The organism is Actinoallomurus liliacearum, from assembly GCF_039542035.1.
Taxonomy (GTDB): Bacteria; Actinomycetota; Actinomycetes; order Streptosporangiales; family Streptosporangiaceae; genus Actinoallomurus; species Actinoallomurus liliacearum.
Genome location: NZ_BAABHJ010000005.1, coordinates 1,123,190 through 1,180,860 on the forward strand (window position 1 = coordinate 1,123,190; position 57,671 = coordinate 1,180,860).

Consider the following 57,671-nt stretch of genomic DNA (forward strand, 5'->3'; position numbering starts at 1 on the left):
TACCTCGCCCGCCTGCGGTCCCTCGGCCTGTCCGAAACGGGGCGCCGCAACCTCGGCTGGCGGGTCTGGTGGGGCGGTCCCTGGTTCCCCACCCGCCTGGTCACGGCCAGTGCGAAGCAGGCCGGCGCCGTTCGCCACGAGACGACCGGCTGATCCGCGCTCAGGCGACGGCGGGCGCGATCAGTAGCCGGGATTCGCCCCGCCGCTCGCCTCGATCAGCCAGTACAGCGTTCCGGTGCCGAAAGGCAGCCTGGGCGTGGCGACGTCGATCCAGCCCGTGCCCGGCACGTCTGTTCCGGCATCCCACCACCACCAGCTCCGGTCGCCGCCGCCCTCTTCCTCGTTCGGGTCGAAGGAGAAGAGCCAGTTCGAAAGGCGCCACGCCTCGTCCGCGGTGGCCTCCTCCGGCGGATCCGCCGGATCCGCGGGGGCCATGGCCTGCCAGCGTTCCAGCCAGGCGGCGGCCCTGGCAGCGGGATCGAAGACCGGCGCCGGCGCGGGCCGCTCGACCTCCGGTGCGAACCGTTCGACGAACCAGGAGGGGAGGATCTCCGGCCACTCTTCCTCCGCCGGCCATGAATCGACCCGCTCGATGACGCGTTCGAGCACCTCGCGCGCACGGGCGGTCACGGCGGCCGGGTCGGCCGCCGTGAAGAACACCCGTACGAGGAACAGGCCTTCCTCGTCATCTTCGGTCGGGCCGAGCCGGATACGCCGTAGTTCGCCGTCGGAGATCTTCACCCTCCGAAGTTTGCATGATTTTGAGGTATCAGGGGGCCGAGGCGATGATGCTCTGGACCCGGGCCGTGGTGGTGACGGCGCGGACGGTCTCCGGCGGGTACAGCGCGCCGCCCATGTAGATGCCCGGCCGGGTGAAGCGGGACGGCGACGGCCGGTCCTCGGAGGCGGTGAAGTGCAGCTCCTCGGCGCCGGTCGCCTCGACGACGCGTGCGGCCGTGCGCTCGTTGATCCCACCGGCGGGCAGGATGATGATCCGCCCGGCGGCCTTCTCGACGAGCCGCGCGATCAGCTCCGTGCCCTCCAGGGCCGAGGGGGCCGCGCCGGAGGTGAGCAGCCGGTCCACGCCGAGCCCGACGACGTCCTCGAACGCCGCCTCGGGGTCGCGGGTGACGTCGAACGCCCGGTGGAAGGTGACGCTGAGCGGACGGGCGGCCTCGACCAGCCGTGCGCACAGCTCCGTGTCGATCTGCGCGTCCGGGGTCAGCGCGCCGATGACGACGCCGTCCGCGCCCGCGGCCTTGACCGCCTCGATGTCGCGGAGCATCGCCGCGACCTCGGCGGGGCCGTAGACGAAGTCGCCGCCGCGCGGGCGGATGATCACATGGACCTTGATCCGGCCGGCGGCGAGGGCGACGGCCTGTTCGACCATCCCGATGCTCGGCGTGATCCCGCCCTCGAGCAGGGCGGCGCAGAGCTCGACCCGGTCCGCGCCGGCCTCCGCCGCGGCCGCGACGCCGTCGGCCGATTCCAGGCAGATCTCGTAACGCACTTTTCGGTTCCTTTCGCGAGGGGGTGGATCAGAGCAGTTCGGGCGTCAGATCCGGGTCGGGCATGTCGGTGTCGAATGGGAACAGCGGCCGCCGTACGCCGTGGTGGCCGAGGCGGAGCAGGTCCTGGTCGACGCCGCCGGGGGTGAGCGCGAGCAGCCAGTCGGCGGCGACGTCGTAGAGTTCCGGCTCCAGGTAACCGATCTTGACGATCACCAGGTCGGTCGTGGTGGGGTCGAGACCGAGGAAGGTGAAGTCGCGGATCTCGTGGTACGGCTTGCGGCGGGCGGTCACGATGACCTGCAGCCCGCCGGTCCGGATCACGGCGACGTCGCCGCCGACCGGGTCGTCGCGGCGCAGGGCCTGGACGGTGCCCGCCAGGGTGACCGGCCCGGCCGGGTTCGGGTCGATCTTCCCGCCGACCCGGAGCACCACTTCGGCGCCCTCGCCGGCGGCGAACGCGGCGGCCACCGCCTCGGGGTCCTGGATGCTCGCGTAGATCGCGCTGACCTTCCCGAGGCGGAGCTCCTCGATCCCGAGCAGGTACTCCAGCGTGGCGGAGACGTCGCCGGCGCCGCCGGCGGTCGGGTTGTCGCCGGAGTCGCTGATCAGGAACGGGCGGGCGTCGCTGTCGATGGCGGACCGGAGGCAGTCCCGCAGGGTGCCGGTGGGGGCGACGAAGGCGAAGTCCGCGCGGGCCTTCCAGTACGCCTCGGCCAGCCCGCGGGCCTGCTCGGTGATCGTCGCCTCGTCGTCGCCGGTGACGACCACGGCGGCGCGGCAGCGGGGCTCGTCGGCCCAGGCGTACCCGACCCAGATCGCGGCGTCCAGCACGCCGGGCATCGCCTCGACCTCGGGTACGCGGGCGTACAGGCTCTTGGCGGGCTCGATGCGGGTGCTCGTCTTCTCCCCGGGCAGCAGGACCGGCACCTGCACCCAGGCCTTGCGCGGCCGGCCGCCGTCGCGCAGCCGGGTCACGAGGTTGCGCGCCGCTCGCTCCCGGGACTCCCAGGCGTCCTCGTGCGGCGCCATCCGGTAACAGGTGATCAGGTCGACCGTCGAGGCGAGCTCGCGGGAGACGTTCCCGTGCAGGTCCATGGACGCCGAGATCAGCGTGTCCGGGCCGACGGCCGTCCGTACGGCGGCGGCCAGGCCGGCCTCCGCGTCGGTGCGCCCCGTGACGCTCATCGCCCCGTGGATGTCGAAGAACAGGCCGTCCAGCGGTCCCGAGGCTTTGGCACGTTCCACGATCTCGGCCTCGAGGGCGTCGTACACGTCGGGGTCGACGGCGCCGCCCGGCAGTGAGACCGCGTGCAGCAGCGGCACCCACTCCACCTCCGCGCACCATGGCCGCTGCTCCCGGAGCCAGGCGTAGCGCGCGAGCAGGGCGTCGTCCCGGGTGACGGTGAAGTCGTCCAGGCGGGTCAGATGCGGGGAGAAAGTGCTCGACTCGATCGCGATGCCGGCGATGCCGATGCGGAGTGCTGTCACGGGAAGGTCCTTCGTACGGGGGCGGGGTCAGGAGGAGGCCAGGGCCACGCCCTGGTCGAGGATGAGGCGGCCGATGCCCAGCAGGCCGGCGTCGGGCCCGGCGACGCTCTCCGCGATCTCCAGGTCCTGGGTGGTCGGGGGCAGGCATCGCTCGTACAGGACGCCGCGCGCCGCCGCCACGAACAGGTCGCAGCCGGCCAGCGCGCCGCTGAGGACGACCGCCTGGGGGTTCAGGAAGTTCACGATCGTGGTGAGGACCTCGCCGAGCTGCCGGCCGGCGAACCTCACGTTGGTCGTGACGGTCGGGTGCCGGTCGCGGGCCAGGCGTACGAGGTCGGCGGTGCTCTTGACGTCGACGCCGTCGCCGTTCACGGCGGCGACCAGCGCGGCACCGCTGGCGATCGTCTCCAGGCAGCCGAAGTTGCCGCAGCTGCACGGCCGGTCGCCGCCCGCCGGGACGCGGTTGTGGGTGATGTCGCCGGCGAAGCCGCGGGCGCCCCGGTGCAGCCGGCCGTCGCTCACGACGGCCGCGCCGACGCCGGTGCCGGCCTTGACGAAGACGAAGTCACGAAGGTCCGGCCCGCGCGCGACGGTCTCGCCCATCGCCATGAGGTTGGCGTCGTTCTCCACGACGAGGGGGGTCTGGAACCGCCTGCTCATCCGCTCGCGTACGGAGTATCCGTGCCAGCCGGGCATCCGGGAGGGCCCGACCATGACGCCGTCGAGGTCGACCGGCCCGGGCAGCCCGATCCCGACGCCGAGCACCGGGCGACCGTCGCCGAGCTCTTCGAGCGCGTCCATGATCTGATCCAGGACGGGTTCCGGCCCGGCGCTGACGTCCATCTCCAGATCGCGGACCTTCTGGGGCCGGCCCGTCCCGTCCAGCGCCGCGAGGCGCGCGTGGTGGCCGCCCAGGTCGGCGGCGAGCATCACGCCCTCACCCGCGGGGACGCTGAGCAGGCGCGGCCGCCGCCCGCCGCGCGAGCGGCCCTCACCGGACTCCAGGAGCAGGCCGGCGTCGAGCAGCTCCTGCACATGGGCGGAGACCGTCGACGGAGCCCAGCCGAGCAACCGGGCCAGCTCGGCCCGCGACGTGGCCTGGCCCGACGCGACGAGCCCGATGATGTGCGCGGCCGACACGGCAGCTCCTCAGTCGAATGTTCAGGAGACTTGCTTCGGATCCGAACGTTACTTCGGTTGATTCGGTCGGACAATAGCAACCGATGTGACGGCAGTCCACCACGTGACCTCGTTATGCGACCGTGACCAGGCGGTTTCCGGGAGCCGAGTGCGTCACTTGTTTCGATTCGGTCTTGTCTTGGTTCGATGGGGCGCTGTATCGTCACCGCCACATCGCCACCGACCCCCGCCGGATCGGCCACTCGAACGAAGCCCCCGGTCGGTCGGCCGAACGACTCGCTGAAACCTGCGGACGACGTCCGTTCCTCCCATCAGGAGCACCGATGAAGAGACCATCGCCCTCGTTCCGGGCGGCCGCGCGCACCTCGCTTGCGGTGCTCGGCGTGGCCACCGCCCTGCTGGCGGCCGGATGTTCCTCCGGCAGTGGGCAGGGGTCGTCGGGGAGCGGCGGCACGCCGCAGCAGGGCGGCGCGGTGACGTTCGCGCTGCCGCCCAACGCCACGCCGAACTGGATCTTCCCGCTGGGCACCCCCGGCCACCTGGCCGGGTACAACAGCGCGATCCGGCAGAACGTCTTCCTGCCGCTGTACTCCTACAACGGGTCGAGCGGCACCGTCGCCCTGGACGAGAAGGCCGGCGCGGCCAAGACCCCGGTCTACTCCAACGGCGGCAAGACGGTCACGATCACGCTGAAGGACCTGACCTGGGCGAACGGCCAGAAGGTCACCACCCGTGATGTGGAGTTCTGGTTCAACCTGGCCAAGGCCAACAAGGACCAGTGGGGCAACTACAGCAAGGGCGACCTGCCGGACAACGTCGCGAAGTTCACGACAGTGGACGACAAGACGTTCAAGCTCGACCTGAACAAGGCGTACAACCCGGACTGGTTCACCGCGAACCAGCTCACCTACGTCACGCCGATGCCGCAGTCGGCGTGGGACGTCGAGGACACCGGCGGCAAGGTCGGCGACTACGACCGCACGACCGACGGCGCCAAGAAGGTGTTCAAGTACCTCATCGGCGAGGCCGGCAAGCTGTCGGCGTACGCGAGCAACCCGCTGTGGAAGGTCGCGGACGGGCCGTTCACGGTGAAGGAGTTCACCACCACCGGCCAGGTGACGCTCGCCAAGAACGCGAAGTACACCGGTGACGACGCCGCCCACCTGGACACCGTCACTTTCAAGCCGTTCACCTCCGCCCAGGCGGAGCTGAACGTCCTGCGCTCCGGCGGCGTCGACTACGGCTACCTGCCGGCGCTCGCGGTCTCGCAGCAGAAGACCATCGAGAACAGCGGCTACCAGGTGAAGCCCTGGAACGGCTGGGCGATCACCTACATCCCCTACAACTTCAACAACCCGGAGATGGGCGCGGTCTTCAAGCAGCTCTACATCCGGCAGGCCGTGCAGATGTCGATCGACCAGGCGACCATCTCGCGGGTGATCTGGCACGACCAGGCCGCCCCCGGGTACGGGCCGGTGCCCCAGCAGCCGGTGTCGAAGTACCTGTCCCAGGACCAGAAGAACAACCCGTACCCCTACGACGTGAACAAGGCCAAGGCGCTGATCACGTCGCACGGGTGGACGATCGCCGGCAACATCGCCTCCTGCACGAAGCCGGGCACCGGGGCCGACCAGTGCGGAGCCGGGATCAAGGCGGGCACGCAGCTGAAGTTCTCGCTGCTGACCGAGAGCGGCAGCACCGAGACCGACAACACGATGCAGGAGCTGCAGTCCTCCCTGTCGAAGATCGGCATCGCGCTGTCGATCAAGTCGGAGCCGCTGAACTCCGTCCTCGACCACAGCCCGGAGTGCAAGCCGAACCAGTCGACCTGCTCCTGGCAGCTCTCCTTCTTCGGCACCCAGGGCAGCTGGTACTTCCCGGCGTACCCGAGCGGTGAGCAGATCTTCTCCACCGACGCGGGCACCAACCTCGGCAGCTACAGCGACCCTACGGCCGACAAGCTGGTCAAGGAGTCGACGAGTTCCTCGGACCCCCAGGCGATGCAGCAGTACAGCTCCTATCTCGCCAAGCAGCTCCCGGTGATCTGGATGCCGAACCCCGCCTACCAGGTGTCGGCGATCCGCAACAACCTGCGCGGCGTCGTCCAGGACCCCCTGGCCGCCATGCAGCCGCAGCGCTGGTACCTCACGAAGTAACCGACGCGCCCGGGACGGCCGGCGGCCGTCCCGGGCCTCACTCTGGCCGGAGGAACCCCGTTGATCCGCTTCCTGGCAAAGCGCCTCGGGCAGTCGATCGTCGTCATCCTGCTGGTGACCGTGATCGTCTTCCTGCTGCTGCACTCGGTCCCCGGCGGGCCCGCCCGGGGCATCCTCGGCCCCCAGGCCAGCCCGCAGGCCATCGCGGCGTTCAACCATGAGCACGGCTTCGACAAGTCGCTGGTCCAGCAGTACTGGGCGTTCCTCAGCCGCCTGCTGCACGGGGACCTCGGCGACTCGTACACGCTGAACCAGTCGGTGGGCTCGCTCATCTCCCAGCGGCTGCCCAAGACGCTCGTCCTGACCGGGCTGTCGACGCTGGTGGCGCTGCTCGTCGCGATCCCGCTGGGCGTGTGGCAGGGACGGCGGCGCCGGGGCCTGACCGACTACGCGGTCACCACCGTGGTGTTCATCGGGTACGCGACGCCGGTCTTCTTCCTGGCGCTCATCCTCGTGATCGTCTTCACCGAGAAGATCCCGATCCTGCCCCCGCAGGCGCCGCAGGGCCAGTCGCTCGGCGCGCTGTTCGCCGACTCCCGCGCGCTGATCCTTCCCGTCCTCGCCGGGGCGATCGCGACGGTCGCGGCGTTCAGCCGGTACATGCGGTCGGCGGTGCTCGACAACCTCGCCGAGGACTACGTACGGACCGCGCGGGCCAAGGGCGCCTCGGAACGCCGGGTCGTCTGGCTGCACATCATGCGCAACTCGCTGACCCCGATCATCGCGATGCTCGGCTACTACCTGCCGGTGCTGTTCTCCGGTGCGCTGGTCATCGAGTCGGTGTTCAACTACCCCGGCATGGGGCTGCTGTTCTGGAACGCCGCGCAGACGTCCGACTACCCGATCCTGCTCGGCACCGTCATGGTGATCGCGCTCGCCACCGTCATCGGCTCGCTGCTCGCCGACATCATCCAGGCGCTCGTCGACCCCCGCGTCCGCGGAGCGATCCGATGACGCGCGCATTCCGTCCGGTTAAGGAGGGCTCATGACCGTCTCCGCTCCGCTGCTCACCGAGCAGGAGCCCGCGGCCACGGCGGCCGGACCGTACCGCCGGATGGTGAAGTCGTTCCTCGCCAACCGGCTGGCCCTCACGGGCCTGGTCATCCTCGGCCTGCTGCTCGTCTTCTGCTTCATCGGCCCGCTGATCCACCACACCGACCAGACGCACACGCGACTGGCCGACGCCACCCTCTCGCCCGGCACGCGCGGGCACCTCCTCGGCACCGACGACGTCGGCCGGGACGTGCTCGGCCGCCTGATGGTCGGCGGCCAGACGTCCCTGGAGATCGGCATCGCCGCCGGGCTGCTGGCGACGCTGATCGGTACGGTCTGGGGCGCCATCTCCGGGTACGCCGGCGGCTGGATCGACTCGATCATGATGCGCGTGGTCGACGCGGGCATCGCGATCCCCGCCCTGTTCCTGCTCCTCGTGACCGCGACGATCCTCCGTCCCACGGTGCCGGTGCAGATCCTGATCATCGGCTGCGTCTCGTGGCTCGTGCCGGCCCGGCTCGTACGGGCCGAGGCGCTGTCCCTGCGCAGCCGCGACTACGTGCAGGCGATGAAGGCGATGGGCGGCGGCCACCGCCGCGCGGTGTTCCGGCACGTCATCCCGAACGCCATCGGCACGGTGGTGGTGAACGCGACCTTCCAGGTGGCCGACGCGATCCTCCTCATCGCCTACGTCAGCTTCCTGGGCCTCGGCGTGGCCCCGCCGAAGACCGACTGGGGCGGCATGCTCAGCAAGGGCATCTCCTACACCTCAGAGGGCTACTGGTGGCTGATCTTCCCGGCGGGCCTGGCGATCGTGCTGGTCGTGTGCGCGTTCAACTGCATCGGTGACGGTCTGCGCGACGCCTTCGAAGTACGGCTCCAGGGGCGCTGATGCGGAACCAGACGAAAGGTGAGACGGTGAGCGACTCCCCGGCCCTGGCCATCGAGGACCTGAGCGTCTCCTTCGCGGGAAGCTCCGCGAAGGTCCGCGCGGTCGACGGCGTCAGCATCCGCGTGAACCCGGGGGAGATCGTCGCGGTCGTCGGCGAGTCCGGGTCCGGCAAGAGCGTCACGTCCATGTCCACCCTGGGCCTGCTGCCGCCCACGGCCACCGTACGCGGCAGCGTCCGGGTCGGCGGGGTCGACGTCACGACGCTGGACGGCCCCGCGCTCCGCGCCGTACGCGGCTCGGAGATCGCCATGGTCTTCCAGGAGCCGATGACCGCGCTGAACCCCGCGTTCACCGTCGGCTGGCAGGTCGCCGAGGCGCTCCGCCTGCACATCGACGGCCTGTCGCGGAAGCAGGCCCTGGACCGCGCCGCCGAGCTCCTGGAGACGGTGGGCATCCGGGACGCGCGGCGCAGGCTCGGGCAGTACCCGCACGAACTGTCCGGCGGTCTCCGCCAGCGCGTCATGATCGCGATGGCGATCGCGTGCGAGCCGAAGGTGCTGATCGCCGACGAGGCCACCACCGCGCTGGACGTCACCGTGCAGGCGGAGATCCTCGACCTCCTGCGCGACCTCCGGGACCGGTTCGGCACCGCGATGCTGGTCATCACCCACAACATGGGCGTCGTCGCCGACATCGCCGACCGGGTCGTCGTCATGTACCAGGGGCGGGTCGTCGAGGAGGCCCCGGTCGAGGAGCTGTTCGCCAACCCGCGCGCGGACTACACCAAGCGCCTGCTCAGCGCCGTCCCCCGCCTCAAGCCCCGCGGCGACGCGCCGCGAACGGCGCCCGACGCCCAGGCGGAAGGCGACGGCGCGGCGGGGACCGCCTCGCGCGGCCGGACCGAAGGCGAGGGCGGGGCGGCCGGCCGCGCCGCCGAGCGGCCCGCGGCGGGCGCGTCCGACGGTCGGCCGGCGCTGGCCATCGAGAACCTCGTCGTGCAGTTCCGCGGCAAGGGCGGCACCAAGGTCCGCGCGGTCGACGACGTCTCCCTCACGGTCGCCAAGGGCGAGGTCCTCGGCCTGGTGGGCGAGTCCGGATCCGGCAAGTCGACCCTCGGCCGCGCCGCGATCGGGCTGATCACCCCGGCCTCGGGCAGCGTACGGCTGCTCGGCGACTCGCTGACCGGCGCGCGGGGGAGCGCGCTGCGGCGGCTGCGGCGACGGTGCGGCATCGTCTTCCAGGACCCCGCGTCCTCCCTGGACCCCCGGATGACCGTCGGCGACTGCATCGCCGAGCCGCTGGTGATCAACAAGGTCGGCGGCCGGGACGAGCGGGTCGTCGCCCTGCTGGAGAGCGTCCGGCTCGACCCTGCCGTACGGTTCCGCTATCCGCACGAGCTGTCCGGCGGGCAGCGGCAGCGGATCGGCATCGCGCGGGCGCTCGCCCTCGACCCGGACCTCGTGATCGCCGACGAGCCGACCAGCGCGCTGGACGTCTCGGTGCAGGCCGCCGTGCTGGACGTGTTCCTGGAGCTGCAGGCCCGTCTCGGCTTCGCCTGCCTGTTCATCACGCACGACCTGGCCGTCGTCGGACTGGTCTCCGACCGGGTCGCGGTGCTGAACCAGGGCAAGCTGGTCGAGGAGGGCCCGCGTGATGAGGTCCTGTTCGACCCGCGCGAGGCCTACACGCGCCGCCTGATCAGCTCCGCGCCCGTACCCGACCCGGTCGAGCAGCGCGAACGCCGCGCCCGCGCGGCCGAGCTCAGAGCGGCCCGCGACTGACCCGGCCGCTCGGGCGGCCCGCTTTCGCCTGATTTGCTCGGGTGGCCCGCTTCCGCCGTGTTCGCTTTCTCGCCGGCGCCGGATAGGCGTGACAGCGGCGGCCGGCGCGAAGCGGCCACGTCGAGGCTTCCTCGGGGCCACGATCGGCGTAACCGCCGCATTACCGGCAATCCCCCTGCCGGGTGGTCCGCTCGCGCTCTGGGGTGTCTACTCAGAGGAGACGAATTCTCCTCTGAGTAGACGGCTTTAGACGCGAGGGCCCGGCCAGGCATCCGATTCGTCCCGGTCATCCGTGTTGTTCGCGGGAGTGGCGGCATGGAGGCGTACCGAACGCTCGGTAAAGCGCTCCTCGCGGCGCTGATGTGTGGGCTTTGGTCCCTTGCCAACGAGCCGTTACCGAGCATTCCGTACGGTCGCAGCCGCACCTGATCCGGTCAGCCGCGCAGGTAGGCGTGGAATTCCTCGGCGGTCATCTCGTCGAACCGCCTGAGGGCGACGGCGAGGTAGCGGAGTTGGTCGGTGTCGGCCCGCTGCCGCCGCTGGAGGCTCATGCGCGCGGCGGCCGGGTACTTGCGGACGAGGGAGTCCGGATGCAGTAACGCCCTGGCCTCGGATGGTGAGTGTGCCGCGAGCGAGTCCACCAGCGCGCGTAGCCCTGGGAGGGAGCGCATGAGCCGTTCTTCGGGCGTCATCGTGACTCTCCTCGCCGTAGCGGGACGCAGGCGACCTTGCTGATCACCCGGATCGGCTCGGCGATGTCGTCGACGGCCAAGAGCCGAGCCGAGTCGTTCAGGTGGCCGATCGGAACTCCCCAGGCGGCCACCGCGAAGCAGCCAAGCTCTCCCGCCAGGCGCTGGCCGACGCACTGGGCTGCACACCTCAATGGATCGAAAAGCTCGAGACCGCCCTGCGCGCACCATCGGAGGCGACGTCGGAGGACCTCGACACCTACTTCAAGACCCCCGAGACCTTCCACCGCATGTGGCTGGAGATCCGCCGCGCCGGCAAACACGCCGCACTACCCCCAGGCTTCTCCGGCTTCGTCGAGCTGGAAGCCCAGGCGACGATGATGTGCATCTTCGAGAACATGGTCGTCACCGGCCTCTTCCAGACCCCGCAGTACGCCCACGAACTGCTCGCGGCCGGACGGAAATCAGAGGTTGTGGATGGACTGGTTGCCACACGGATAGAGCGTCAGGGGATTCTTGCCCGAGAGAGCCCTCCGGTCATCGTGCTCATCCTCGATGAAGGCGTCCTGCATCGGCAGATCGGCGGGGAGGACATTCGCAAGGAGCAGATCGGTCAGTTGATCGAACGTGCTGGAGATCCCAACGTCACGATTCAGGTCGTGCCGAGTCGGACCGGAGCCTACGCCGGTGTCATGGGCGCATTCACCCTGCTTAGTTTCGATGACCGTTCCGACCTCGTTTACGTCGAAGGCCATGCCGAAGGTCAGGTAATCGATCAATCCGACAAGGTGCAAGCCCATGTACTAGGCTTCAATTTGATCAGGGGTGCGGCTATGTCCGCATATGACTCCCTGAAGTTGCTTCGCACGGTTTGGGAGAACCTATGAAGACTCAGGACGTGTTCACGGCTCCTTGGCGCAAGAGCAGCCACAGTGGCACCACGGGCGGCCAGTGCGTCGAGGTCGCTGCCGTCGTTCGGGCCGCCCCTGCTCGCGAGGGCTAGAGCGGGACTTCAGGTGGTCTGGGTGACCACGGCGGCCAGGCCGCAGGGGGCGTGCAGGAAGAGGTAGAAGCTGCAGTCCACGTATTCGCGGATGACCGTTCCGACCACGCCGCCGACGTAGTTCATGACCTTTCCGCAGGCGGGGCAGTCGGGGTAGTCCGGGTCCTGGACCCAGTGGGGCTCCCCACCGAGGGTGGGTCCGCCCAGGTATCGGTCAGGGCGTCGTTCGCCCACGGTCAGGCGTACCGGGGGCGGGGCCGCCTTTTCCAGCTTCTTGCCGTCCAGGTAGCCGGGCCGGGCGGTACGCGGGGACCACGTGGCACCGCCGTCGGGGGTCACCTCTGCGAAGGAGACTCGGGGGTAGATGCAGCAGAGGAAGCAGGCGACGATCCGCAACCGCCCCTGCCAACCGGTGTGAGCGAGCGTGGAGGCGACGCGGGGGTCGGCGGTGTCGACGTCGAGGAGCACCCAGAGCGGGCCGCCGCACCACGGGCACTCCTCCTCGGCCGACGCGGGACCGTCCTCGGGCACCAGCGCGTACGCCGTGGCCCCGCGGATCTCCCGGGCCCGTCCGTCGGTCTCGAAGTCCCAGCCGTACCGGGGAAGCACGTTGGCGAGGGTGTCGGCGTCGATGCCCGGTGGCGGCTGCCTCCGCCAGCGCCGGAACGCCGCCTCGACCACCGGACCGTGGGTGGCCGTGAGCATCGTCACCAGCCAGACGTTCGGGGAACCGGCGTCGACCCGCGCCGCGGCCTCGCGCTGCACGTCCTCGCCCGCGTCGCGGAACAGCGCCTCCGGAAGGTAGACGTCGTCCGCGTCGAGCAGTCGCGAGAGGTACGGCCGAAGAGCGTCCGGGTCGTCCTCAACCAGTTCCTCGAGCTCCCACGCGGCGTCATCGTCACCGGCCAGGATCCGGTCGACCAGGTCATCGATCACCCGCGCACAGTACTGCCCTCCTCCGCTGACGCGTGGCGGCGTGCTCCTGCGCTCCGATCCCTTTTGGGCAGGCCATTGCCGAGCGTTCCGTACGCTGCCGTCGCATAGAACCGCGTTCGGTTGTTGGGGGATCGGTGGCTTACGATCGGCTTCGTGACGGTTCGCGGGCTCATCACCGACTGGGGCGGCGTGCTCACCACGCCGCTGAAGGAAGCGATCACGGCGTGGATCGAGGTGGACGACATCGACGCCGAGGTCTACAAGCTGGTGATGAAGGAGTGGGTGAGCCAGGCGTACGCCGGTGACGGCGTCAACCCGATCCACGGGCTGGAGGACGGGTCGCTGAGCCCGGCGGAGTTCGAGTTTCTGCTGGCCGAGCGGCTGCGCACCCGGACCGGCACGCCGGTGCCCGCCGACGGGCTGCTGACCAGGATGTTCCACGCCTTCGAGCCGGTCGAGCCGATGTACGACGCGCTGCGCCGGGCGAAGGGCGCCGGCGTCCGTACGTGCCTGCTGTCCAACTCCTGGGGCAACACCTATCCGCGGGAGCTGTTCACCGAGCTGTTCGACGCGGTCGTGATCTCCTCGGAGGTCAGGCTGCGCAAGCCGGACCCGGCGATCTTCCATCACGCGCTGGAGCTGATCGGGCTGCCGCCCGAGGAGTGCGCGTTCGTCGACGACATCGAGCACAACGTGCGCGCCGCCGAGGAGCTCGGCATCACCGGCGTGCACTACGTCGACAGCGTGAGCACCGTTGCCCGCCTGGAGGGACTGCTGGGCATCCCGCTCGGCTGACGGCGGCCCGGCTCGGGGTGTCGGTGCGGATAGGGCGCGCATCGGCGCGCCGGGACTGGCACACTCTCCAGGACCATGCGCGTTTATCTACCGTCCACACTCGGCGGCCTGGCCCGGATCCTCCGTGACCGTGAGGTCGGGCCGGTGCCGCTGACCGCCTACGCCGTGACGCCGGCGCTGCGCGAGTGGTACGCCTCCGCGGACCTCGAGGAGCTCGAGTACGCCGCGATGTCGGACGCCGCGAAGGCGTCCCTCCGGCTGCTCGCCGCCGATCCCGAGGCGCCGTCCCGCCGGGTCGTCATCGCCGCCGAGGTGCCCGACAAGGCCGTGACCTTCGCCGTCGGCGACCTCGTCGACGCCGACGAGCGGGCCCTCGTCCGCGTGTCGGAGCCGATCCCGTTCAACCGGATCGCGTCCGGGCACGTCGACGACGCCGAGGCCGAGGTCGACATCCGCGCGGCGCGCGGCGCGATCGAGGCCGCGGACGCCGGTGACGACGACGCGAAGTTCACCGTCGACGGCGCCGCCGGGCACGACCTCATGTGGTACGCCACCCAGGAGCTGCGCGACCTGTTCCCGTGACGCTTTCAGCCGACGGGCGTTCTGACCTATGCTCGATTGGCTATGACGCACATCGTTTGGGACTGGAACGGCACGCTGTTCGACGACATCGACGCGACCGTGGACGCGACCAACGAGGTCTTCGCGTCGTACGGCCTGCCGATGATGGACCGGGCGGGGTTCCAGGCGATCTACAGCCGTCCGATCTGGGCCTGCTACGAGCGCCTGCTGGGCCGCGCGCTGGAAGAGGGCGAGTGGGAGCGGCTCGACGCGGCGTTCCATGACTCCTACCACCGGCTGATGGAGCGCTGCCGGCTCGCGGCGGACGCCCGGCACGCGATCGACGCGCTGACCGACGCCGGGCACACCCAGTCCCTGCTGTCGATGTGGCACCACGACCGGCTGACCGTCGCGGTACGCGAGCACGGCATCGGCGAGATCTTCCGCCGGGTCGACGGCCTGCGGCCGGGGGAGGCCGGCGGGTCGAAGGCGGAGTTCATGGTCCGGCACCTGTCCCGGCTGGGGGTCGACCCGGCCGAGGTCGTGGCGGTCGGGGACAGCGCCGACGACGCGGCGGCCGCCCGGCACGCGGGGGCGCGCGCGATCCTGTATGCCGGAGGGACGCAGGCGCGGGCGGATCTGGCCCGTCTCGGCCTTCCGGTGGTGGACCGGCTCACCGAGATCTCCGCATACATTTGACCTGCGGTCCTCACGAGGGGACGCGACCACGATCCTCACCCGGATCATCATGACGACGCTGTCACGAACTGCGGGGAGATCTCTCATGGACGCTGTCACGAACGTACCGGTGCCCGTGAACGAGCCGGTCAAGGCGTACGCCCCCGGCGGCCAGGACCGGACCGGCATCGAGGCGAAGATCAAGGAGCTCGCCGGCGAGCGGGTCGACCTCACGATGACCATCGGAGGCGAGCAGCGGCTCGGTGGCGGACGGCCCGTCGACACGGTGCAGCCGCACAAGCACCGGCACGTCCTCGGCCAGGCCCGGGAGGCGACCGACGACGACGTGCGCGCGGCCATCGACGCCGCGCGGCAGGCCGCGCCGGGCTGGCGGGCGCTGTCGTTCGACGACCGCGCCGCGATCTTCCTCAAGGCCGCCGACCTGCTGTCCGGCCCCTGGCGTAACACCCTGAACGCCGCCACCATCCTCGGCCAGTCCAAGTCCGTGCAGCAGGCGGAGATCGACGCGGCCTGCGAGTTCATCGACTTCCTCCGCTTCAACGTCTCCTTCGCCCGGGAGCTCCTCGCCCAGCAGCCGATCAGCTCGCCCGGCGTGTGGAACCGCCTGGAGTACCGGCCGCTGGAGGGCTTCGTCCTCGCGATCACGCCGTTCAACTTCACGGCGATCGCCGGGAACCTCCCCACCTCCGCCGCCCTCATGGGCAACGTCGTCGTCTGGAAGCCCTCGCCGACGCAGGCGTTCGCCGCGCACTTCACGATGCGCCTGCTCGAGGCGGCCGGCCTGCCGCCCGGCGTGATCAACCTGGTCACCGGCAACGGCGAGGCGGTCTCCAACGTCGCGCTGCGGCACCCGGACCTGGCCGGCATCCACTTCACCGGCTCGACCGCGACCTTCCAGCACCTGTGGCGCACCGTCGGGGAGAACATCGCCGGCTACCGCACCTACCCCCGACTCGTCGGCGAGACCGGCGGCAAGGACTTCGTCGTCGCCCACGCGTCGGCCGACCCGCGGGTGCTCGCCACCGCGCTGATCCGCGGCGCGTTCGAGTACCAGGGCCAGAAATGCTCCGCCGCCTCCCGGGCGTACGTCCCGCGCTCGGTGTGGAACACCATGCGCGACGACTTCCTCGGCACGGTCGAGTCCCTGACCATGGGCGACGTCGCCGAGGACCTGTCGGTGTTCATGGGCGCCGTGATCGATGACCGGGCGTTCGCCAAGCACCGGGCCGCGATCGAGCGCGCCCGCTCCCATGACGCCATCGACGTCCTCGTCGGCGGCGGCCTCGACGACTCCGAGGGCTACTTCGTCCAGCCCACGGTGCTGCAGAGCGCCGACCCCGAGGACGAGATCTTCACCACGGAGTACTTCGGCCCGATCCTCGGCGTGCACGTCTACGACGACGCCGACTACGACAGGGTGCTCGCCCAGATGGAGAGCGCCGCGCCGTACGCCCTCACCGGATCGATCATCGCCCAGGACCGCCGGGCCATCGCCGAGGCGTCGGAGAGGCTGCGGTTCGCCGCGGGCAACTTCTACGTCAACGACAAGCCGACGGGCGCGGTCGTCGGGCAGCAGCCCTTCGGCGGCTCGCGGGCCAGCGGCACCAACGACAAGGCCGGCTCGATCTTCAACCTGACCCGATGGGTGAGCACCCGAGCGGTCAAGGAGACCTTCGCGCCGCCGACCGATCACCGGTACCCGCACATGGGGTGATCGCCTCCGCGCCCCCTGGCGAGTAATCTGGCCTGTGACCAGGCCGAACGCCTGACACGCCGAGAACGGACCGGGGGGCTGTGTGCGGCGTCTGACGTCATTGGCCGCCGTCGTCGGCTGCGCGGCGGCGGCCGGATTCGCGGTCAAGGCGCTCACCGTGCCCGAGCCACGGCCCGCCCGCGTCGTCGACGCGGACGGCGACGCCGACCTGGCGCGCCTCTCCGTCCGCGCCGACCCGTCGCTGGCCCCCGTGGCCGGTCACCGGCTCGTCCCGGGCCACCGCGCCGTCTACGGCTTCCGTGTGACCAACGCCGGTCCGGAGACCATCCGGCACGTCGTCGCGCGCAGCGTCAAGGTCGCCGCGCCGGGCATGGACGACCGACTCTCCGTCGTGTCCGTCAGCGACCCGGCGTGCTCGGGGGTCGGGCGGGTCGAGTGCATCTTCCAGCGGCTGGACCCCGGCGAGACCAGGACCGTGCGTGTCGTCGTGGAGACCCCGGCGGACCGGCCGCCGCGCGGCCGGATGACCATCCACACGTTCCTGGGCCGGTTCACCGAGCCGGTGGGCGGGACGATCCCGCTCGAGGTGATCGGCGGGATCCAGGCCACCACGGGCCGCTTCTCCTGACGCCCTGAGTCCTCCCGGCGCCCGAGCGGCCGGGTTTGCGCGGACGGGCCGGGACCCTCCACGATTGACCGGCCCCGTGTTCACTCCGTGCAGGAGACCGTGATGCCTCGTCTGGTGCTGTGGAACGTCGATCACACGCTGGTCGACGTCGGCAAGGTGACCCGGGAGGCGTACGCCGAGGCGTTCGAACGCGTCACCGGGCGGCCGCTCGTCCGGCTCGCGCCGACCGCCGGGCGCACCGAGTCGGAGATCATCTTCGAGACCCTGGCGTTCAACGACGTCGCCCCGACCGAGGACCACCTGCCGGAGTTCATGGCCGCCCTGGCCGACGCCTTCTCGGCGCGCAAGGGGGCGGTCCGCAAGGAGGGGCGGGTGCTGCCCGGCGCCCGTGAGGCCCTCGCGGCGGTGGCCCGGCGGCGCGACGTCGTCCAGTCGGTGCTGACCGGCTCCATCCGGCCGAACGCCGTCACCAAGCTCAAGACGCTCGGCCTGGCCAAGTACCTCGACTTCGAGGTCGGCGGGTACGGCTCGGAGACCTACCCCAAGGCCGCCCTGGTCGAGCTGGCCCGCACCCGCACGGGGGAGCGGTACCGCGGCGTGATCGCCGAGGCCGCGACGGTGCTCGTGGCCGACTCCCCGCGCGACGTGCAGGCGGCGAAGATCGCCCGCGCGAAGTCGATCGCGGTCGCGACGGGCACGGCCACTCAGGCGGAGCTGCGCGGCGCGGGCGCGGACGCCGTGCTGCCGAGCCTCGCCGAGACCGACGCGGTCGTCGCCGCGATCGAGGAGCTCACCGCGACGCCACACGAGTGACGGAAGAGGCATGTGGGAACCCGGCATTGCGATCGGTGGCCGCCCCCGTGAATGCTGGATTCCTCAAGAACATGAGGAGGCCGTGCCGTGTCCGTTGCCGAGGGTGACCTGTTGTGGGAGCCGTCCGAGGAGGTCCGCCGGACCGCCCGTGTCGCCCGGTTCATGGAAGAGCGCGGGTTCGGCTCCCATGACGAGCTGTGGCGCTGGTCCGTCACCGAGGTCGGCGCCTTCTGGGACGCGATCTGGTCCTACTTCGGCGTGTTGGGCGACCGCGGCGCCGGGCCGGCGCTGGAGCGCGCCGAGATGCCGGACGCCCGCTGGTTCCTCGGCGCGACGCTCAACCACGCCCGGAACACGCTGCGGCGGGCCGAGGAGGATCCGGACGCCACGGCGGTGATCTTCCGGACGGAGGCCGACGACGGCTCCGGTCCGTCCCGTTCGCGGACGCTGACCTACCGGGAGCTCGCCGCCGAGGTCGCCGAGGTGCGCGCCGGGCTGCGGGCGCTCGGCGTCGGCCGCGGCGACCGCGTCGCGGCGTACGTCCCGAACATCCCCGAGGCCCTGGTCGCCTTCCTGGCGACCGCGTCCCTGGGCGCGGTCTGGTCGTCGTGCTCGCCGGACTTCGGCGCGCCGAGTGTGATCGACCGGTTCACCCAGATCGAGCCCAAGGTGCTGATCGCGGTGGACGGCTACGCCTACAACGGCAAGCGGTTCGACCGGTCCGGGGTGGTCCGGGACATCCAGGCGGCGCTGCCCACGCTGACGGCCACGGTCACGATCCCGTACCTCGATCTCGACGCCCCCGCGATCGGGGAGGGCCGCGCGCTCCGGTACGCCGAGCTGCGGCGCTCCGGAGAGCCGCTCGCCTTCGAGGAGGTGCCCTTCGACCATCCGCTGTGGATCCTGTACTCCTCGGGCACCACGGGCCTGCCCAAGCCGATCGTGCACGGCCACGGCGGCATCGTGCTGGAGCACCTCAAGGCCCTCACGTTCCACCAGGACCTCGGCCCCGGCGACGTGTTCTTCTGGTACACGACCACCGGCTGGATGATGTGGAACTACCTCATCGGCGGCCTGCTCGTCGGCGCGACGATCGTGCTGTACGACGGCGCGCCCGGCGGCGACACGCTGTGGCGGCTGGCCGCCGAGACCGGGGTGACCTACTTCGGGGTCGGCGCGCCGTACGTCCTGGCGTCGATGAAGGCGGGCCTCGACCCCGGCCGGGAGTACGACCTGTCCCGGATCCGCGGAATCGGCTCGACCGGTTCGCCGCTGCCCCCGGAGGGCTTCGGCTGGCTGTACGACCACATCGGCCGGGACCTGCTGGTCGGCTCGTTCTCCGGCGGCACCGACGTGGCCACCGGGTTCGTCGGGCCGTGCGTGCTGCTGCCGCTGCGCGCGGGCGTCATCCAGTGCCGCGGCCTCGGCGCGAAGATCGAGGCGTACGACGAGAAGGGCGAGCCGGTCATCGGCGAGGTCGGGGAGCTGGTGCTCACCGAGCCGATGCCGTCCATGCCGATCTACTTCTGGAACGACGAGGACGGCGAGCGCTACCGCGACTCCTACTTCGGGGTGTACCCCGGCATCTGGCGGCACGGCGACTGGATCAAGGTGCTGCCCGACGGCGGCTGCGTGATCTACGGGCGGTCCGACTCGACCCTCAACCGCGGAGGCGTCCGCATGGGCACCGCCGATTTCTACCGCGTCGTCGAGGGGTTCGACGAGATCGCCGACTCCCTGGTCGTCGACACCGGGCAGCTCGGCGCGGAGGGCCGCCTGCTGCTGTACGTCCAGCTCGCCGAGGGGGTCGCCCTGTCCGACGACCTGGTCGGCAGGATCCGCGCCGCCCTGCGGTCGACGCTGTCCCCCCGGCACGTCCCCGACGAGATCCGGGTGGTGCCGGGCGTGCCGCGCACCCTGTCCGGTAAAAAGCTCGAGGTTCCAGTCCGTAAGATCTTGCTCGGCACGCCCATCGACAAGGCGGCGAATCCGGACGCGATGGCCAACCCCGAGGTGTTGCGCCACTTCACCCCGGATTCCTGACCGGAGCCGGGCGCGTCTCTCGTACGGGACATGTCCGTCACCTGGCGCGACGCGCTCTGGGAACGCGGAGTCGGTGGGGATATGTTCGGCAGATGCGGTTCGTCGCCCATGCTCCGATCGGCGCGCCGGCAGGGGATTGATCGACGCCCCGGCCGGCCGACCGAACCAGCGGGACGTCGACCGCGTCTCAACCGATATGCCCGACCGTGGGGACGGTCGGCGGGGAGCGACGGAAGGGATGCGGTCGGCAATGGACCGGACTGCGGCGGACCAGAACGCGAATCCCCTGCAGCCAGGTGATCCGAGGCGGCTGGGGGACTACGAGGTCGTCGGTCGACTGGGCAGGGGCGGCCAGGGCGCCGTCTTCCTGGGCAGATCCCCGGCGGGCGCGTGGGTCGCGATCAAGCTGCTCCACGCCGAGCTGGCCGAGGACGCCAAGGCACGGACCCGCTTCGAGCGCGAGGTGACCGCCGCCAAGCGGGTCGCGCGCTTCTGCACCGCGCAGGTGCTCGACGCCGACGTCGCGGGGGACCGCCCCTACATCGTCAGCGAGTACGTCCCCGGACGTTCGCTGTACGACGTGATCAAGGAGAGCGGGCCGATCGGCGGCGCCGCGCTGGAGCGGCTCGCGATCGGCACGGTCACCGCGCTCGTCGCGATCCACCAGGCGGGCGTCGTGCACCGTGATCTGAAGCCGCACAACGTGCTGCTCGGGCCGGACGGCCCCCGGGTGATCGACTTCGGCATCGCGCGGGCGCTGGACGGGGCCTCGACGGTCTCCAGCCGGGTCGTCGGCACCCCCGCCTACATGGCCCCGGAGCAGATCCGCGGCGAGACGGTCGGGCCGGCCGTCGACATCTTCGCGTGGGCCGCCACGATGGTCTTCGCGGCCACCGGGACTCCGCCGTTCGGCGGCGACTCGATCTCCGCGGTGGTCAGCCGGATCCTCTCCGAGGAGCCCCGGATCGGCGACCTGCCCGCCGGGCTGCACGCCCTCGTGACCGGCGCCCTGGAGAAGGACCCCGCCCGGCGGCTGACCGCCAACGCCCTCCTGCTGCGCCTGCTCGGCGGCGGTGGCGAGGCCCAGCGGCCGGAGCCCTCCCCGACCGAGGTGCTGCCGCCGGTCGCCGTCGACGCGGGCCCCCTGACGGTCCCCGCCGACCTGCTGGAGCACGCGGCCACGGTCGCCGCCCAGCGGACCCCGCCCGGCGGCACGGCCCTCGCCGGGACGCCGCGCCTCGGCGCCGCGGCCCACAAGTACCCCGTCACGGTGGTCCGGCCGCCCGCTCACCGCGCGGAGGAGCCCACGTCCTACCGCGCGGAGGGGCCTACGTCGCCGGCCCTGCCGCCCGTATCGGGGCAGCCGACCTCGCCGGTCCCGCCCGTCCACGGCGAAGGGATCTCGTCGCTCCTCCCGCCCGTGGCCGGCGCCGAACCGGCCGGTCCCGGCGGGTGGTCGACGATGTCCCGGGGCCGCCGGAGGCTCGCCGCCGCCGGAGCCGCGGTCGTCGCGGCCGCGGCGGTCGTGATCGGGCTGGTCCTGACCTCCAACGCGGCCGGCCGCTCCGGGCAGAACACCGGGTACAACCCGAACGGCACGCAGAGCCACGTGTCCCCCTCCGAGACCCGGCAGGGCAACGCCGGCGTGCCGGTCGACACGCCCTCCTCGACCCGGTCGGACCGCTCGCCCACGCCGACGTACTCGCCGACCCCGACCCACTCGCCCACCCCGACGTACTCGCCGACGCCGACGCACTCACCCACCCCGACCCACACCTCCAGCACCCCGACGCACTCGGCCAGCCCGACGCACTCGACCGGCTCGAGCAGCCCGGGCACGGGAACCGGGACGGGCACCGGAACGGGCACCGGCACCGGGTCCGGTACCGGCACCGGGACGGGCGGCAGCGGGCCGGGGACCGGCTCGACCGATCAGGGCACGAACGCCCAGACCGCGCCCGGTGCCCACTCCGGGGCCACCACCAGCACCGGAGGCCGGTGACCGGGTCTCATTCGGGTCGGACAATCCTCGTTTTCGCGTTAACCTGGCCGCCGTGAGCACAACACCACAACGGCGTGGTGCGGCCGCGTTCGGTTCCGGCGTGTCCGGACACCGATCCCGCATGCCCGGGCGTAGCTTCGTAATCCTTCCGCGTAATCAAGGTCCGCCCGCCGGGGACGCCGGACGCAGGCGCTCTCCGGCGACGACGCACGATCGTGACCGTCGTGACGGCCTCTGGCGACTCGCCGAACCGCCCCGCCCACGGGATCACCGTCGCCGACCACGTTCTCGGCACTCCACGGCGGGAACAACGGTCGCCGTATCCGCGACCACGTGAAGCACTGGATTTGCGAAGGTACTGAGGGAGACTTGAGATGAGGGGCGAGGGCGCATGAGCGCGAGTGCCAACGTCAGCGGCACCGGTGGACTCGACGACGCCAAGGACGAACTGCTGGGCCGTGCGGCGCAGGCGTGCACGCACACGCCGGGGGTTCGGCAGGACGCCGGGGACATCCTCGGCTATCTGCGGCTGTACTACCGCCATGTCGCGCCGGAGGACCTGCTGGACCGCGACCCGGTGGACGTGTGCGGCCCGGCGATGGTGCACCGGCACCTCGGCGAGGAGCGGCCGCAGGGACGCGCCATGGTGCGCGCGTTCACGCCGACGATCGAGGAGTACGGCTGGGACCCCGGGCACAGTGTCGTGCAGGTGGTCACCGACGACATGCCCTACCTCGTCGACTCGGTGGTCATGGAGCTCAACCGGCACCGGCTCGCGACGCACCTGATCGTCCACCCGCAGTTGAAGGTCACCCGTGACGTGACCGGGAGCCTTCAGACGGTCGGCGAGGGCGACGGCCTCGTGCTGGAGGAGTCCTGGATCCACATCGAGATCGACCGGCAGAGCGATCGCGTGCTGCTGGACGAGCTCGAGGCCGACCTGCAGCGGGTGTTGGGCGACGTACGCGCCGCCGTCGAGGACGAGCAGAAGATGCGCGCGCTGGCGGGCGCGATCGCGGTCGAGGTGAACGAGAAGCGGCCGCCGCTGTCCGATCGGGAGATCATCGACGGCGTCGAGCTGCTGGACTGGCTGGCCGACGACCACTTCACCTTCCTCGGCTACCGCGAGTACAAGCTGGAGGAGGGCCCGGACGGCGAGCAGTTGCGCGCGATCCCGGGTACCGGCCTGGGCATCCTGCGGTCCGACCAGGCGGAGTCGACGAGCTTCGCGTCCCTGCCGCAGCAGGTGCGGTCGAAGGCGCGGGAGCCGCAGTTGCTGATCCTCACCAAGGCGAACTCCCGGGCGACCGTGCACCGCTCCGCGTACCTGGACTACGTCGGGGTCAAGAAGTTCGGTGACAGCGGGGAGGTCGTCGGCGAGCGGCGCTTCCTCGGGCTGTTCACCCACACCGCCTACAGCGAGAGCATCGAGCACATCCCGGTGCTGCGGCACAAGGTGGAGGAGGTCCTGTACCGCGCCGGGCTCGCCGCCGACAGCTACGACGGCAAGGACCTCATCGAGATCCTCGAGACCTACCCTCGCGACGACCTCTTCCAGATCTCCGTCGACGAGCTGCTGCCGATCGCGCTCGGCGTGCTGCGGCTGCGGGAGCGCAAGCAGCTCAAGCTGTTCGTCCGCAAGGACGAGTACGGCCGGTACATGTCGTGCCTGGTCTTCCTGCCCCGCGACCGGTACACCACGCAGATCCGGCTGCGCATCCAGGACATCCTGCTGCGGGCGTACGAGGGCGTCTCCGTCGACTACAGCGCGATGGTCGGCGACTCGATCCTCGCCCGGCTGCACGTCGTCGTCCGCGGGGAGCGGGGCCGCCCGCTGCCCCAGGTGGACCCGGCCGAGCTGGAGCGGCGCCTGATCGCCGCGACCCGGTCGTGGACCGACGACCTCGCCGAGGCGATCGTCCAGCAGTGCGGCGAGGAGCAGGCGAGCGCGCTCACCCGGCGTTACACCGAGGCGTTCCCGGAGGGCTACAAGGCCGACTTCCCCGCCCGCACGGCGTGCGCCGACCTCACCCGGCTGGAGGAGCTCTCCGAGCCCGGTGAGATCTCGATCAACCTGTACGAGCCGTACGACGCGCAGGCCGGCGAGCGCAGGCTGAAGATCTACCGGCTCGGCCCGCCGATCTCGCTGTCCCAGATCCTGCCGCTGCTGCAGGAGATGGGCGTCGAGGTCGTGGACGAGCGGCCGTACGAGATCGCCCGCGCCGACGGGCGGGAGTCGTGGATCTACGACCTGGGCCTGCGGTACGACCCGGCGCCCGACGTGCACGAGACCGAGGTCAAGGAACTGTTCCAGGAGGCCTTCCAGGCGCTCTGGGACGGCAAGGTGGAGAGCGACCGGTTCAACGCGCTGGTGCTGCGCGCGGGCCTGGACTGGCGGTCCGCCATGGTGCTGCGCGCGTACGCCCGCTACCTGCGGCAGACCCGGACCACCTTCAGCGAGCGGTACATCGAGGAGGTGCTCGTCGCCAACCCGCGCGTCGCCCGCCTCCTGGTCCGGCTGTTCGAGGCGCGGCTGGACCCGCGGCTCAACCACGCCGGCGACGACCGGTCCGCGGCGGCCCACGACGAGCTCGCCGCGGCCATCACCGAGGAGATCGAGGGCGCGCTCGACCTGGTCTCCAGCCTGGACGAGGACCGCATCCTCCGCAGCTACCTGGCGATGATCCGCGCCACGCTGCGCACCAACCACTACCAGCGGACCGCCGACGGCAAGCCGAAGCCGTACCTGTCGCTGAAGTTCGACCCCGAGGCGATCCCGGACCTGCCGCAGCCGCGGCCGAAGTTCGAGATCTTCGTGTACTCGCCGCGCCTGGAGGGCGTGCACCTGCGGTTCGGGTCGGTGGCCCGCGGCGGGCTGCGCTGGTCCGACCGCAAGGAGGACTTCCGCACCGAGATCCTCGGCCTGGTCAAGGCGCAGGCGGTGAAGAACACCGTCATCGTCCCGGCGGGCGCCAAGGGCGGGTTCGTCTGCAAGCGGCTGCCGGATCCGAGCGACCGCGAGGCGTTCCTCGCCGAGGGCGTCGCGTCGTACAAGCAGTTCATCAGCGGCCTGCTGGACATCACCGACAACCTCGTCGGTGGAGACGTGGTGCCGGCGCCGGACGTCGTGCGGCACGACGGCGATGACACCTATCTCGTCGTGGCCGCCGACAAGGGCACCGCGACGTTCTCCGACATCGCCAACGAGGTCGCCGCGTCGTACGGCTTCTGGCTGGGCGACGCGTTCGCCTCCGGCGGCTCGGTCGGCTACGACCACAAGGCGATGGGCATCACCGCGCGCGGCGCGTGGGAGTCGGTGAAATACCACTTCCGCGGGCTCGGCGTGGACGTGCAGAACGAGGACTTCACCGTCGTCGGCATCGGCGACATGTCCGGTGACGTGTTCGGCAACGGCATGCTGCTGTCGGAGCACATCAAGCTGGTCGCCGCGTTCGACCACCGGCACATCTTCCTCGACCCGGCCCCCGACCCGGCGACGTCGTTCCAGGAGCGCACGCGGATGTTCGCGCTGCCGCGCAGCTCCTGGGCCGACTACGACACCTCGCTGATCTCCAAGGGCGGCGGCGTGCACCCGCGCACCGCCAAGAAGATCTCGATCACCCCGCAGGTGCGCGAGGCGCTCGGCATCGACGACGGCATCACGGCGATGACCCCGCACGAGCTGATCCACGCGATCCTGTGCGCCCCCGTCGACCTGCTCTGGAACGGCGGCATCGGCACGTACGTCAAGGCCACGACTGAGAACAACGCCGACGTCGGCGACCGGGCCAACGACGGGCTGCGCGCCGACGCCACCGAGCTGCGCTGCAAGGTGATCGGCGAGGGCGGCAACCTGGGCTTCACCCAGCGCGCCCGGATCGAGTTCTCCCTCGGCGGCGGACTGGTGAACACCGACTTCATCGACAACTCCGCCGGGGTCGACACCTCCGACCACGAGGTCAACATCAAGATCCTGCTCGACCAGGTGGTCCGCGACGGCGAGCTGACCCGCAAGCAGCGGGACGCGCTGTTCCTCCAGATGACCGACGAGGTCGCCGACCTGGTGCTGCGCGACAACTACCAGCAGAACGTCGTGCTCGCCGCCGCCCGCAGGCAGGCCTCGTCCATGCTGCACGTGCACGCGCGCCACATGCGCAAGCTCGAGCGGGACGGCAAGCTGAAGCGGCGGCTGGAGGACCTGCCCGACGACAAGGCCCTCGCCGAGCGGCGGCAGGCGGGCCTCGGCCTCACCGGCCCGGAGTTCGCCACGCTCCTCGCCTACAGCAAGCTGACGCTGGAGGAGGAGATCCGGGCCTCCGACCTGCCGGACGACCCGCACCTGGCCACCCGGCTCGTGGAGTACTTCCCCACGCCGCTGCGGGAGCGGTTCCGGGACTACATGGACCGGCACCCGCTGCGCCGGGAGATCATCTCCACGTCCGTCGTGAACAGCCTGGTGAACAACAGCGGCACGACGTTCGCGTTCCGGATGAACGAGGAGACCGGCGCCTCGTCCTCCGACATCGCCCGCGCCTACCTGGTGGCGCGCGCGGTGTTCGACATGCCGCGGTTCTGGGGCTCGGTGGACGCCCTGGAGTCCCAGGTCGACACCGCCACGCAGATCCGGATGCGCCTGGAGGCGCGCAAGCTGACCGAGCGCGGCGCCCGCTGGCTGCTGCACAACCGGCGGATGCCGTTCGACCTGAAGGAGACGGTCGACTTCTTCGCCGGGGGCGCGGCCATTCTCGCGCCACAGCTGCCGAAGCTGCTCACCGGCCGGGACCTGGAGGGCTTCGAGGAGCGGCGCGACCGCTTCGCCGAGGACGGGGTGCCGGGCGAGCTGGCCGAGCAGGTCGCGATCATGGTGCCCGCCTACTCCACCTTCGACCTGGTGGAGATCGCGACCAGCACGGGACGCTCGCTCGAGGAGACCGCCGAGGTCTACTTCGACCTGGCCGACCGCCTGCAGATCGCCCGGCTGCGCGAGCGCGTCATCGCGCTGCCGCGCGACGACCGCTGGCAGTCGATGGCCCGATCGGCGCTGCGCGACGACCTGTACGCCGCGCACGCGGCCCTCGCCCGCGACGTGCTGGTCACCAGCGAGCCCGGCGCGGATCCGGAGGAACGCCTGGCGATCTGGGCCGAGAAGAACAGCGCCGCCGTCTCGCGCGCGGCGCAGACCCTCGGAGAGATCTGGGAGAGCGACAGCTTCGGCATCGCGACCCTGTCGGTGGCGCTGCGCGCGATCCGCACGCTCGTGACGGCCAGCACGCTGCCCGGCTGACCCGGCGGGGGAGGACGCCCCCGGGCGAGCGCCGGGGGCGTCCTCCACCGACCGGAGATTCTTTACGGATTCGCACGGTGACCGAATGATCACTGTGCGAATCTGGTCCGCATGCTTCGACACCTCACCGCCCTGACGGTCGTCCTGCTGCCCTTGGCCGCGTGCGGCGGCTCGCCGGCGATCGCCGCGCCCGCCGTGCCCAAGGACCGGGCCGCGCAGCTGCTCGCCCACTATCAGTCCGTCAACAACCGGGCCAACGGCACGTCCGACGAGAAGCTGCTGGCCACCGTCGAGACCGGCGCCCAGCTCGACATGGACCGCGCCGAGTACCGGCGGCGCACGGCGGCCGGAGAGAAGTACGCGCCCTTCGTCTACAGCGCCCCGGCCTACTACATCCCCCGGCAGACGGGGTTCCCCAAGTGGTTCGCGGTCGTCGCCACCGCCGGCAAGACCCGGCACGCCCTGGTCTTCACCCAGGAGCGACCCAGCGGCCCCTGGCTCCTCACCGCCGACCCGTTCCCCGCCGCGACGATCACCGGCGTCGCGCTGGACAAGGACGGCTACGCCACCGCGGTCGCGCCCGACGATGGCAAGACGGCGCCCGCGCCCGGGAAGGTCGCCGCGGTGCACGCCGCCACGCTGACCCGCGGCACGTCCGGCATGGCGCCCGGTCCGTACACCACCCAGGCGCACGACGCGCTGGTCAAGGCGGAGTCCGCGCTCAAGCGCCGGGGCGTGACGCTCGCCTCCGACTTCCGGCCGGACCGGCAGCAGGCGTTCGCGCTGCGCACCACCGACGGCGGCGCCCTCGTCTGGTACGTCGTGCGGCAGAGCGAGAGCTACGACCTGGCCAAGCCGGGGCTGATCGGCAACGGCGGCGACCTGGCCGGTCTGATCAGCGGCAAGGTCCGCCGGCACCTGGACACGACCGCGCTGACCCAGTACCTCGCCGTGGTGCCCCCGCAGGGCGCCGCCCAGGTCGTCGGAAGCTACCGAAAGGCGATCCAGGCGACCGCCTCCTAGAATTCGGGCATGCGTCACCGCCGTGTCGCGCCGGCCGTGCTGGCGATCCTCCTGCTCGCCGGCTGCCAGGGCGGTCACGACGACGACGGCGACGCCGCCGGTGACACCGCGGCGCCCGCCGTCTCGGCCGAGGCGTCGGCGCAGGTCCTCGCCGCCTACGTCCGCCACTACAACCGGGCGGTCACGGCGGGCGACGCGAAGGAGTGGCGTGAGGTGGGCACCGACGCGCTCGGCGCCACCGCCGAGGCCACCCTGCGGCTCGGCGGCGGGCGGCCGCCGCGCACCGGGGCGATCTCCCTGCGCAATCCCGTGATGTACGTCCCGCGGCTGCGCGGCCTGCCGCGGTGGTTCGCGGTGTCGGCGCTGGAGCGGCGCGGCGGCGCCGAACGCCCGATCTTCGCGGTGTTCTCGCAGCAGAGCGCGAAGTCCGCGTGGCGGCTGTCGAGCCGGCTCTACTTCCACGGCCCACCGCCCCGGATCGCCACGGACGAGCAGGGCTACGCCGTCGCGGTCGATCCGGGCACCAGCACGTTGGCGACCACACCGGCCGCACTGCCGGCGGCGCACGGCGCGTACCTCGATCGCGGTGACGACGACACGATCAGACCGACCGACGTCGCCCGCGGGTGGCGGACCGCCGAGGCCCGCCAGGAGAAGCAACTGCGCGACCACGACGTGGTCGTCACGGGCCGGTCCTCGCCCACCGGATATCCGGTCTACGCGCTGCGGACCGGCGACGGCGGGGCGATCGTGAGCTACTCGGTGCGGCGGACGACGACCTACACGGCGACAGGAAGCGGCGACGTCGCGGTGCTGCCGGCGGACGTCCGCACCTACCTTCACGGCAGGACCGGGCACCGGGTGACGGCCGCCTGGATCTGGCGGGCCGTCACGTATCTGCCGGTACGCGGCCGCGCGACCACGCTGATCGAGGACTTCGACCTGGCCTCGGCCCAGGCGTCCTAGGTCCTGAGGGCTACTTGGCCGGGACGGCCGCCTTGACGGTGCCGCCATCGGCGCCGATGATCTGCGCCTTGACGGTGCCGTCATCCTTCTTGGGCTTGGCCGGGACCACCGCGACGTACTGCATCGTCTGGCTGACGTCGATCTCGTTCTTGACGGGGCCGGAGTTCAGGAACGGCACGGCGTCATCGGGGACCGGCAGGCGGCCGGGCTTGCTCTTGCTCTTGGTGATGACCGTGTCACGGCTGAGGGCGTACAGCACCAGCCCGCCGCCGTCCGCGGTCGCCAGCGGGAAGATCGGGAAGGAGGTCGCGGCGTACACGGCGCTGCTGCGCACCCCGGCCTTCTTCTGCTTCTTGTTCTTCATCGCCTTCTGGTCCGTGGTGTAGTAGCCGGTGGTGTACTTCCCGGCGCGCATGACCTGGGCGGCGACGTTCTGCGGGCCCTCCTCGGCGAGCGTCGCCTGGATCGACGGCACCAGCCGTGGCGGGATCAGCAGGGCGTTGTCGAAGGTGGCCAGGGCCTTGGCGTAGCCCTCGGAGTCAACCGCGATCTTCGGTTGCTTCTGCTTGTCGTCCAGCACGGCGAGCAGGCTCAGCCGCCAGCGCTGGACCGCCTTGGACCGCAGGAAGCCCATGTACACGGTGTGGGGGTCCTTGCCGTCCGTGGTCGTCCGGCGCGCGCTCACCACGAACCACTGCGGCCCCGTCAGCAGCAGGCGCGGCACGTAGAAGACCGGTGATTCGTAGCGGTAGCGGGGGACCGGGTCGCCGGCGGCCACGGCCCGGCGGAACGCCGCGGCCGTGAGCTGCGACTGCCCCTCACTGGTCCACCACAGGGAGAGCCGTTCGTCTCCGCTGGCCCGCGCGACGTCGTCGTTGTTGACGAACGAGTGGAACGCCTTGGCCGCGACGTCGGGCGTCAGCGGCTCGGGAGCGGGGCTGCTCTCGGCGGCGACCGGGGTCGTCCGTACGGTGCGGTGTGGCTTGCCCGAGCACCCCGCGGCGGCGGTGATGGTGAGCACCGCCACGAGCGTGGACGTAACCGCCTTGTTCATGTACCCCGTGCCTTCGCTACAGCTATCGGGCAGAGTATGCCAGGGATCTCTGACTGCCTTTCGGCGCGGTCCGGTTCCGGGGTCGGCGAAGACCGACGGAGCGCGTACGCGGAGAGTACGGGCACGGGTAGGCTTTCGAACGTGGCAGCCATGGATCCCTCGGAAGAGATGAAGGAGCTCGGCTCGATGCTCACCGGCATCGAGACCGTCCTCGACCTCGACTCGATGCGCCGTGACATCGCGGAGCTGCGCGAACAGGCTGCCGATCCCGACCTGTGGAACGACCAGGACCGCGCCCAGCAGGTGACCCGGCGGCTGTCCTACCTCGAGGGCGAGCTCGGCAAGGTCGAGGGCCTGCGCAGCCGGCTCGACGACGCCGCCGTGCTGTTCGAGCTGGCCTCGGAGGAGGGCGACGACGACACCCGCGGCGAGGCGGAGCGGGAGCTCGGCACGCTCCGCAAGGACATCGAGCAGCTCGAGGTCCGCACCCTCATGTCCGGGGAGTACGACTCCCGTGAGGCGCTGATCACGATCAACTCGCAGGCCGGTGGCGTGGACGCCGCCGACTTCGCCCAGATGGTGCAGCGGATGTACATCCGATGGGCCGAGCGCCACGGCTACCCGACCGAGGTCTACGACACCTCCTACGCCGAAGAGGCCGGGATCAAGTCGACGACCTTCACGGTCAAGTCGCCGTACGCCTACGGCACGCTGCGCGGCGAGCACGGCACCCACCGCATGGTCCGGATCTCCCCGTACGACAACCAGGGCCGCCGGCAGACCTCGTTCGCCGGCGTGGACGTGGTCCCGGTGGTGGAGCAGACCGACCACGTCGACATCCCCGAGGACGAGCTGCGCATCGACGTCTACCGGTCGAGCGGCCCCGGGGGGCAGGGCGTCAACACCACCGACTCGGCGGTGCGGATCACCCACCTGCCGACCGGCATCGTCGTCTCCTGCCAGAACGAACGCAGCCAGCTGCAGAACCGCGCGACCGCGATGACGGTGCTGCAGGCCAAACTCCTGGAGCGCAAGCGGCAGGAGGAGGCCGAGCGGATGAACGAGCTGCGCGGCGAGACGACGAGCTCCTGGGGCACGCAGATCCGCAACTACGTCCTGCATCCGTACCAGATCGTCAAGGACCTGCGCACGGGTGTCGAGGCCGGAAACCCCACGGCGGTCCTCGACGGCGACATCGACGAGTTCATCGAGGCCGAGATCCGCTGGATGCGCCGCCGCGAGGCCGGCGAGCAGGACTGACCGACCACGCGCTCGGCCCGTCGGTGACCGACGGCCGGGCGGCGGCGGGCCGGGGCGACCCAGCGCTCAGCAGCCCGGAGTGACCTATCGCTCAGCGGGCCGGGCCTACGGCTCGGCGGGCCGGGGCGATCGCTCAGTGCAGACCCAGCTTGAGCGCGATCAGCAGCGTCAGCGCCAGGATCAGGGCGCCGATCACGATGGGGGACAGGCCGAACGGCCCGGTACGGTGCACCTCCGCCCGTGCCGCGCGGCACGCGGGGCAGCGCCCCTCGACGACGGGGCCCGAGCATCGCGCGCAGATCAGATGTTCGCAGCTCATCCGGCTCCTTCCTGAACGTTCGGCGGGAATCCGTTCAGCCTAAGCGCTCCTGGCCGGTGGCCCGCCGTCTTCGGCGGCGGGTGTCCGTGATGCCCGGTTGCTTTTCCTCGGTGTACCCAAGTTGGACGATCCATGCCAGTCTCCCCTCTAGACTGCTGCTTGGCCAATCGGCCCGCCAAGCCGGGAAGCCGCGGCAGGGCGTCTGTCGACGAAAAGACAGTCGTCGCCGTCCCCCAGCCCCTAGACTGGCACGTCGTGATGCAGCCGTGATCCACTTCGATAACGTCACCAAGGTCTATTCGCACCAGAGTCGACCGGCCCTGCAGGGTGTCAACGTGGCCGTGGAGAAGGGCGAGTTCGTCTTTCTCGTCGGGCCTTCCGGGTCCGGCAAGTCGACCTTCCTGCGCCTGATCCTCAAGGAGGAGCGGCCGACCCAGGGCGGTATCCAGGTCGCAGGCAAGGATCTGAGCCGCCTGAGCAACTGGAAGGTCCCGCACCTGCGCCGCCGCATCGGCTGCGTGTTCCAGGACTTCCGGCTCCTACCCAACAAGAACGTCTACGAGAACGTCGCGTTCGCCCTCGAGGTCATCGGCAAGCCGCGACGCTTCATCCGTAAGGTGGTCCCCGAGGTCATCGACCTGGTCGGCCTCGAGGGCAAGGCCCACCGGATGCCCGACGAGCTGTCCGGCGGCGAGCAGCAGCGCGTCGCGATCGCACGGGCGTTCGTCAACCGGCCGATGATCCTGCTGGCCGACGAGCCGACAGGGAACATCGACCCGGCGACCAGCATCGGCATCATGAAGGTGCTCGACCGGATCAACCGGACCGGCACGACCGTCGTGATGGCGACGCACGACGCGGCGATCGTCGACGCGTTCCGCAAGCGAGTGGTCGAGCTGGAGGACGGCCGCGTCGTGCGCGACCAGTCGCGCGGCGTCTACGGCCAGGCGTACGGCGGCGTCTGAGCCGACCGTCGGCCAGGCGTAGCAGACCCGGCCAGGCGTACGGCGGCGTTCGATAGACCGCGCCGCCGCGCCGACACGACCAACACCCGGACGACCAAGGACAGCGAGGCATGCGGGTACAGTTCGTTTTTCAGGAGATCTGGATCGGTCTCCGTAGGAACCTCACGATGACCATCGCGCTCGTCGTCACCGTCGCGATCGCGATGGCGCTGTTCGGCACCGGTGTGCTGCTGAAGATGCAGGTCGACAAGTCCAACAACTACTGGTCGGACAAGGTCGAGGTCTCGATCTACCTGTGCAACAGGCTCAGCGCCAACACGAACTGCCACAAGAGCGAGCCGTCGCCCGGTCAGAAGGCCGAGATCAAGAAGCAGCTCGAGAGCATGCCGCAGGTGGCGAAGGTCACCCAGGAGACGGCGCAGGAGGCGTACGAGCGCGCCAAGCAGCAGTTCAAGGACAGCCCGGGCATCGCCGGCTCGATCCAGCCCGGTGACATCCCCGACTCCTTCCGGGTGAAGCTCAAGGATCCGAAGAACTTCGCCGCGGTGGTCGCCCAGATGAACAGTCGGCCAGGGGTCGACCAGGTCGTCAACGAGCGCGCCATCCTGGAGAAGTTCTTCAAGATCCTCGGTGGTCTGCAGTGGGCGGCGCTGACCATCGCCGCGATCCAGCTCATCGCGGCCGTGCTCCTGGTGGCCAACACGATCCGGCTGTCGGCGTTCAACCGGCGGCGGGAGACCGGCATCATGCGGCTGGTCGGCGCCTCGAACATCTACATCCAACTGCCGTTCGTCCTCGAGGGCGCGATCGCGGGTCTTGTCGGTGGCGTGTTCGCCGCCATCCTGTTGAGCTTCTCGAAGGTCTTCCTGCTCGGCAGGCTGCAGAAGAACCTGCAGTTCGCGACGCCGCTGGGCTGGGTCGACGTGACAGGGGTCATCGTCGCCTCGATGTGCTTCGGCATCCTGCTCTGCGCCTTGGCGTCGTTCCTCACCCTGCGCCGCTACCTCAAGATCTGACGCTGCTCCCGGCGATATGCCGGTCCGGTGATCAGTCCGCTCGTAGAATCCTCGCATGACCCGGCTGACCGGTCGTGTGCTCCGTGGGGCGGCCGCCACTGCCGCTCTCGCGTGCGCGTACGTCCTGGGCGCCGGGTCGGGCGGGACGGGCATTCACGCGTCGGCACGGCGGGACCCGCTCCGGCGGGGTTCCCGGCCGGCCGCGCGTGCGGTCGAGCCGGCGGTGGCCGATCCCGCGCGGGCGGGATCGGATCCGGCCTCGGACCCGGAGCGGGAACGCGCCGTGGTCGAGCGGGTGCTGCGCCGTCTCGGCGGTCGACGGCATCGCCACCCGCGACCTGACGGTCGCCACCGTGGCCGCCGCGCTGCGCGGCCGGCCCGCCACCGGCGTGGGCCTCGCGGTGCGCCGCGACGGCGTGCCCCTGCGGTTCGCGCTCGTGCGGACGGCCATGGCCTCTCACGACGTGAGCGCGTCCCTCACCGCCGACGGTGTGGTGGTGATCCGGATCGCGGCGTTCACGCGGGGAGTCGGACGTGAGGTGCGCGCGGCGGTGACCGGCCGGCCCCGGCGCCCCGGCGGCGTGCTGCTCGACCTGCGGGCGAACCCCGGCGGTCTGCTGGACGAGGCGGTCGACACCGCGTCGGTGTTCCTGCCGGGCGGCCTCGTGGCGACGTTCGAACGCGCCGGGACCCCGCCGGAGCGGCTCATGGCGGATCCGGGCGGTGACACCGCGGTCCCGCTCGTCGTCCTGGTCGACGGCGGCACGGCCAGCGCGGCCGAGATCGTCGCGGGCTCATTGGGTGATCGAGATCGCGCAGTGATCGTCGGATCGCGTACCTTCGGAAAGGGGTCGGTGCAGGAGCCGTTGCGGCTGGCCGACGGATCCGCGATCGAAGTCACCGTCGGTCGATATCGGACTCCGAGTGGCCGTAACCTCGATGGGTCCGGGATCGACCCCGACGTCGCGGTGAACGCGAACCGCCCACCCCGGGAGGCCGAGCGACGCGCGCTCACGGTCGTGCGCGGGCTCTCGGCAACCCTGCCGAAGAAGGACCGAGGCTGAGTCATTGCCACGCGAAGAGGGACGCAAACTGATCGCGCAGAACAAGCGTGCGCGTCACGATTACCACATAGAGGACACCTACGAGGCGGGCCTCGTGCTGATGGGCACCGAGGTGAAGTCGCTGCGCGCCGGACGGGCCAACCTCACGGACGGGTACGCTCTGATCCGCGACGGAGAGGTCTGGCTCGAGGGAGTGCACATTCCCGAATACACGATGGGGACGTGGACCAACCACGCGGCGCGTCGTCCCCGGAAGCTGCTGCTGCACCGCCGAGAGATCGGCAAGCTGATCGCTAAGACCAACGAGCCCGGCCGTACGCTGGTCCCGCTCGCCCTCTATTTCAAGGACGGCAAGGCCAAGGTGGAGATCGCGGTCGCGCGCGGCAAGCGCGAGTACGACAAGCGGCAGGACATCGCCAAGCGGGACGCCGCCCGGGAGATGGAGCGGGCTCGCGCCGCACGGCTGCGGAGGCGCTGAGGGTGGGTATCCGACGGCTCCGGTCGGCGGCCGGACTGGCCGCGGCCCTGCTGGTCACGACCGCGAGCGCGGGCTGCTTCGCCGAGCCCTCGCCGCTGCCGACGATCCGCGACTTCCTGGTGGCCTGGCAGAACGGCAACTACGGCACCGCCGCGAAGCAGACCGACGGCGACCGGACCAAGGTCGCGGCGGTCCTCGGCGCCGTACCGTCCCAGCTCGACCTGGCGTCGCTGCGCCTCGCGCTCGGCCGCGTGCGGCAGAACGGCGAGGACGCGACCGCCCAGTTCTCGGTCAGCATCGACCTGGGCGACGGCGGCCAGCCGTGGAGTTACGGCAGCTCGATGCGGCTGCACCGGACGAACGGCAAGTGGAAGGTCACCTGGAGCCCGTCGATCATCCACCCGCAGCTCGGCCAGGGTCAGCGGCTCGCGATCGTCACCACGACGCCGACGCGTCAGCCCATCGTCGACAACAGGGCCAAGACGCTGCTCAAGAAGGTCGAGGTCGAGGTCTTCGGCGTGACGCCCGGCAGGCTCGCGAACGCCGATCAGACGCTCGGCCAGTTGTCGAAGATCACCCACCTGGACAAGGACCGCGTGATCGCCCACGTGCGGTCCGCGCCGCCGCAGAAGTTCCTGCCGCTCGTCACCCTCCAGATCCCCGCCCAGGCCGGCGACGCGGCGCAGCTCCGGCAGGTGCCCGGCGTGGAGGCGAAGACCAAGCCGGCATACGTCGCGCCCGCGGTCGCCGACGAGATCGTCGGAAAGCTGGGACCCGCCACCGCCGAACGCCTTCAGCAGGTCGGCGCGCCGTACCAGCCCGGTGACACGGTCGGCGTCTCCGGGCTCCAGGTACTGGAACAGCGGAGGCTCGCCGGCACCCCCACCGTCCAGGTCGTGGCGCAGGACCCCTCGGGCTCCAACCTGAAGCCCCCCCTGTACGAGGTCCGCGGTAACCAGAGCCAGCCGGTCGCCACGACGATCGACCGCAGGACGCAGGACGCCGCCGAGAACACCCTCGGGAAGGTCTCCTACCCGGCGTCCCTCGCCGCGATCGATCCGGCCACGGGCAAGATCCTCGCGGCGGCGGACAACATCGCCGCGCAGCACAAGAGCGACGCCGGCCAGTCCGGTGAGCCTTCGCAGCCGAGCAGCGCCGCCCTGAACGGCCACTACCCGCCGGGAATGACGTTCAGCATCGTGACGACCCGGGCGCTCCTGCAGAACGGCCAGAAGATCGACTCGCCGCCGTGCAAGCGGGGTACGCAGACCATCGGCGGGCAGAGCTTCACCTACAACGGCAGGGTGGGCCGGACCTTCAACGCCAACTTCGCGGTGAGCTGCACGACGGCGTTCGCCGCGCTGTACCGCGACATCGCCCCGCAGGACCTGCGCACCAGCGCGGCGCGCTTCGGGCTCGGCACGCCGTGGAGCCTGCCGGTGCCGTCGTTCTCCGGCTCGGTGCCGACGCCCTCCAGCACCGCCGAGCGCGCCGCCGAGATGGTCGGGCAGGGCAAGATCGAGGTCAGCCCGCTCTCGATGGCGCTGGTCGCCGGCGCGGTCGCGGTCGGTACCTGGCGGCCGCCGCAGCTCCTACAGGACTCCCCGCCGCGGATGCAGGCCCAGCCGCTGGGCGCGACCGACGGGGTCACGACGCTGCAGAGCCTCATGAGCACGTCCGTCAGGAGCGGAGCCGCCCAGCAGGCGAAGGTCTCCGGCAGGCCGGTGGCCGGTGTCACCGCGACGGTGCCGTACGGCAACGGCAAGGTCGTCTCCTGGTTCGTCGGGTACCGGCAGGACGTGGCCCTCGCGATCGCCGTCGAGGGCAAGGTCTCGGCGGCGAGCCTGGCCGCCACGTTCCTGAAGGCGAAGCGCTGACCCGTGGCCCAGGACGCGGCATCGACGTGAGGTGCGCGGGCGGGCGTTGTGACCGGCGTGACGGCTTTGTCATTTCTTGACTCTCGGGCCGCAACCATCCGCGCGTGACCGGGCGTCTTAACAAGTGACTGAGACACCGCTTGGGGGGTTGCGGACTCAGTCGCCGTGATGAGACCAGAGCCTCGTCTCGGGGGAGGCTCTGTCGTCCGGACCGGCCCGACCCTGCCGGTCACCCCCGTGGGTGTGCCTAGTTCACACCCACGGGGGTTCTCGTCTTTCCGGCCCCTGTCATGGGCCGGTCGAACCTCCACCGCCCGCCAGAAGTCCGTCGGCGGGAATCACGTTGGCATCCCCGGCGTTGAAGATGTACGGTCGACGCGACGGGTGCTTCGGTGCCCGGTTGACAACTCAAGAGGGGGTGACCGGTTTCGACTTCGGTATGTCGAGACACGGGGAAGCGGGCCGAGGGTTGCGGTTGTGACCTCGTAAATCCTGTGACCGCAAAACAACAAGTGCCAACTCTAAGCGCACTCAGTTCGCCCTCGCCGCCTGAGGCTAGGTAGCGAACTTGTCAGCCTGGGACTGTCTCCGGCCCAGGACCTGGCATCGCTAGGAGACTCAACCTGCCGCCCCGGCCACGGGAGTGACAGGGAAGCCTAACAGTGGCTGAGCCCGTCGGCGACACGCCTGCGTGAGCGCCGGGGCTGAGAAAACGACTAGCAGGCTGCGCCCGGAGAAGCCCTGTCTTGGTACTGAAGGACGCGGGTTCGATTCCCGCCACCTCCACTCGGACCTGGGGTCGGTGTGGTCGGAAGCCTGGCGGCTTCCTTCCCCGCCGGCCCTTCGTCATTTCTTCCGGGGGACGACCCCCGGGCCCCCGAGGTGGGGGGCTTCGCCCCCCACGCCCCCTGGGGGTGGCCGTTCGTCGTTCGCTTGGGGCCTTCCCCCGCCCCTGCCGGCGGCCGTCACCTGTCGGCCTCCGGGCGGGAGAGTTCAGCCGTTGACCTGGTCGGGTCGGCGGCTTTTCTGGTTTTCGGGGTCGGGCGGCCGTGCGGTCGCCGAGAGTTCCTCACCTCCGCGGACTTGCCCGCGGGTCTTCTGCGCGCACGGTCTTCTGCGCGAGCACAAAAGCGGCTCGCGGTCCGTAAGGACCTCGTACAGAGCAGAGAGGGGCCTTTCGTGCCTCGAAAATTGGCCGCCCTGGCCGTGCCGGTGGGGTTACTCGTCAGCTTCGTCTGCTTCCGTGGCATGGGCCCGTTCGACGTGGCCCTGGTCGTCTTCCTCGCGGGCGTCGACAACCTCGTCGTCATCGCGAAGAAGGTGCAGAGCCTCGGATGGTGGATGAGGGTCTACCTCACCGCGGGCATCGTCATCCAGTTGATCGAACTGGTGACGATCCCGCCGCTGATCGTCGCCTTGTGCGCGGGGCGAAACCCGTGGGGCGTCTATCAGCTGATCGGCCAGCCCGAGCGCTACTCCCTCCTGCTGGAGGGCGTCCACCCCCAGATCGTCGCATTGGGGGTGGGCTTCATCGCCCTGGCCGTGATGTGGTTCTTCGCCGACAAGGAGAACCGCGTGTGGCTGGGGATCGAGAAGCACATCGAGCGGTTCGCTCGGTGGTACAAGATCGGGACGATCGGTGGGGTCCTGGCCCTGCTCGCGATCGGGTCCTTCTGGTTCTCCTGGACGTTCCTGCTCCTCGGCGTGCTGGGCATGGCGGCCTTCGGGGCGATCAAGTTCAGTGAGCGCAGGAGTGAGGACCTCGGGCAGAAGCCTGGGGCCGGGGGAGGGAAGGGGTTCGTGCGAGTCGAGCTGTTCGAGGCCGCGCTGTCGATCGACATGTGGGTCGGGACGTACTCGGCCTCCAGTCACCTCGTCGACATCGTTCTCGGCGTGCTCGCCGGCGTCCTGGTGATGCGGATCCTGACCGTCAGCCTCGTCCAGAAGCTGGACGAGCTGCCGTACCTGGCCTCCGCGGCGCACTGGAGTCTCGGGCTCCTCGCCGCCTCCTGGGTCATCGAGCTGTGGCTTCCGGCCGTGGGCTCTGTGGCCGAGGTGGTGTGTCTCATGCCGTTGGTGGTGGGCTGGGGGCACTCGGTCCTCAGCCGACGCCGCCAACCCGCGGTGATCTGACCGCAGGGCGCCCCCGGCGCATGCCGGGGGCGCCCGCCTCGCCGCTCGGCACGCGTTGGGATGGCGCCGGGTGGGGAATGTCCATCAGTGATATGTCCGTTGCGATCTGTCTCTTCACGGCCGACCTGCGGGTTCACGACAATCCGGTCCTGCGCGCGGCGTTGGATGCGGCGGATCAGGTGGTGCCGCTGTTCGTCGTCGACGACGGGGTGCGGGACGCCGGGTTCGTGGTTCCCAACCGGGCGGCCTTCCTCGCCGACTGCCTGGCCGATCTGGACGGCGCGTTGCGCCGGCGGGGCGGTCGTCTCGTGGTGCGCCGGGGCGACGTCGTGGCCGAGGTCGCGCGGGTGGCCGAGGAGACCGGGGCGGGTTCGGTGCATCTGGCGCGGGACGTCAGCGCGTACGCGCAGCGGCGCGAGGCGCGACTCGGGCGCGTGCTGGAATCCTCGCGCCGGAGGCTGTGCGTCCACGACTCCGTCACCGTCGTCGTCCCGCCGGGCGCGATCACTCCGGCGTCCCGTGGGCACTTCGCGGTCTTCACTCCCTACTTCCGGAAGTGGAGCGACGTCCCGGTACGGGAGCCGCTGGCCGATCCGGACAAGGTGCCGGTCCCGGCCGTACGGTCCGAGCGCCTGCCGTCGGGCGCCGACCTGGCCGACGGCGCTCCCTCGCCCGTACTGCCGCGCGGCGGGGAGGACGAGGGGCGGCGGCGGGCGGCCGCCTGGCTGGACGGGCCGGTCACGCGGTACGCCGACCGGCACGACGACCTCGCCGGGGACGCCACGTCCCGGCTGTCGCCGTACCTGCACTTCGGGTGCCTGTCGGCCGTCGAACTGGTGCGCCGGGCCACCGCGGTGGGCGGTCCCGGCGCCACGGCGTTCGTACGGCAGGTGGCCTGGCGGGACTTCAACCGGCAGTTGCTCGCGGACCATCCGGAGGTGGCGCACGAGGACTACCGGCCCCGGGGCGATCGCTGGCGGACCGAGGAGGCGGCGGTCGCGGCCTGGCGGCGGGGGCGCACCGGATATCCGCTGGTCGACGCGGCGATGCGGCAGCTGGCGGAGCAGGGCTGGATGCACAATCGCGGGCGGCTGATCACGGCGAGCTTCCTGGCCAAGATCATGTACGTCGACTGGCGGGTGGGCGCGCGGCACTTCCTCGACCTGCTGGTCGACGGGGACGTGGCGAACAACCAGCTCAACTGGCAGTGGGTGGCCGGGACCGGCGCCAGCACCCGGCCGAACCAGGTGATCGACCCTCTCGTGCAGGCGCGGCGGTTCGACCGGCGCGGCGACTATGTGCGCCGGTGGGTGCCGGAGCTCGCCGAGATCGAGGGAGCCGCCGTGCACCGCCCGTGGCTCCTGCCCGCGGAGGTGCGCCGGCGACTGGACTACCCGGATCCCGTGATCGATCTCGACGAGGGACGCGAGCGGTTCCACCGGGCGCGGTCCGGGGGTGAGCGGTGAGCGGCGAGGACCGGGGACTGTGCCTGGTGACCGGGGCGACCGGGTACATCGGCGGCCGGCTGGTGCCCGAACTGCTCGGCGCCGGGTACCGGGTGCGGTGCCTGGCGCGCTCTCCCGAGCGGCTGCGCGCCCGGCCGTGGTTCGGGCGGGTGGAGGTCGCCCGCGCGGACGTCCTGGACGCGGCGGCGGTCCGGACGGCCCTCGAGGGGGTCGCGGTCGCGTACTACCTGGTGCACGCGCTCGGATCGGGTCCGGGCTTCGCGGAGCGGGACCGGCGGGCGGCGCGGACGTTCGGGACGGCGGCCCTGGAGGCGGGCGTCGGCCGGATCGTCTACCTGGGCGGGCTCGTCCCGGCCGGTGACGGCGGTCTCTCGGAGCACCTGCGGTCCCGGGCGGAGGTCGGCGCGATCCTCCTGGCGTCCGGCGTGCCGACGGCCGCGCTGCGCGCGGGGGTCGTGCTCGGCTCCGGCTCGGCCTCCTTCGAGATGATGCGATACCTCACCGAGCGGCTGCCGGTGATGGTGACCCCCCGGTGGGTGCGCACGCGCACGCAGCCCATCGCCGTGCGCGACGTGCTGTGGTACCTCGTCGGATGCGCGGCGCTGCCGCCGTCGGTGAACCGGACCTTCGACATCGGCGGCCCCGACGTGCTGACGTACGAGGAGATGATGCGCCGGTACGCGGCGCTGGCCGGGCTGCCGCGCCGCGTCGTCGTGCGGGTCCCCATCCTCACCGCGCACCTGTCGAGCCTGTGGGTCGGCCTGGTCACCCCGGTGCCCGGCGGCCTGGCCCGGCCCCTGGTGGAGTCCCAGTCCAACGAGGTCGTCTGCCGGGAGCGCGACATCCGGCGGTTCGTGCCCGACCCGCCGGGCGGGCCGACCGGCTTCGACGACGCGATGCGCCTGGCGCTCCGGCGCGCCCACGAGGCCGAGGCCACGACTCCGGACTCGGCCGCCGCGTCGCCCAGCGACCCGTCGGCGGCCGACCCCGCGTGGGCGGGCGGCACCCGGTACACCGACGTCCGCGAGTCGCCGGTCGCGGCGCCTCCGGACGTGCTGTGGCGGGTCATCGAGGGCATCGGCGGGGACGCCGGCTGGTACTCCTGGCGTACGGCCTGGGCGGTCCGAGGCGGCATCGACCGGCTGGTCGGCGGCGTCGGGAGCCGTCGGGGGCGGCGCGACCCGCGCCGGCTGCGCGTCGGTGACACGGTGGACTTCTGGCGGGTCGAGAAGCTGATCCCCGGCGTGTCGCTCCGTCTGCGGGCCGAGATGAGGCTGCCGGGCCTCGCCTGGCTGGAGCTGGGCGTCGAGGAGCGGGGCGGGCGGACCTGGTACCGGCAGCGCGCGGTGTTCCGTCCGCACGGTCTGTTCGGCCATCTCTACTGGTGGGCGATCCGGCCGTGCCACGAGATCGTCTTCGGCGGGATGCTGCGGGGTGTCCGGCGCGCGGCCGAACGCGCGGCGACGCGCGCGCCGAGGCCCGCCACGTACGCGCGGTGAGGGTGTCAGACGGTGTTCGGGCTCTAATGTGGGCGCGTGCGAGATTTGGCGACCGGAGTCCGGTATTTCCTGCGAGGCATGGCATGGGTCGCGCGGCGCCCGAAACAATGGCTGTTCGGCCTGATTCCGGCGCTGATCGTCCTCGCCGTCTACGTCGCCGCTCTCGTGGTCCTGGCCCACTACGACTGGGATCTGGCGAAGGCGATGAGCCCGTTCGCCGATCACTGGTCGAAGGCCGCGCGGGGCGCCACGCGCGGGCTGATTGCCGTCCTCGTCTTCGGCGCCGCGATCATGATCGCGATCGTCACGTTCACCGCCGTGACCCTGATCGTCGGCGATCCCTTCTACGAGAGCCTGTCAGGGCGGGTGGAGGAGAGCGCGGGCGGGCTGCCTCCGGAGGCCCGGGTTCCGCTGCTGCGGCAGCTCGCGCGCGCCATCGCGGACGGGGTCGTCGTCGGGACGGTGACCGCGCTCTTCGCCGTGCTGTTCTTCGTCCTGGGCCTCCTGCCGGTCGTCGGCCAGACGGTCGTCCCCGTCATCGCGGCGTGCGTGTCGGGCTACTTCCTCACGTTCGAGCTGACGTCGATCGCGCTGGAGCGCCGCGGGGTGCGGCGGCGCGAACGCTTCGCGCTCCTGCGCCGCGACCGGGGGCTGTCCCTGGGATTCGGCGTGGCGGTGTTCGTGACCTTCCTCATTCCGGTCGGTTCCGTGTTGGCCATGCCCGGTGCGGTGGCCGGCGGTACGCTGCTGGCGCGTGAAAGGCTTGCCAGGCCGGGAATTCCGCCCGATCATGGTGCTCTCGCGGACACTCAGGCGTGAGACGGACGTCACGGTGACGCCATGCCGCGGCTAACAAGCTGTGGCCTGGCCGTAATTAGTGTTCGACGCGAGAATTGTTGATCTTCACGTAACCTGTGCGGCATGTCTGATCAGGGAAGCCCCGGGCAGTGGCGTCCGGCGAACAGCCATAGCGGCCCGTATTCCGAACAGGATGAGCCGACGGGGCCGCTTCCCGAGGTCAGCGGACGAGACTCCGCGGCGTCGGCGTTCCCGCCGGTGAGCGGCCAGCCCGGCTCCTGGGCGGACGACGACGCGCCGACGGGCGGGTTCCCCACGGTCTCGGCGTCCGAGCAGGCTCCGCAGGCGGCGCGCCGGGAGCGCGCGCCGTTCGAGCCCGCCGACCCCGGGACGCCCGCACCCGACGGCTCCGGTGAGTCCGGCGCGTCCGGTGGCTTCGGCGCGCCCGCCGAGTTCGGCGCCGGCCCGTCCGCCGAGCCGACCGGCTCCTTCTCCGCCGGTGGTTCCTTCGGTGCCGAGCCGCCGGCCGAGCGCGGTGGTTCGTTCGGCGCCGAGCCGCCGGCCGAGCCGGAGCTCTCCTTCCAGCCGACGACGGCGTTCCCGTCCGTGCCGGAGGAGGAGACGCCGTCGTTCGGCCACCGGACGGTGGAGAACTCCTCCGGCCCGAACGAGCCCGTCCGGCCCGAGACCGAGCCCACCGGATCCACGCCGCCCTTCGGGGCCGAGACTCCGCAGGTCGCCCCGTACGACGCGCGGGACGCCACGTACGGGTACGAGGTGGCGGACCCGTCGTTCGGGTTCGCCCCCGCTCATCCGACGCGCGCGGCCGGCGTCGACACCGGCCCTGCGGCCGACGGCGCGGGTCCGGGCCCGGCGTCCGAGCCCTATTCGTTCGAGTCGCTGCTCGGCCCCGGCGACGGCGTGGCGGGCCCGGCGACGCCGGCCGGACCGCCGGCCGCCGGCCCGCAGCCGTACGACGACGTCGCCCCGTCCCGGCCTTTCCCCGGTCCCGAGGCGTTCCAGGGCGCGCCCGGAGTCCCGCCGTCCCCGGCGGGCGGTCCGGTGTCGGCCGAGGACCAGGCCGCGGAGAACGACTTCTTCTCGCACGGCGACGACCCGGCGATGTGGGACAGGCCGATCGGCCCGTCCGGCCCGCCGCCCCAGCCCGGCAAGCCGAGCAGCGGCAACCTGCGGCTGCCGGACTGGATGCGGGAGCAGAACGGCGACGGCGCCGCCGGGGGACCGACGGCTCCGCCGACCGGCGGCTATGACGGCTACGACGGCTTCGAGGAGAAGGGCCGGTCCAAACGGCCGCTGCTGGCCGTGGTGGGCGTGCTCGTCGTCGGCCTGGTCGCGGCGGGCGGAGCGTACTTCCTGACCGCCGGCAAGAAGTCGGACCACACCGCGAGCTCGAGCCCGAGCCCGAGCCATAAGCCGAAGGCGTCCACGTCGAAGAAGGCCGGTCAGCCGGCGGACGACCAGCCGGAGAAGCCGCTCACGCAGTTCAAGGGCGCCCACACCCGACCGGTGGGGCACATCTCCGACCTGCGGGCCGGCCTGACCTACCCGAAGCTCGGCAAGCCGTGGCAGATGCAGACCCAGAAGAGCGCCATGGCCGAGCTCGGGTTCAGCGCCGGCCAGTTCGCGGTGAGCGAGCCCAAGCGCTGGGGTCGGCTGCTGAGCGCCGAACTGGGCGGCGCGAACAAGGCCGCCTACGGCGGGCCGGGCACCGAGCACGCCGCCGCGACGAAGGTCGCCGACGCCTACGAGGCGAAGCTGTACGGCTACACGCACCACAAGAAGGTGCTGGCCTCGCAGTCGCTGAACATCGGCGGACACAAGGGGTGGCTGGTCGGCTACTACCTGACCTACCGCCAGCACGGCGTGAAGACCACCGGGGAGCTCTTCACGGTCGCGGTGGTCGACACGGGCAAGAAGGCCCCCGGCGTGCTGCTGATGACGGTGCCGAACACCGACAAGAAGCTCTGGCCGGACGTCAACTACGTCATGCGCTCGATCAAGGTGGCCTGATCCGGTCCTCGGCCCCCGAGAGCCGTGTCACATACCGAATCCCATTCCAATCCGTGTCGGTGGCCATCTAAGGTAGGCCGCGACGGGACGTTGCGGGATGAGGTGGGGACATGGCGATCGGGCTGACCGAGGAGCACGAGGCGCTCGCCGACGCGGTGCGCGGCTGGGCGGAGCGGTACGCGTCCGTGGACGTCGTACGCGCGACGCTCGACGCTGATGAAGAGGTCCGTCCGGCCTTCTGGGCCGGGCTCGCCGAGCAGGGCCTCCTCGGCCTGCACGTGCCCGAGGAGCACGGCGGGCAGGGTGCCGGGCTGCTGGAGCTCGCGGTCGCCCTGGAGTCCCTCGGCCGCGCCGTCGTGCCCGGGCCGTTCCTGCCGACCGTGCTGGCCAGCGCCGCGCTGCTGCGCGCCGAACAGGCGGGCAAGGCGCACTCCGCGCTGCTGCCCGGCCTCGCCGACGGCTCTCTGATCGGCGCGCTGTCGCTGGCGACCGGCCTCACCGGCCGCCGTACGGACGACGGCCTGACGATCAGCGGTACGGTCGAGCCGGTCCTGGGCGCGGGGCTCGCCGACGTCATCGTGCTGCCGGTCGCGACCGATGAGGGCGAGGAGTGGGTGGCCGTCGACGCCGCCGGGCTCACGGTCACGCCGCTGAAGAGCCTGGACCGGACCCGCCGCGTCGCCCGGGTGTCCGCCGAGGACGTCGCCGTTCCGGCCGACCGGGTCCTGACCGGCCTCGCGGGCCCGGAGGTCCTCGACCTGGCCGCGCTGCTCCTCGGCGCCGAGGCCGTCGGTCTCGCCGGCTGGTGCGTGACCACCGCCGCGGAGTACGCCAAGGTCCGCGAGCAGTTCGGCCGGCCGATCGGGCAGTTCCAGGGCGTCAAGCACAAGTGCGCGCGGATGCTGATCGACCTGGAGAAGGCCCGCGCCGCCGTCTGGGACGCCGCCCGCGCCTCCGACGACCCCGCCGAGGAGTCCGGCTTCGCGGCGGGCGTCGCCGCCGTCATCGCGCCGGACGCCGCGCTGCGCTGCGCCCGCGACTGCATCCAGGTGCTCGGCGGCATCGGCTTCACCTGGGAGCACGAGGCCCACCTCTACCTGCGCCGCGCCTCGACGCTGCGCGTCCTGCTCGGCCCCGGCAAGGACTGGGCCGGGTCGGTGGCGCGGCTGGCGCTCGACGGCGTACGCCGCGCCGTCGAGGTCGAGCTGGACGAGGCCACCGAGCCGCTGCGCAACCGCATCCGCGCGGAGGTCGAGCAGCTCGCCGCGATCACCGACGAGCGGGAGCGGTTCGCGAAGATGGGCGACGAGGGCTGGGTGTTCCCGCACCTGCCCAAGCCCTGGGGCAAGGCCGCCTCCCCGATGGAGCAGGTGCTCATCCTCCAGGAACTGCGTGCCGCCAAGGTCAAGGGGCCGCAGCTCGGCATCGGCGCGTGGGTCGTGCCGTCGCTCGTCACGTACGGCACGCCGGAGCAGCAGGAGCGGTGGCTCGCGCCGACGCTGCGCGGCGAGATGGTGTGGTGCCAGCTGTTCAGCGAGCCCGGCGCGGGCTCCGACCTGGCCTCGCTGCAGATGCGGGCCGAAAAGGTCGAGGGTGGCTGGCGGCTCACCGGCCAGAAGATCTGGACGTCCCTCGCCCAGCACGCCAAGTGGGCGATCTGCGTCGCCCGCAGCTCGGTCGAGCCCAAGAAGCACGACGGCATCACCTACTTCATCGTCGACATGAAGGCCGAGGGCGTCGACGTGCGGCCGCTGCGCGAGCTGACCGGCGACGCGATGTTCAACGAGGTGTTCCTCGACGGCGTGTTCGTGCCCGACGACCAGGTCGTCGGCGAGGTCGGCCAGGGCTGGAAGGTCGCCCGCAACACCCTCAGCAACGAGCGGGTGCAGCTGTCCAGCGGGCAGGGCCTCGGCGCGGGAACGCGGGAGCTCCTGAACTCTTTCCAAGGCAAGGACCTGTCCCCGGCCACGCTGACCGAGCTGGGCCGGCTGCTCTGCGAGGGCCAGGCGATCGACCTGCTCGGCCTGCGCCTCACCCTCAAGCAGATCTCGGGCCACGAGCCGGGCGCCGAGGCGAGCGTCCGCAAGCTGCTCGGCGTGCAGTTCAACCAGGAGGTCGCGGACTTCATCTGGGAGGCACAGGGCGCGGTGGCCACCGTGGAGGAGCCCGGTCAGGCCACCGGCATCTGGGCCCGGTACATGCTGTTCAGCCGCTCGATGACCATCTACGGCGGCACCACCGAGGTGCAGCTCAACGTCATCGGCGAACGCATGCTCGGCCTGCCGCGCGACCCGGAGCCCGGCAAGTAGCGGCACGGAGGAGCGCCGGATGGGCATCGGGCTGACCGAGGAGCACGAGGAGCTGGCCGCGAGCGTGCGCCGGTTCACCGAGCGGCACGCGTCCCGTGCGGCGGTGCGGACGGCCGTCGCGGACGAGGGGGCAGCGGGGCGTAGCCACGGGGGTGGAGAGCAGGCCGTACGGGCGTCGCGGCCCGCCCACTGGAGGGAGCTCGCCGAGCAGGGCCTGCTCGGCCTGCACCTCCCGGAGGAGCACGGCGGGCAGGGCTTCTCCGTCCTGGAGCTCGCGGTGGCCGTCGAGGAGATGGGCCGGGCCCTGGTTCCGGGGCCGTACGTCCCGACGGTGCTGGCGAGCGCGGTGATCGCCGCCGCCGACGCGCCGAAGGCGCGCCAGGAGCTGCTGCCCGGCCTCGCCGGAGGGGCGCTGACCGGCGCGGTGTGCCTGGCGACCGGGCTGACCGGGCGGCGGAACGGCGACGCCCTGATCGTGGACGGCGACGCCGGGCCGGTCCTCGGCGGCCTGACGGCCGACGTCCTCGTGGTCCCGGTCGCCGTCGGCGACGGCGCCGAGGAGTGGGTCGCGCTGCACCGCCGGGAGTGCGACGTCGAGACACTGGACGCCGTCGACGCCGTACTCGGGTCGGCGCGCGTCGCGGCGCGTGACGCCGTCGTGCCCGCCGACCGCGTGCTGACCGGGCTCACCGCGCAGGACGTGCGGGCCCTCGCGGCGGTGATCCTCGGCGCCGAGGCGTGCGGGGTCGCCGGGTGGGCGGTCGAGGCCGCCTCGTCGTACGCCCGGACCCGTGAGCAGTTCGGCCGGCCGATCGGGCAGTTCCAGGGCGTCAAGCACAAGTGCGCGCGGATGCTGATCGAGCTGGAGAAGGCCCGCGCCGCCGTCTGGGACGCCGCCCAGGCCGTCGTGGCCGGGGACCAGGTCCCGTACGCCACCGGCGTGGCGGCCGTCGTCGCCCCGGGCGCGGCCGTGGCCTGCGCCGAGGACTGCATCCAGGTGCACGGCGGCATCGGCTACACCTTCGAGCACGACGCCCACCTGTACTACCGGCGCGCCCTGACCCTGCGGGCGGTGCTGGGCCGCGCGGCGGACCGGCGGGCGTCGATCGCCGCGCTCGCCCTGGCCGGGGCGACACGGGAACGCGAGCTGGACCTGCCGCCCGAGGCCGAGCCGCTGCGGCGCGACATCAGGGCGCGGGTCGCCGAACTCGCCGCGCTGGACGAGCGGGAGCGAATCGCGGAGCTGGCCGCGGGCGGCTGGGTGCAGCCGCACCTGCCCCGGCCGTGGGGCCGGGCGGCCTCGCCCCTCGAGCAGGTCATCATCCACCAGGAGCTGCGGGCCGCCAAGATCAAGGGCCCGCAGCTCGCCATCGGCGCGTGGGTCGTTCCGTCGCTGGCCGCGTACGGCACGCCGGAGCAGCAGGAGCGCTTCCTGCCCGCCACCCTCCGCGGCGAGATCGTGTGGTGCCAGCTCTTCAGCGAGCCGGGCGCCGGCTCCGACCTGGCCGGCCTGCGCACCCGCGCCGAACGTACCGAGGGGGTGGCGGGGCGAAGCCACGGGGGTGAGACACAGAGCGGATGGCGGATCTCCGGGCAGAAGATCTGGACCTCGCTCGCCCAGTACGCCCAGTGGGGGATCTGCGTCGCCCGCACCGACCCGGACGCGCCCAAGCGCGCGGGCATCACCTACTTCCTCGTCGACATGACCTCTCCCGGCGTGCAGGTCCGGCCGCTGAAGGACCTCACCGGCGCGGAGGTCTTCAACGAGGTGTTCCTCGACGAGGTCTTCGTGCCCGACTCCCTCGTCGTCGGCCCGGTGAACGCCGGCTGGCAGGTCGCGCGGGTCACGCTCACCGCCGAACGCGTGAACCTGTCGACCGGCTGGCAGCTCGGCGCGGACGTGCCCCGGCTGCTGGACCTGGTCCGCGACCTCGGCCTCGCCGACGACCCGGTCACCCGCGACGGCGTGGGCGGGCTGGTCACCGACGCGCACGTGTTCGCGCTGCTCGGCCTGCGCGCCACCCTCAAACGGCTGTCCGGCGTGGACGCCGGCGCCACCGCGAACGTCAGCAAACTGGTCGGCATGGAACACGGTCAGCGGGTCACCGAGTACGGCTTCGGGCTGCTGGGCGCCGAGGGCGCGCTGACCGGCCCGCCCGGTGCGGGACCGCGCGCGGAGTGGACCAGGCTGCTGCTCGCCTCCCGCGCGATGACCATCGGCGGGGGCACCACCGAGGTCAACCTCAACGTGATCGCCGAACGCCTCCTCGGGCTGCCCCGGGACCCCGAACCAGGACGTTAGCGCGTGTCCCGAGGCTCCGTCGTCGCCGCCGGGACGGGGCTGGTCCTGGGGCTGCTGGCGCTCGGGCCCGCGCTGGCCCCGGGGTTCACGCTCGCGTACGACATGGTGTTCGTGCCGCATCCGACGTTCGACCGCGAGACGTTCGGGCTGGCCGGGATGCTGCCGCGGCACGTGCCCAGCGACGCGGTCGTCACGGCGCTGGCCCACGTCGCGCCCGCGGACCTCGTGCAGAAGGCGATCCTGCTGGCCGTCTTCGTGATCGCCTGCGTGTCCGCGTCCGCGCTGGTCCCTTCGGAACGGCTCACGGCCCGGCTGGCCGGCGGGGTCGTCTACGCCTGGAACCCCTTCGTCGCCGAACGGCTGCTGCTCGGCCAGTGGGCGCTGCTCCTCGGGTACGCCGCGCTGCCGTGGGTGGTGCGGGCGGCCGCGCGCGGCGAGCCCCGGCGGCTGGTCCTCGCGCTGGTGCCGGCGGCGATCGGCGGGTTCGCCGCGATGGCCGTGTCCGGCCTGGTCGTCCTCCTGATCGGCCTGCACCGGCCGCGCCCCGGGAGATCGGTCGGGGCCGGTCGGTCGGGGGCCGGGAGGTCCGTCGGGGTCGGTTGGTCGGGGCAAGATTTGCCGTGGCTGCTCGCGGGGCTGCTCGTGATGAGCCTGCCGTGGCTCGTTCCCTCCCTCGCGCGGTTCTCGGGGGTCCCGGCGGACCCGGCGGGGGTGGCGGCGTTCGCCGCCCGCGCGGACACGCCGTTCGGCGCGCTCGGCAGCCTGCTGCTCCTCGGCGGCGGCTGGAACGCCGAGACCGTGCCGCCCGGGTACGGCGCCGTCGTCACCGCCGTGCCCTGGCTGTGCGTCGTCCTGCTCGCCCTGGTCGCGTACGCGCGCGGCGGCCGGGCGGCCGCGACCCGGGGCCTGGGGGTCGCCGCGCTCGCCGGCCTGGTCCTCGCCGCCCTCGGCGCGGTCGTCCCCGGCCTCCTGCGCTGGGCGATCGGGCTGTGGCCCGGATTCGCGATACTGCGGGACGGCCATCAGTACGTCGCCCCGCTCGCCGTCGTCGTCGCGGTCGGGGCCGGCCTGGCCGTCGATCGCGTCGCGGGCGGACGCCCGGAGCTGGCGGTTCTGGCCTTCCTCGTGCCGGTGGCCCTGCTGCCCGGCCTCGCCTGGGGCGCGGGCGGCCGGCTCGCGGCGGTGCGCTATCCGGCCGACTGGTCGCGGGCGCGCGCCGTCGTGGCGGCCGAGCCCGGCACGGTGCTCGTCCTGCCGTGGGAGGCGTACCGGACCTACGCCTGGAACGGCGGGCGCCGGGTGCTCGATCCGCTGCCCCGCTACCTGCCCGGCCGGGTCGTCCTGAACGACGCCGTACGGGTCGGGACGGGTGGGCGGCGGGACCTCCGGATGGCGGTGGAGGACCCGCGGGCCCGGGCACTGGACCCCCTCATCAGCTCCGGCGCGCCGCTCACCGACGCGCTGCGCGCCCGCGGGATCCGGTACGTCGCCGTCGACGCGTCCGAGGAGTTCGGGACCTGGGGGGCCCGTCTCCCCGGGGCGGAACGCGTCGTCACCGGACCCGACCTGACCCTCTACCGCATCCCGGGTGCCGCCGGGAGCAGAGAGACGCCGGTTTCGCAATGGCCTACGGCAATAGCGTCGTTCACTACTTTTGCGGTGGTTGTGTGGTCAATGCGGCTACCGGTCGGTAGCCTCTTCAGATCGTTGTCGCCGAAGGAGCCATGATGCGGATCGCCGTCGCCATGCTGGCCGGAATCGTGCTGGCCCTCCTCACCTCGTTCGGCGTCGTGCGCGTCGTCACGACCTCGCAGCAGGACCCGGTCGTCAAGCCGCTGTACAACTACGGCTCCCGGTGAGCCGTGCGCCCGGAGTGCCCGCCCGTCCCGGCGCTGGACGTCGTCATCCCCGCGCGCAACGAGGCCGGGCGGCTCCCGTACGGCCTGGAACGGCTGTCCGCGAAGCTGGCTGGGCTGCCGCTGAGCGCTTCGATCGTCGTCGTGGACAACGCCAGCACTGACGCCACCGCGCGGATCGCCGAGCGCTGGTCCGGGCCGGTGCCGGTGCGTCTCGTCCACTGCCCGGTGCCCGGCAAGGGCGCGGCGGTCCGGGCCGGTCTGCTGGCCACCACCGCCCCGTACGCCGGGTTCTGCGACGCGGACATGGCCACCGACCTGGCCGCCCTCGACGAGGTCCTCGCCCTGCTGCGGACCGGGCACCAGGTCGTCATCGGCTCGCGGCGGCATCCGGGTTCGATCGTCGAGGTGTACGGGCATCCGCTGCGCCGTGTCGGCGCGCTCGCCTTCAACCGCCTCGTCCACGACCTCACGGGAGGGGTCGCCGACACGCAGTGCGGGTTCAAGTTCTTCACCGGCCCGCTGGCCCGGGCCGTCGCCGCCGACCTCCGCACGGCCGGTTTCGCCTTCGACGTGGAACTGCTGCTGCACTGCCGTCGCCGGGGCGCCGAGCCTGTGGAGATCCCCGTGGTGTGGCGCGACGTGCCCGGTTCGACCTTCTCCGTACGGCGGCACACGGTCGGCTGCCTGCGCGATCTGCTCCGCATCCACGCCGAGGCCCGCCGCGCCCCGGCCGCGCAGCGCCCCCGCGCCGTCGCCGACGAGGTCGGAGCCGGATGAGCGTGCCGGAGGGGCGCGACGTCGTCTGGACTGAGGAGCGCAGGGAGCGCAGCGACCGGAGCGACGAGGGAAGACGGCGTCCTGAAGCGCCCCGCAGGCTGAGCGGGAGGCGCAGATGACGGTCGCGCGGGAACTGCGTACGCTCGCTGTCGTGAACTGGCGCGACCCCTGGCATCCGGAGGCCGGTGGCGCCGAGCGCTACGCCTGGGAGATGGCCCGGTGGTTCACCGCGCGGGGAACACGGGTGTGCTTCGTCACCGGGCGGGCGCCCGGCCAGGCCCGGCGGGAGCGGATCGAGGGCGTCCAGATCGTACGCCTGGGCGGCCGGTTCGGCGTGTATCCGCTGGTCCTGGCCTGGATGCTGCGGCACCGGCGGGCGTTCGACGCCGTGCTCGACTGCCAGAACGGCATCCCGTTCTTCACGCCGTGGGTGCTGCCGCGCCGCGTGCCCGTGCTGTGCGTCGTCCACCACGTGCACGACGACCAGTTCGGCGTCTACTTCCCGGCTTGGCTGGCGCGGATCGGCCGGTTCCTCGAGGGGCCGGTGGCCCGGTGGACGTACCGGCGGCACGCCTGCGTCGCGGTGTCCCCGTCCACGGTGACCGCCATGCGGGAACGCCTCGCCTGGACCGGCCCCGTCCACATCGTCCCCAACGGCGTCACGCCGCCGGACTCGGTCCCGGAGCCGGGGGAGTGCGACCCGGAGCTGGTGTGCGTGAGCAGGCTCGTCCCGCACAAGCGCGTCGACCGGCTGCTGGACGTCGCCGAACGCCTCCGCGTCCGGGTCCACGTCATCGGGCGGGGACCGGAGGAGGCCGGGCTGCGGGCCCGGATCGCCGCGCGCGGCCTGGCGGACCTGGTCGTCCTGCACGGCTACCTGCCGGAGGAGGACAAGGTCGCGCTCGTCGCCCGCGCCCGCCTCCACCTCAGCGCCTCCCGAGGTGAGGGCTGGGGCCTCAGCGTGGCCGAGGCGGCGGCGCTCGGCGTGCCGACCGTCGCGTACGACGTCGACGGGTTGCGCGACGCCGTCGTCGACGGGGTGACCGGTCGGCTCGTGCGCGACGGCGAGGACCTCGCGGACGTCGTCGAGCGGGCACTGAAGGAGCTGACCGGGCCGGAGCGACGCCGGGAGACGGCGGTCGCCTGCCGGGCCTGGGCCGCCGAGTTCACGTGGGCGCGCAGCGCCGAACGCATGGCGGCGCTGCTCGACGCGGCCGTCCGGCGCGGGACGGCGCACGGTCTGGAGGATCAGTCGTTCCCATGGCCGCGCTGACCCGCGCCGAACCGTCCCCCGACACCGAGCCGTACCGCCTCGACGAGCGGCTGCGGGACCGCCTGCGGACCCTCCTGGGCTGCGCGCTGCTGACCCTCCTCGCGACGGCGACCCGGCCCGGCCGGATCATCGCCGACACCAAGATCGACATGGCGGTGAACCCGCTCGGCTTCCTCGGGCGGGCGCTGCATCTGTGGGACATCGAGCAGTTCGGGCAACTGCAGAACCAGGTGTCGGGCTACCTGTTCCCGATGGGCCCGTTCTACGCGCTCGGCCACCTGGCGGGCATGCCGGCCTGGATCGTCCAGCGGCTGTGGCTGGCCATGCTGCTGTGCACCGCGTTCCTCGGCGCCCGCCGCCTCGCCGGCCGCCTCGGGACCGGCACGCCGGACACGCGGCTGATCGGCGCCCTCGCGTACGCGCTGGGCCCGCACGGCCTGGCGTCCCTCGGCACGAACTCCTCGGAGTACCTGCCCCTGGCGATGCTGCCCTGGATGGTGCTGCCCCTGGTCGCCGCCGCGCACGGCGGCGGCCGGGTCCGCGCGGCCGCCCGGTCCGGGCTGGCCGTCGCCTGCTGCGGCGGCATCAACGCCACCGCGGTCCTCGCCGTCCTCGTCGTCCCGGTCCTGTACGTGCTCACCCGGAGTTCCCGGGGGCGCCCGCGCCTGTTCCGGACGCGCCTCCTCGCGTGGTGGGCGGTCGCGGTGGGCTGTGCCACCGCCTGGTGGTCCGTGCCGCTGCTCCTGCTCGGCCGGTACGCCTACTCGTGGCTGCTCTACACCGAGAAGGCCGCGACGACCACCGCGACGACCGGCCCCGCCAACGTCCTGCGGGGATCGGAACGCTGGCTGAACCTCCTCGTCGTGGACGGCCGTCCCTGGTGGCCCCTCGGCCACGCCTTCGCGACCGCCACGCTCCCCGTCCTGTGCACCGGTCTCGTCGCCGCACTCGGCCTGGCCGGTCTCGTACGGGCCCGGCTCCCCGAGCGGACCTTCCTCGTCCTCACGCTGCTGACCGGCCTCGTCGTCATGGTCGCCGGGCACGCGGGCCCGCTCGCGCCCGCCGTACGGGACCTGATCGACGGGCCGCTCGCCCCGCTCCGCAACCTCTACAAGTTCGACGGCCTGGTCCGGCTGCCGCTGGCCCTCGGCCTCGCGCACCTGCTGTCGTCGCCGCTCCGGTGGCGGAGGTGGACCGCCGCCGGAGCGGCCGCCGCCCTGGCCGGGGTGCTGCTGTCCGCGCTGAGCACGGGCCTGTCCGCCGACGGCGACTTCCGCGCGGTCCCGCAGTACTGGCGTGAGGCCGCCGCCTGGCTGAACGGGCGTGCCGGGGACCAGGGCGTCCTGGCCGTCCCGGGCGCGCGCTTCGGCGAGTACCTGTGGGGGCGCCCGATGGACGACGTCACCCAGCCGCTGCTGAACGTCCGCTGGGGCGAACGGCAACTCGTCCCCGCCGGCTCGGCCGGCTTCACGCGGCTGCTCGACGCCATCGACCAGCGGATCACCACCGGCCGGGGCTCCGCGGGGCTGACCGAGGTGCTGGCCCGCATGGGCATCCGCTACCTCCTCGTCCGCAACGACCTGCGCCGCGACGACCTGCGCGGCGCGTGGCCCGCCCGCGTGCACCAGGCACTCGACTCCTCACCGGGCATCCGGCGGGTCGCCTGGTTCGGCGGGGTGCCGGCCGGCTCCGTCCTGCCGGACGACGCCGTGAGCTCACCGGACCAGCCGTACGCGCCCGTCGAGATCTACGAGGTCGAAGGCGCGGACGACACCGTCGGCCTGCTCGACGCCGACCAGGCCCTGCGGCTGTACGGCTCGCCGGAGGCCCTGCTCACGATGGCCGACGACGGCCTGGTGGACGGCCGGCCCGTCCTGTTCGGCGCCGACGATCCCGAGACGACCGGCCGGCCCGTCGTCGCCGACTCCCTGCGCAAGGTCGAACGCGACTTCGGCGAACTGCGCGGCCACACCTCGCCCACGCTGACCGCGGCAGCGGAGCGGGGCGTGCCCGCCACCCGCCGGGACGTCCTCGAACCCGGCTGGGACCGCTACTCCACCGTCGCCGCCTACACCGGCATCAAGGACGTCACGGCCTCCGCCTCCGCGTCCGACATCACCTCGCCGGCCGAACTCGACCAGCCCGGCGCCCTCCCGTACGCCGCCGTGGACGGCGACCCGCGCACCCGGTGGGAGAGCGGCGGCTGGACCGGCCCCGTCGGCCAGTGGCTCCGCGTCGACTTCGACCACCCGCTGACGCCTCGGAACGTCACGGCGGCGTTCGCCCAGGACGACGGCCTCGGCCCGCCGCCGGACGAGGTCGCCGTCGAGACCGAGACCGGCCGGGTCGTCCAGCACCTCGCCGGTACCTCCGCCGCGCAGCCGCTCCGCGTCCCCGCCGGGCGGACCCGCTGGCTGCGCGTCCGGATCAGATCGCTGACCGCGCGGCCCGCCGTCCCCGCCGCCGCCCGCGTGGCCGTCTCCGAGCTGCACGTCGACGGCGTGCGCGCGGGCCGCGAGTACCGCCTGCCGACCGTCCCGGCCGGCGCGACGGTGGTCATGTCCCGGACCTCGGACGGGATGCCGGCGTGCCTGCGGGGCTCGATCCGCTGGGTCTGCTCGCCGTACCTCGAACGCGGGGCGGAGGAGCCGTACGCCTTCGACCGCGTCTTCACCGCCGCCCGTACGGACACCGCGAAGCTGACCGGGACGGCCGCCCTCACCGATCCGGACCTGATCCAGCGCTACACGAGCACCGACCCCCGCCTCCAGGTCACCGCGAGCTCGACGCTGACCCGGGAGCCCGCGACCCTGCCGCGCGGCGCGTTCGACGCCGACCCCGCGACCACGTGGGTGCCCGCGACGGGGGACCGCGCGCCGTGGCTGTCGCTGTCCTGGGGCCGCAAGGTCCAGGTGGGGCAGATCACCGTACGGCGTCCGGCGGGCGCGGCCTACCTCACCCAGGTCCGCGTGGAGGGGGACGACGGCCAGTGGCGCGAGGCGCCGCTGGACGACAAGGGCCGCGTGTCGTTCAAGCCGATGCGCACGAGCCGGCTGACGCTGCGGTTCTCCGGCCTGCCGCAGATCACCGACGTCACCGTGCCGGGCGTCAAGCCGTTCCGCGCGCTCCCCGGCGCGCGCGTCCCGCTGCCGTGCGGTTTCGGCCCCCACCTGCGGCTGAACGGCGTCGACGTGCCGACCCGCGCGACCGGCACGTACGCGGACCTCCTGGAGGGGCGGGCGTTCCGGTTCCAGGCGTGCCGCACGGTCACGGTCAAGGCGGGCGACGACCGGCTCGTCTCGGCGCCGTCCGGCGCCTTCCGCGTCGACTCCGCCGTGCTCGCCCCGGCCGGCGCCACGGCGGCCGGGGACGGCGAGCCGTCGCCGGTGACCGTGACGCGGTGGACGTCCGAGCACCGGCAGGTGGAGGTCTCGGCGCGGCGCGCCTCGTACCTGGTGGTCAACGAGAACTACAACGCCGGATGGCAGGCGAAGATCGACGGGCGGACCCTGCGCCCGGTACGGATCGACGGCTGGCGCCAGGCGTGGGCGCTCCCGGCGGGCACCATCGGCACCGTCCGCCTGTCGTACACCCCCGACCGCACGTATCAGGCCGCCGTCCTCATCGGCCTGAACTTCCTGGTCGTCCTGGTGATCGCAGCCCTCTGGCCGTCCCGGCACCGCTCCGCCGAGCCGGAGCCGCGACCGGAGACCGCGCGGGCGAGGTCCCGCTTCGTCGCGACCCTCGAGCTCGTCCTGACGGTGGGCGCGGCGGCGGGCATCGGCTACTGGAGCGACGGCCTCGTCGGGACGGCCGTGGCGGCGGTCGCGGCGGTGGCGTTCGCCCTCGCCCCGGCGCGTACGCGGCTGGGCACGCCGTGGCTCCCGGCGGCGGCGATGCTCGCCGCGACGGCGTCCCTGCTCGTCGGCCTGCGCCTGCAGTCGGCGCAGCACACCGCGGCGCACCTGTGCACCGAGACCCTGCCGCAGCTCGTCTGCCTCGTCATCGTCGCCC

General features: G+C 72.0%; 45 protein-coding genes and 1 other RNA gene (3 of these 46 only partly in view). 37 read left to right on the plus strand and 9 right to left on the minus strand.

The window, feature by feature from the left end; genetic code table 11:
* Nucleotides 1–153, plus strand: partial view of a class I SAM-dependent methyltransferase gene (locus tag ABD978_RS13220; RefSeq protein WP_345353490.1) — the end only. 642 nt of this gene lie to the left of the window's left edge; 153 of the gene's 795 nt are visible here — the last part of the coding sequence; the start codon falls outside the window, past its left edge; the stop codon is at nt 151–153.
* A 27-nt stretch (nt 154–180) separates the two neighbouring features.
* Here ABD978_RS13220 and ABD978_RS13225 read toward each other — a convergent pair whose 3' ends face one another.
* From ABD978_RS13225 to ABD978_RS13240, 4 genes are read right to left on the minus strand one after another with little or no spacing between them, the layout of a single operon-like run.
* Nucleotides 181–741, minus strand: a complete 561-nt coding sequence (locus ABD978_RS13225) for a hypothetical protein (RefSeq protein ID WP_345353492.1) — start codon at nt 739–741, stop codon at nt 181–183.
* A gap of 28 nt (nt 742–769) precedes the next feature.
* On the minus strand, nt 770–1,510 hold the full coding sequence (locus tag ABD978_RS13230; RefSeq protein WP_345353494.1) for a copper homeostasis protein CutC: 741 nt from the start codon (nt 1,508–1,510) through the stop codon (nt 770–772).
* 28 nt (nt 1,511–1,538) lie between these two features.
* The gene (locus ABD978_RS13235; RefSeq protein ID WP_345353496.1) at nt 1,539–2,999 is read right to left on the minus strand and encodes a M81 family metallopeptidase; all 1,461 of its coding nucleotides are present in this window, start codon (nt 2,997–2,999) and stop codon (nt 1,539–1,541) included.
* Between the two features lie 27 nt (nt 3,000–3,026).
* A complete protein-coding gene (locus ABD978_RS13240; RefSeq protein ID WP_345353498.1) occupies nt 3,027–4,139 on the minus strand; it encodes an ROK family transcriptional regulator in 1,113 nt (370 codons plus the stop codon).
* Between the two features lie 323 nt (nt 4,140–4,462).
* Here ABD978_RS13240 and ABD978_RS13245 point away from each other — a divergent pair, with 323 nt between their 5' ends.
* Genes ABD978_RS13245 through ABD978_RS13260 form a run of 4 tightly spaced genes read left to right on the plus strand, consistent with a single transcriptional unit; the run spans nt 4,463 to nt 10,021 of the window.
* Nucleotides 4,463–6,295: a peptide ABC transporter substrate-binding protein gene (locus ABD978_RS13245; protein ID WP_345353500.1), complete on the plus strand. Its 1,833-nt coding sequence runs from the start codon at nt 4,463–4,465 to the stop codon at nt 6,293–6,295.
* Between the two features lie 60 nt (nt 6,296–6,355).
* Nucleotides 6,356–7,309 (plus strand): ABC transporter permease, encoded by a 954-nt coding sequence (locus ABD978_RS13250; RefSeq protein WP_345353502.1) that lies wholly within the window; start codon nt 6,356–6,358, stop codon nt 7,307–7,309.
* Between the two features lie 31 nt (nt 7,310–7,340).
* Complete coding sequence (locus ABD978_RS13255; RefSeq protein WP_345353504.1) at nt 7,341–8,240, plus strand: ABC transporter permease; 900 nt, start codon at nt 7,341–7,343, stop codon at nt 8,238–8,240.
* A 26-nt stretch (nt 8,241–8,266) separates the two neighbouring features.
* Nucleotides 8,267–10,021, plus strand: a complete 1,755-nt coding sequence (locus tag ABD978_RS13260) for an ABC transporter ATP-binding protein (RefSeq protein ID WP_345353506.1) — start codon at nt 8,267–8,269, stop codon at nt 10,019–10,021.
* Between the two features lie 434 nt (nt 10,022–10,455).
* On the opposite strand, the gene ABD978_RS13265 is transcribed toward ABD978_RS13260, so the two are convergent.
* Nucleotides 10,456–10,713 (minus strand): hypothetical protein, encoded by a 258-nt coding sequence (locus ABD978_RS13265; RefSeq protein ID WP_345353508.1) that lies wholly within the window; start codon nt 10,711–10,713, stop codon nt 10,456–10,458.
* A gap of 101 nt (nt 10,714–10,814) precedes the next feature.
* Here ABD978_RS13265 and ABD978_RS13270 point away from each other — a divergent pair, with 101 nt between their 5' ends.
* Both ABD978_RS13270 and ABD978_RS43865 read left to right on the plus strand, forming a co-directional pair.
* A complete protein-coding gene (locus tag ABD978_RS13270; RefSeq protein ID WP_345353510.1) occupies nt 10,815–11,597 on the plus strand; it encodes a helix-turn-helix domain-containing protein in 783 nt (260 codons plus the stop codon).
* Nucleotides 11,594–11,713 carry a DUF397 domain-containing protein gene (locus ABD978_RS43865; protein ID WP_425550698.1) on the plus strand — a complete coding sequence of 40 codons (120 nt, stop codon included), beginning with the start codon at nt 11,594–11,596 and terminating at the stop codon, nt 11,711–11,713. Before ABD978_RS13270 ends, ABD978_RS43865 begins: the two co-directional genes overlap by 4 nt.
* A gap of 9 nt (nt 11,714–11,722) precedes the next feature.
* Here the strand turns inward: ABD978_RS43865 and ABD978_RS13275 are convergent, their stop codons facing one another.
* A complete protein-coding gene (locus ABD978_RS13275) occupies nt 11,723–12,649 on the minus strand; it encodes a hypothetical protein (protein ID WP_345353512.1) in 927 nt (308 codons plus the stop codon).
* Nucleotides 12,650–12,802: 153 nt separating this feature from the next.
* Here ABD978_RS13275 and ABD978_RS13280 point away from each other — a divergent pair, with 153 nt between their 5' ends.
* The 11 genes from ABD978_RS13280 to ABD978_RS13330 all read left to right on the plus strand — a co-directional run bounded on the left by ABD978_RS13280 (nt 12,803) and on the right by ABD978_RS13330 (nt 29,177).
* Nucleotides 12,803–13,444 (plus strand): HAD family hydrolase, encoded by a 642-nt coding sequence (locus ABD978_RS13280; protein ID WP_345353514.1) that lies wholly within the window; start codon nt 12,803–12,805, stop codon nt 13,442–13,444.
* A 75-nt stretch (nt 13,445–13,519) separates the two neighbouring features.
* Nucleotides 13,520–14,026 (plus strand): DUF6912 family protein, encoded by a 507-nt coding sequence (locus ABD978_RS13285; RefSeq protein WP_345353516.1) that lies wholly within the window; start codon nt 13,520–13,522, stop codon nt 14,024–14,026.
* A 42-nt stretch (nt 14,027–14,068) separates the two neighbouring features.
* Nucleotides 14,069–14,704 (plus strand): HAD family hydrolase, encoded by a 636-nt coding sequence (locus ABD978_RS13290; protein ID WP_345353518.1) that lies wholly within the window; start codon nt 14,069–14,071, stop codon nt 14,702–14,704.
* An 85-nt stretch (nt 14,705–14,789) separates the two neighbouring features.
* Nucleotides 14,790–16,418, plus strand: a complete 1,629-nt coding sequence (gene pruA / locus ABD978_RS13295) for an L-glutamate gamma-semialdehyde dehydrogenase (RefSeq protein WP_345353520.1) — start codon at nt 14,790–14,792, stop codon at nt 16,416–16,418.
* Nucleotides 16,419–16,500: 82 nt separating this feature from the next.
* Nucleotides 16,501–17,046: a hypothetical protein gene (locus ABD978_RS13300; protein ID WP_345353522.1), complete on the plus strand. Its 546-nt coding sequence runs from the start codon at nt 16,501–16,503 to the stop codon at nt 17,044–17,046.
* Between the two features lie 102 nt (nt 17,047–17,148).
* On the plus strand, nt 17,149–17,859 hold the full coding sequence (locus ABD978_RS13305; protein WP_345353524.1) for an HAD family hydrolase: 711 nt from the start codon (nt 17,149–17,151) through the stop codon (nt 17,857–17,859).
* A gap of 87 nt (nt 17,860–17,946) precedes the next feature.
* Nucleotides 17,947–19,902, plus strand: a complete 1,956-nt coding sequence (locus ABD978_RS13310; protein ID WP_345353526.1) for an acetoacetate--CoA ligase — start codon at nt 17,947–17,949, stop codon at nt 19,900–19,902.
* A 250-nt stretch (nt 19,903–20,152) separates the two neighbouring features.
* Nucleotides 20,153–21,904 carry a serine/threonine-protein kinase gene (locus ABD978_RS13315; protein ID WP_345353528.1) on the plus strand — a complete coding sequence of 584 codons (1,752 nt, stop codon included), beginning with the start codon at nt 20,153–20,155 and terminating at the stop codon, nt 21,902–21,904.
* A gap of 391 nt (nt 21,905–22,295) precedes the next feature.
* The gene (locus tag ABD978_RS13320; protein WP_345353530.1) at nt 22,296–27,188 is read left to right on the plus strand and encodes an NAD-glutamate dehydrogenase; all 4,893 of its coding nucleotides are present in this window, start codon (nt 22,296–22,298) and stop codon (nt 27,186–27,188) included.
* A gap of 111 nt (nt 27,189–27,299) precedes the next feature.
* A complete protein-coding gene (locus ABD978_RS13325; protein ID WP_345353532.1) occupies nt 27,300–28,211 on the plus strand; it encodes a DUF8094 domain-containing protein in 912 nt (303 codons plus the stop codon).
* Nucleotides 28,212–28,220: 9 nt separating this feature from the next.
* Nucleotides 28,221–29,177, plus strand: coding sequence for a DUF8094 domain-containing protein (locus tag ABD978_RS13330; protein ID WP_345353534.1), 957 nt, complete (start codon nt 28,221–28,223; stop codon nt 29,175–29,177).
* A gap of 10 nt (nt 29,178–29,187) precedes the next feature.
* On the opposite strand, the gene ABD978_RS13335 is transcribed toward ABD978_RS13330, so the two are convergent.
* Entirely contained in the window at nt 29,188–30,231 is a 1,044-nt protein-coding gene (locus ABD978_RS13335; RefSeq protein WP_345353536.1) for a DUF8094 domain-containing protein, read from the minus strand.
* A gap of 141 nt (nt 30,232–30,372) precedes the next feature.
* Here ABD978_RS13335 and prfB point away from each other — a divergent pair, with 141 nt between their 5' ends.
* Nucleotides 30,373–31,491 carry a peptide chain release factor 2 gene (prfB, locus tag ABD978_RS13340; protein WP_345353538.1) on the plus strand — a complete coding sequence of 373 codons (1,119 nt, stop codon included), beginning with the start codon at nt 30,373–30,375 and terminating at the stop codon, nt 31,489–31,491.
* A 133-nt stretch (nt 31,492–31,624) separates the two neighbouring features.
* Here prfB and ABD978_RS13345 read toward each other — a convergent pair whose 3' ends face one another.
* Entirely contained in the window at nt 31,625–31,810 is a 186-nt protein-coding gene (locus ABD978_RS13345) for a hypothetical protein (RefSeq protein WP_345353540.1), read from the minus strand.
* A gap of 266 nt (nt 31,811–32,076) precedes the next feature.
* On the opposite strand from ABD978_RS13345, the gene ftsE reads away from it, so the two are divergent.
* The 18 genes from ftsE to ABD978_RS13435 all read left to right on the plus strand — a co-directional run.
* A complete protein-coding gene (gene ftsE / locus ABD978_RS13350) occupies nt 32,077–32,775 on the plus strand; it encodes a cell division ATP-binding protein FtsE (RefSeq protein ID WP_345353542.1) in 699 nt (232 codons plus the stop codon).
* A gap of 110 nt (nt 32,776–32,885) precedes the next feature.
* Nucleotides 32,886–33,791: a permease-like cell division protein FtsX gene (ftsX, locus tag ABD978_RS13355; RefSeq protein ID WP_345353544.1), complete on the plus strand. Its 906-nt coding sequence runs from the start codon at nt 32,886–32,888 to the stop codon at nt 33,789–33,791.
* 206 nt (nt 33,792–33,997) lie between these two features.
* Entirely contained in the window at nt 33,998–34,855 is an 858-nt protein-coding gene (locus tag ABD978_RS13360; RefSeq protein WP_345353546.1) for a S41 family peptidase, read from the plus strand.
* Nucleotides 34,856–34,859: 4 nt separating this feature from the next.
* A complete protein-coding gene (smpB, locus tag ABD978_RS13365; RefSeq protein ID WP_345353548.1) occupies nt 34,860–35,333 on the plus strand; it encodes an SsrA-binding protein SmpB in 474 nt (157 codons plus the stop codon).
* Nucleotides 35,334–35,335: 2 nt separating this feature from the next.
* Nucleotides 35,336–37,210 (plus strand): penicillin-binding transpeptidase domain-containing protein, encoded by a 1,875-nt coding sequence (locus tag ABD978_RS13370; protein WP_345353550.1) that lies wholly within the window; start codon nt 35,336–35,338, stop codon nt 37,208–37,210.
* A 414-nt stretch (nt 37,211–37,624) separates the two neighbouring features.
* Nucleotides 37,625–37,999, plus strand: a transfer-messenger RNA (tmRNA) gene (gene ssrA, locus ABD978_RS13375).
* A 390-nt stretch (nt 38,000–38,389) separates the two neighbouring features.
* A complete protein-coding gene (locus ABD978_RS13380) occupies nt 38,390–39,343 on the plus strand; it encodes a DUF475 domain-containing protein (RefSeq protein WP_345353552.1) in 954 nt (317 codons plus the stop codon).
* A gap of 92 nt (nt 39,344–39,435) precedes the next feature.
* Nucleotides 39,436–40,809 carry a cryptochrome/photolyase family protein gene (locus ABD978_RS13385; RefSeq protein ID WP_345353554.1) on the plus strand — a complete coding sequence of 458 codons (1,374 nt, stop codon included), beginning with the start codon at nt 39,436–39,438 and terminating at the stop codon, nt 40,807–40,809.
* Nucleotides 40,806–42,308 (plus strand): SDR family oxidoreductase, encoded by a 1,503-nt coding sequence (locus ABD978_RS13390; RefSeq protein WP_345353556.1) that lies wholly within the window; start codon nt 40,806–40,808, stop codon nt 42,306–42,308. The genes ABD978_RS13385 and ABD978_RS13390 overlap by 4 nt, the downstream gene beginning before the upstream one ends.
* A gap of 36 nt (nt 42,309–42,344) precedes the next feature.
* A complete protein-coding gene (locus ABD978_RS13395; RefSeq protein ID WP_345353558.1) occupies nt 42,345–43,127 on the plus strand; it encodes an EI24 domain-containing protein in 783 nt (260 codons plus the stop codon).
* 237 nt (nt 43,128–43,364) lie between these two features.
* Nucleotides 43,365–45,137 (plus strand): hypothetical protein, encoded by a 1,773-nt coding sequence (locus ABD978_RS13400; protein WP_345353560.1) that lies wholly within the window; start codon nt 43,365–43,367, stop codon nt 45,135–45,137.
* A 110-nt stretch (nt 45,138–45,247) separates the two neighbouring features.
* On the plus strand, nt 45,248–47,446 hold the full coding sequence (locus tag ABD978_RS13405; RefSeq protein WP_345353562.1) for an acyl-CoA dehydrogenase family protein: 2,199 nt from the start codon (nt 45,248–45,250) through the stop codon (nt 47,444–47,446).
* Between the two features lie 19 nt (nt 47,447–47,465).
* Entirely contained in the window at nt 47,466–49,748 is a 2,283-nt protein-coding gene (locus tag ABD978_RS13410) for an acyl-CoA dehydrogenase family protein (protein WP_345353564.1), read from the plus strand.
* Nucleotides 49,749–49,751: 3 nt separating this feature from the next.
* Nucleotides 49,752–51,476, plus strand: a complete 1,725-nt coding sequence (locus ABD978_RS13415) for an MmpA family trehalose lipid delivery protein (protein WP_345353566.1) — start codon at nt 49,752–49,754, stop codon at nt 51,474–51,476.
* Nucleotides 51,473–51,607 (plus strand): hypothetical protein, encoded by a 135-nt coding sequence (locus ABD978_RS13420; RefSeq protein WP_345353568.1) that lies wholly within the window; start codon nt 51,473–51,475, stop codon nt 51,605–51,607. The genes ABD978_RS13415 and ABD978_RS13420 overlap by 4 nt, the downstream gene beginning before the upstream one ends.
* Nucleotides 51,608–51,610: 3 nt before the next feature.
* Nucleotides 51,611–52,384, plus strand: a complete 774-nt coding sequence (locus ABD978_RS13425) for a glycosyltransferase (RefSeq protein WP_345353570.1) — start codon at nt 51,611–51,613, stop codon at nt 52,382–52,384.
* Between the two features lie 115 nt (nt 52,385–52,499).
* Nucleotides 52,500–53,657, plus strand: coding sequence for a glycosyltransferase family 4 protein (locus tag ABD978_RS13430; RefSeq protein ID WP_345353572.1), 1,158 nt, complete (start codon nt 52,500–52,502; stop codon nt 53,655–53,657).
* Nucleotides 53,645–57,671: the 5' portion of an alpha-(1->3)-arabinofuranosyltransferase domain-containing protein gene (locus ABD978_RS13435; protein WP_345353574.1), read on the plus strand. The gene runs 38 nt beyond the window's last position; only the first 4,027 of its 4,065 coding nucleotides appear in the window; the start codon lies at nt 53,645–53,647; its stop codon lies beyond the right edge, outside the window. Before ABD978_RS13430 ends, ABD978_RS13435 begins: the two co-directional genes overlap by 13 nt.
* Nucleotides 57,660–57,671: the final stretch of a TetR/AcrR family transcriptional regulator gene (locus ABD978_RS13440; RefSeq protein WP_345353576.1), read on the minus strand. Its footprint extends 657 nt past the window's final position; only the last 12 of its 669 coding nucleotides appear in the window; its start codon lies off the right edge, out of view; it ends in the stop codon at nt 57,660–57,662. The genes ABD978_RS13435 and ABD978_RS13440 overlap by 50 nt on opposite strands.

Coding starts and splice junctions, on each gene's coding strand:
- ABD978_RS13245 (WP_345353500.1), top strand. CDS start 4,463: ATGAAGAGACCATCGCCCTCGTTCCGGGCGGCCGCGCGCACCTCGCTT.
- ABD978_RS13255 (WP_345353504.1), top strand. CDS start 7,341: ATGACCGTCTCCGCTCCGCTGCTCACCGAGCAGGAGCCCGCGGCCACG.
- ABD978_RS13265 (WP_345353508.1), bottom strand. CDS start 10,713: ATGACGCCCGAAGAACGGCTCATGCGCTCCCTCCCAGGGCTACGCGCG.
- ABD978_RS43865 (WP_425550698.1), top strand. CDS start 11,594: ATGAAGACTCAGGACGTGTTCACGGCTCCTTGGCGCAAGAGCAGCCAC.
- ABD978_RS13285 (WP_345353516.1), top strand. CDS start 13,520: ATGCGCGTTTATCTACCGTCCACACTCGGCGGCCTGGCCCGGATCCTC.
- ABD978_RS13290 (WP_345353518.1), top strand. CDS start 14,069: ATGACGCACATCGTTTGGGACTGGAACGGCACGCTGTTCGACGACATC.
- pruA (WP_345353520.1), top strand. CDS start 14,790: ATGGACGCTGTCACGAACGTACCGGTGCCCGTGAACGAGCCGGTCAAG.
- ABD978_RS13305 (WP_345353524.1), top strand. CDS start 17,149: ATGCCTCGTCTGGTGCTGTGGAACGTCGATCACACGCTGGTCGACGTC.
- ABD978_RS13315 (WP_345353528.1), top strand. CDS start 20,153: ATGGACCGGACTGCGGCGGACCAGAACGCGAATCCCCTGCAGCCAGGT.
- ABD978_RS13320 (WP_345353530.1), top strand. CDS start 22,296: ATGAGCGCGAGTGCCAACGTCAGCGGCACCGGTGGACTCGACGACGCC.
- ABD978_RS13325 (WP_345353532.1), top strand. CDS start 27,300: ATGCTTCGACACCTCACCGCCCTGACGGTCGTCCTGCTGCCCTTGGCC.
- ABD978_RS13330 (WP_345353534.1), top strand. CDS start 28,221: ATGCGTCACCGCCGTGTCGCGCCGGCCGTGCTGGCGATCCTCCTGCTC.
- ABD978_RS13335 (WP_345353536.1), bottom strand. CDS start 30,231: ATGAACAAGGCGGTTACGTCCACGCTCGTGGCGGTGCTCACCATCACC.
- ABD978_RS13345 (WP_345353540.1), bottom strand. CDS start 31,810: ATGAGCTGCGAACATCTGATCTGCGCGCGATGCTCGGGCCCCGTCGTC.
- ftsX (WP_345353544.1), top strand. CDS start 32,886: ATGCGGGTACAGTTCGTTTTTCAGGAGATCTGGATCGGTCTCCGTAGG.
- ABD978_RS13385 (WP_345353554.1), top strand. CDS start 39,436: ATGTCCGTTGCGATCTGTCTCTTCACGGCCGACCTGCGGGTTCACGAC.
- ABD978_RS13405 (WP_345353562.1), top strand. CDS start 45,248: ATGGCGATCGGGCTGACCGAGGAGCACGAGGCGCTCGCCGACGCGGTG.
- ABD978_RS13410 (WP_345353564.1), top strand. CDS start 47,466: ATGGGCATCGGGCTGACCGAGGAGCACGAGGAGCTGGCCGCGAGCGTG.
- ABD978_RS13420 (WP_345353568.1), top strand. CDS start 51,473: ATGATGCGGATCGCCGTCGCCATGCTGGCCGGAATCGTGCTGGCCCTC.
- ABD978_RS13430 (WP_345353572.1), top strand. CDS start 52,500: ATGACGGTCGCGCGGGAACTGCGTACGCTCGCTGTCGTGAACTGGCGC.